The organism is Actinokineospora enzanensis DSM 44649, assembly GCF_000374445.1.
In the GTDB taxonomy this organism is placed as follows: domain Bacteria; phylum Actinomycetota; class Actinomycetes; order Mycobacteriales; family Pseudonocardiaceae; genus Actinokineospora; species Actinokineospora enzanensis.
This window is the reverse complement of record NZ_KB894408.1, coordinates 226,812-277,759: the sequence shown is the minus strand read 5'-3', so window position 1 is coordinate 277,759 and position 50,948 is coordinate 226,812. Positions and strand designations below refer to the sequence as shown.

Sequence of the window (50,948 nt, the reverse complement as noted above, 5' to 3'; positions counted from 1 at the left end):
GAGATGGCCGATCACGCGTACTTCACCATGGCCACCGGAATGCCGGTCTATTTCTGTGACCCGCACAGCCCATGGCAGCGGGGCACGAACGAGAACACGAATCGACTGCTGCGCCAGTATTTTCCGAAGGGGACCGACCTGTCGGTCCATTCCCAGGCTCACCTCGACGCGGTCGCCCGGGAACTCAACGGCCGTCCCCGTGAGACCCTCGGCGGCTACAAACCCGTCGAGAAGATGAACGAACTCCTGCTCAGACACGGTGGCGCAATGACCACATGAGGTCAAGCCGTGCTTGGCTCCGCGCTCTCCGCTGACTCGCGTGCTCTCCGTCGCGCCCTCCGAATCCGACTTCTCCCGCTCTCCTCCCGATCCTCCGAACCTGACTCCCGCCGGCGTCCCGTGGCCTTTGCTTCCCGCTCGCCCCCACCTCTTTACTCGCAACGAACGACACGCCCGGGAAAGTTCCTTGTCCACAGCGCACAACGGGGTGAATCCACGGTCACCGGGTGTCATGAGAATCGGCAGCACAACAGGAATCGCCCACCCTTGAGGCGTTGTCGCGCCTGATCGTGGACATGATCGACCGGCTCGGTTATCGGGGTGCCCGCGTCCTTGATCGACAACGCGGCTCGGGCCAGCCGACCGATGATCTTCACAAGATCGGGAGCGGTGCTCCGGGCGGATCATGGGAACCGCGCTGGTGGGCCGCCCCGGAGCGGGGCAGGCGTTCGGTCGACGGGTGGGTGTCGTGCGGTCGATCACGGCGTGGACGTGGAGTCGGCTGGTCGCGGGGGCGTTACCTGGGGGAATGGCGGAGTCGGGGGCGGAAGGCCGATGCGCCGGACGGGCCGGGGCGGGCCGTGCCAGGATGAGGGAGTGACCAGGCCTGACCCACGCCAGACCGCCGCACTGTCGGCCGCCCTATCCCGGGCCGTAGACCTGTCCGCGCTGAAGGCGCGCGCGGACGCCACGAAGACGGCGCCGCCCGCGGTCGGGGCGAACACCGCCGCCGCTGCCGGCCCGGTGAGCGGGTTCGTCATCGACGTGACCGAGGCGAACTTCGAGGCCGAGGTCGTCGAGCGCTCGCTGCAGATCCCCGTCGTCGTCGCGCTGGTCGCGGGCTGGTCGGCGCAGTCCAAGCAGCTGCTGGCCACGCTGGAGAAACTGGCCGCCGAGGGCCGCGGCGCCTGGCGGCTGGCCGTGGTCGACGTCGAGGCCAGCCCGCGGGTGGCGCAGCTGTTCGGTGTCCAGGCGGTGCCGATGGTCATCGCCATCGCCGCCCGGCAGCCGGTCGACGCGTTCAACGACGTGCCGCCGGAGGACCGCGCCCGCCAGTGGATCAACAGCATTCTCGACGCCCTGCGCGACCGCCTCCCCGGCATCCGCGCCGCCGAGGCCGACGCGGGTCCGGTCGAGGAGCAGCCGGAGCCGGAGGACGAGCGCTTCACCGTCGCCCAGGACGCCCTGGAGAAGGGCGACTTCACCGCCGCCGAGGCGGGCTACCAGGCCATCCTGGACGCCGAACCCGGCAACACCGACGCCCGCGACGCGCTCGCCCAGGTCCGGTTCCTGGCCCGCACCCAGCAGACCGACCCGTCCGTCATCGTCCGCGCCGACACGTCCCCGGACGACATCGACGCCCAGATGGCGGCGGCCGACCTGGAACTCGCGGGCCAGGCCGTGGAGAAGGCCTTCGCCCGCCTGATCGCGGCGGTCCGCCGCTCGTCGGGCGCCGACCGCGACAAGGCCCGTACCCACCTGGTATCCCTGTTCGACCTGTTCGCCGCCGACGACCCGCGCGTGGCCAAGGCCCGCCGCGACCTGGCGAGCGCCCTGTTCTGATCGCGAGTGGACTGAGGGCCCCGGCAATCCCGGGGCCCTTTTTCTGTTTGTCGGCGCGGCCTTCGGGCTCTCGGTCGCCGTTCGACGGGAAGGGGATGGCAAAACCTGGACTTCGACGGATCTCGGCTGTGGCCAAATCTTTGCGCACAGGTTCGATCGGCAGGCGAGCCGGTTTTGTCGGTGTCTCCCGACAGAATGGTGCCCGGGGGTCGAAGGTCGCGCCGGGTACCAGGTGCTCGGTTTGATTGTGGGTTTCTCGTGACGGGATTCGAGTGATCGAGTCGTCCGTGGGTGTGATCGGTGAATGGTCGGAATTGTCAGGGGGAATGGAATTCGGGCGGACGGAGGGCGCCCCGCGCCGGTCGGGGTTGGGCCGGTTGGGGCACACTGGGGCGGTGAACCGACCCCGAGTGCTTCGGCTGGTCCCCGTCCTGTCGGTGGTCCTCGCGTTGTGCGCGTGTACGACGACCGTGTCCGGTACGCCGGTGGGGCAGGGGTCGGTGGTGACGACGCGGCCGGATGAGCCGGGGCCGCAGGGTGGGGTGGACGCGTCGTTCGTGCGGAATGGTGATGGGGGCGAGATCGATCGGTTGGCGGCGACGGTCGTCACCGATGTTCGGACGTTCTGGGAGCAGACGTTCCCGGTGGCGTTCGGCAAGCCGTTCAAGGATTTGAGCGGGGGGTACTACTCGGTCGACACGTCCGACTCGGCGGCGCCGACGCCGCCGTGTGCGGAGAGCGCGGCCGAGGTGGAGGGGAACGCGTACTACTGCCCGGACGCGGACATGATGGCGTGGGACCGGGCCGCGTTGCTGCCGGTGCTCAAGGAACGGTTCGGCGAGGCGTCGGTGGTGCTCGTGCTCGCGCACGAGATGGGGCACGCGGTGCAGAGTCGGAGCGGGATCGGGATGTCGGAGCGCAAGTCCGACCCGGGCCGGTACCCGACGATCCTCGTCGAGGCCATGGCCGACTGCTACGCCGGGGCGTTCGTGCGGTGGGTGACCGACGGCAAGTCGCCGCACCTGCGGTTGCCCGCCGAGCGGATGGACTCCGCGTTGGCGTCGCTGATCACCTTCCGGGACCCGGTCGGCACGGACCAGACCGACCGGGGCGCGCACGGGGACGCGTTCGACCGGGTCTCCGCGTTCCAGGACGGGTTCGACCAGGGCGTGAAGCTGTGCGCGGGGATGACGGTGGACAACCGGGTCTTCACGCTCAGCGGGTTCCGCACCGCCACCGAGCAGGCCAACGGCGGCAACCTCACGTTCCGGCAGATCTTCGAGTCGACCGTGCCGCTGCTCGAACAGTATTACGGCGGCGTGGTAAGCCAGGCGGGCAAACAGTGGGTGAACCCGGCCACCCACCCGGGCATGGACCTGGCCGGCTGCGACGGTGCCAAGCAGGGGCCGATCGCCTACTGCGCCCAGGGGCGCACCATCGAGTACGACACCGCCAAGGAGCTTCCCGGGATCCACGCCGACATCGGCGACTACGCGACCGCCACCCTCCTGTCGAGTCGCTTCGGGATGGCCGCGCTCGCCTCGCTGGGCAAGCCGATCGACGGCCAGGACGCCGGGCGCTCGGCGGTGTGCCTGTCCGGCGCGTTCGCCGGGTGGACATACACGCTGCCCGACCAGTTCCTCTCGCCCGGCGACCTGGACGAGGCCGTTCAGGTGCTGCTCGACTACGACTACGCGGCCCGGGGCGTCGCGGGCGCGGCGGGCGACGGCGGGTTCGAGCGAGTACGCGAGTTCCGGGCCGGGTTCACGCAGGGTGCGCGGAAGTGCGGTCTTTCGTGACGTAGCGAGATCCGCCCACATCAGGGCACCGCCCCCAGTACTGTGCTGCACAGTCGGACACAAGGTGGAGTGAGGGTCACGGTGCGGGTTCTGGGTGCGCGAGGGCGGGTCGCGGCGACCCTGCTGGTGGCGGCCACGCTGGTCGGACAGCTCGGTGGCTGCTCGACCAAGCAGATCGCGGGCCAACCGCGCGGCGTCGGCGACATCGACGCGGGCTCCGCGGCGGGCATCCCGGTCAACAACGACGGCCCCACCGGCCCGCGGAAGGGCGCCGCCGACGCGAGCATGCAGGTGGAGAACGCCGACAACGGGGAGATGGACCGGCTCGCGGTCAACGCGCTCTCGGACATCTACGACTACTGGTCCGAGGCGATGCCGCGCGACTTCGACGGCAAGCAGTTCACCCCGATCACCCGGCTCGCCTCCTACGACTCGCAGGGCAAGGCCATCAAGCTGTGCGGGCAGAGCACCGCCGACCTGGTCAACGCGTTCTACTGCGGCGCGGACGACAGCGTCGCCTGGGACCGCGGCGTGCTGCTGCCCATGTTGGACAAACAGTTCGGCCCGATGTCCGTGGTGGCCGTGCTGGCGCACGAGATGGGCCACGCCGTGCAGTTCCGGCTCGGCGAGCAGAGCAACATCAACCAGGCCACGCCGACGATCGTCAAGGAACAGCAGGCCGACTGCTACGCGGGCGGCTTCTTCCGCTGGGTGGCCGAGGGGCATGCCAAGCACTTCGACGTCAACACCGGCCAGGGCCTCAACCACGTGCTGGCCACCATGTTCTTCATCCGCGACCCGGCAGGCCTGTCGGCCAGCAAACAGGGCGCGCACGGCCTCGCCTTCGACCGCGTGTTCGCCTTCCAGGCCGGTTTCGCCGAGGGCGCCAAGCGGTGCGCGCGGATGGACGTGGCGGAGATCAACAGCCGGGTCGTGGAGAGGGAACGCGCCGAGGCGGAGATGAAGACCGCGAAGAACGGCGACGTGAAGTTCGACTCCCGCGACGTGCAGGACCTGCTGCAGAAGAGCCTGGACGAGGCGTTCAACCGGGCCAACGCGACGCGGCCGACGATCACCTACAAGGGCGCGTCCTGCAAGCAGGGCAAGTCGACCCCGCCGGTGTCCTTCTGCGAGCAGGAGAACTCGATCGCGGTGGACCCGGACGCGATGGAGAAGATCGCCACCCCGCCCAAGCGCGGCCAGGAACCCGGAGTGGACGGTGCGGGCATCGGCGACTTCGCGGCGTTCGCGGAGATCGCGTCGCGGTACTCGCTGTCCATCCAGAAGTCGCTCGGGGCGCCGTTGGACGGGGACAAGACGGGCCTGCGCACGGCGTGCCTGACCGGCGCCTGGGCGAAGTTCACCGACCTGGACGCCGCCGGGGACCGCAAGCTGCGGCTGGCCATCGGGGACCTGGACGAGGCCGTGGCGGAGCTGCTGCAGGACAAGAGCCTGGTGGCGGCGGACGTCAACGGCAAGCAGGTGCCGTCCGGGTTCGCCCGGGTGGAGGCGTTCCGGATCGGATACTTCGAGGGCGACAAGGGGTGCGCCGGGCAGTTCAGCTGAGGTCTCGGTCATGGGGACGAGTCTGGGCGTGGGTGGGGGTTTCGTGCTTGAAGTTGTCCACAGGGGTGGGTTGTCCACAGGGTGCCGGGGTTGTCCACAGCTCTCGGTCGGGGGATATTGACAGCGTTCATGATCGCGTAGGGTCCCTTTAGTGGGCCCGCCCCCCGGGTGGGTGGGGGTCTGTTTTGCGGTGGGGGCGCGGGGCGGGAAAAGGGCTGCGTTCACGCGATCGGATGTGTGTTTTCGGGCGAGGTGCGGTTGTCCACAGGTGTGGGGATTCGTCCACAGGGCGCGGTCGAGGGAGGTTCGCCGTGGGCGCGGCGGCGTAGGTTCCACGGTCGTGGGTCGTGTTCGAAGGTCTGTGGGGAAAGAGAAGCGGCGTTCACCCGGTTGGGGTGAACGCCGCGATGTGTTAGGAGTGGGCTAGTCGGGCTCGGGGGTGAGCCAGATGACGCCCTGTGGGGGGAGTTGGAGGAGGAGGGAGGTGGGGCGGCCATGCCACGGCCGGGGTTCGGACTCGACGCTGCCGAGGTTGCCGACGCCGGAGCCGCCGTACGTGTGGGCGTCGGTGTTGAGGATCTCGCGCCACCGGCCGGGGCGGGGGATGCCGACCCGGTAGTCGTGGTGCGGGGAGCCGGAGAAGTTGGCCACGCACAGGAGTTCCGTGTCGGCCGCGGTGCGCAGGAAGCTCAGGACGTTGCCCGCCGAGTCGTTCGCGTCGATCCAGGCGAAGCCCTCGGGGCGGGTGTCGTCCAGGTACAGCGCGGGCTGGTCGCGGTAGGTGGCGTTGAGGTCGCGGACCAGGGCACGGATGCCTTGGTGCAGCGGGTCTTCCAGCAGGTCCCAGTCCAGCGAGCGGGACTCCGACCACTCGCGGCGTTGGCCGAACTCGCCGCCCATGAACAGGAGCTGTTTGCCCGGGTGCGCCCACATGAAGGCCAGCAGCGCCCGCAGACCCGCCGCCTTGTTCCAGTCGTCGCCGGGCATGCGGGTCCAGAGGGAGCCCTTGCCGTGCACGACCTCGTCGTGCGACAGGGGCAGCACGAAGTTCTCGCTCCAGGCGTACACCAGCGAGAAGGTGATCTCGTTGTGGTGGTACGAGCGGTGCACGGGGTCATGGCCCAGGTAGCCGAGCGTGTCGTGCATCCAGCCCATGTTCCACTTGAAACCGAAGCCGAGGCCGCCAAGGTGCGTCGGGCGGGTCACGCCCGGCCAGGCCGTGGACTCCTCGGCGATCATGACCGTGCCCGGGTGGTGCTTGTAGACGGTCGCGTTCAGCTCCTGCAGGAACCGGACCGCGTCCAGGTTCTCCCGGCCGCCGTGCTCGTTCGGCAGCCACTCGCCGTCGCGGCGGGAGTAGTCCAGGTAGAGCATCGAGGCGACGGCGTCCACGCGCAGGCCGTCGATGTGGAACTCCTCGATCCAGTACAGGGCGTTGGCCACCAGGAAGTTGCGGACCTCCGCGCGGCCGAAGTCGAACACGTACGTGCCCCAGTCCGGCTGTTCGCCGCGGCGTGGGTCGCCGTGCTCGTAGAGCGGGCTGCCGTCGAAGCGGGCCAGTGCCCAGGAGTCGCGGGGGAAGTGCGCCGGGACCCAGTCCATGATCACGCCGATGCCGCGCTCGTGCAGGGCGTCGACGAAGTGGCGGAACTCGTCGGGGGTGCCGAAGCGGGAGGTGGGGGCGTAGTACGAGGTGACCTGGTAGCCCCACGAGCCGCCGAACGGGTGCTCGGCCACCGGGAGCAGCTCCACGTGCGTGAAGTTGTGCTCGACCAGGTAGTCGCCCAGCTGGTCGGCCAGCTCCCGGTAGCCCAGGCCCTCCCGCCACGAGCCAAGGTGGACCTCGTAGGCGCTCATCGGGGCCGCGCTCCACGCCGTGGCGTCGCGGCGGGCCAGCCACTCCGCGTCCTGCCAGCGATACTCCGAAGTGGAGACCACCGACGCGGTGGCGGGCGGGACCTCGGTGGCGAACGCCATCGGGTCGGCCTTCTCGTGCCACGAGCCGTCCGCGCCGTGGACGCGGAACTTGTAGCGGGTGCCGGGGGTGACGCCGGGCAGGAACAGCTCCCACACCCCGGACGAGCCCAGCGAGCGCATCGGGTTCGCGCGGCCGTCCCAGCCGTCGAAGTCGCCGCACACCCGCACGCCGCGCGCGGTCGGTGCCCACACCGCGAACGAGGTGCCCTCGACCACGCCCTTGGGCGTGTCGTAGGCGCGCACGTGCGCGCCCAGCACGTCCCACAGCCGCTCGTGCCTGCCCTCGCCGAACAGGTGCAGGTCCAGCTCGCCCAGCGTGGGCAGCCAGCGGTACGGGTCGTCCACCAGCTCCGGGCCCGCGCCGTAGTCGACCTCCAGCAGGTACTCGCCCGGGGTGGTGTCCAGCTCCACCGCGAAGACGCTGTCCGCGACCTCCTCCAGCTCGTGCCTGCGCTCGCCGACGAGCACCGCGACCGACTTGGCGTTGGGCCGCAGCGCGCGGATCACCGCGCGGCCCGGTCTCCCCGGCATGGCGTGCACGCCCAACAGCGAGTGCGGGTCGTGGTGCGCGCCCGCGAGGAGCCGTTCGATCTCGTCAACCAAGAGGAATCAACCCTGGGCTATGTAGGAATGGAGCTGGTCGCGGTCGGCTTCCAGCTGGCTTATGTGGCTCTTGACGACGTCGCCGATGCTCACGATCCCCACCAGGGCGCCGTCGTCGAGCACCGGCACGTGCCGGATCCGCTGCTCGGTCATGGTGCTGGCCAGGCCGTCGACGTTGTCCTCCGGCCTGCAGGTGAGCACCTGCCTGCTCATCAGCTGTTCCACGGTCCATTCCAGCGCGGCCGCGCCGAGCTCACCGAGCGCGTGCACGACGTCGCGTTCGGACACGATCCCCATGACCGGGTCCGCCGCGCCGCCGCCGGTCGTCACGACCAGCGCGCCGACGTTGTGCCGGACCAGCGCGGCGACCAGGTCGACCACGCTCGCGCCCGGTGCCACGGTGGCCACCTCGGCCCCCTTGGCGCGCAACACATCCGAGATACGCATGCCCGACACCCCGATCCTGGTCCTGGCGCCTCCTGGCGAACCGGTGTTCTCGATCAGGCTAACCACGTTTCCGAATACCCGAAACTCGTACTGCCTAAAAGTCGCAATCACCGATTCGCCGGGGTCCGGCGGATCGCGGCCAGCGGGATGGGCACCCAGTCCGGCCGGTTGCGGTGCTCGTAGCCGACCTCGTACACCGCCTTGTCCAGCTCGAAAGCCCGCAGCAGCACCGGGTTCGCCAGCGGGTCGTCGCCCACCGACGCGTAGCCCGCACAGAACGCGGCGCGGTTGCGGTCGGCCCACTCGGCGGCCCGGGTGAGCCGCTGGTGGTCGGGTTCCTCGCCCGCCAGCAGGTGCAGCGCGGCGTAGTCGAACGAGCGCAGCATCCCGGCCACGTCCCGCAGCGGCGAGCGCGGCAGCAGCCGTTCCGCGGGCGCGGCGGCGGGCTCGCCCTCGAAGTCGATCAGCACCCAGCCCGCGGCCGTACGGAGTACCTGGCCAAGGTGCAGGTCGCCGTGCACGTGCTGCACGGCCATGCCGGGCAGGTCGGCCATCGCGTCGAAGGCCGACCGCAGCGCGGGTTCGTCCGCGCGCAGCCCGGGCACGTCGTCGAGGACCGCGTCCAGCCTGCGGTGCATGCCCACCAGCTCGGCGGCGATGCCCGCCGGGCCTACCGTGCGCGTGCCCAGCGCGGTGGCCAGGTCGACGTGCACGCGGGCCACCGCGGCGCCGAGCCGTTCCGCCTCGCCCGCGAAGTCGCCGCCGACCTCGCCCGCGTGCAGGTCGGCCTCCGCCAGCAGGTCCCGCACGCTGGCCGTGGCGGTCGCCCAGCCCTCCACGGCGTCGCCGAGGAAGCGCTGCGCGAAGCCGAGCGTCGTGCCTCCCGCGTCCTCGGCCATGGTCACCGTCGCGACCGGCTCGGCCACCTGCGCGCTGCCCGCCCGGACCAGGGCCCGGTGCAGGTCGACGTCCCGGTTGGGGCCGGGCGCCGGTCGGCGGTAGAGCTTGAGGATGTAGTGCTCGCCGAACACGATCGACGAGTTGCTCTGCTCCACGCCGATCGGCCGCGCCCGCAGCCCGGTGGTCAGCGCGACCCCGGGCTCCGGCCGCCAGTCCAGGCCGCCCGCGTCCGACCCGGCGGCGAGCAGGTCGAGCAGCCCCGCCACCAGGTCCGGGTCCTGCGCCGCCTCGTAGACGTACGCGTCGTCGAGCCTGCCCACGACCGCGGGCCGCAGGTGCTCGGGCACCTCCGCGCGGATGCCGAACAGCAGCTGGTAGCGCTCCCCGTCGGCGAGCACGAGCGCGTGCACCAGCGCCGGGTCGCCGTCGGTGACCGGGGCCGCGCGCTCGACCCGCACCGAGGTGATCTCCCGCCCCTTCGCCGCGAACCAGCGCTGCGCGGGCAGCCAGGTCCGGAGGTCGTCCGCCAGGGACTCCACGGCGTCCAGGGGTCGGGTGCTCACTGCGGCTCGCCCTCCTCGTGCGGTCGGGTGATCTGGAACCAGTAGAAGCCGTGCCCGGGAAGGGTCAGCAGATAGGGCAGTTCCCCGATCGCCGGGAAACGAACCCCACCGGTCAGCTCCACCGGCACGCAGCCGTCGTGCTCGGACAGGTGCAGCTCCACCGGCTGCGGGAACCGGGACAGGTTGTTCACGCAGATGACCACGTCGTTGTCGTGCTTGCGCAGGTAGGCCAGCACGCTCGGGTTCGACGAGCCCAGCTCGGTGAAGTCGCCGAGGCCGAAGGCCGGGTGCTCGGTGCGGACCTGGAGCATGCGGCGGGTCCAGTGCAGCAGCGAGGACGTGTTGTTCATCTGCGACTCGACGTTCACCGCCTGGAACCCGTACACCGGGTCGGCGATGGTCGGCAGGTACAGCCTGCCCGGGTCGCAGCGGGAGAAACCGGCGTTGCGGTCGGGGGACCACTGCATCGGCGTGCGCACCGCGTCGCGGTCGCCCAGCCAGATGTTGTCGCCCATGCCGATCTCGTCGCCGTAGTACAGGACAGGCGAACCCGGCAGGGACAACAACAACGCGGTGAACAGCTCCTGTTGGTTGCGGTCGTTGTCGAGCAGCGGCGCCAACCGGCGGCGGATGCCGATGTTCGCCTTCATCCGCGGGTCCTTGGCGTACTCCGCGTACATGTAGTCGCGTTCCTCGTCGGTGACCATCTCCAGGGTCAGCTCGTCGTGGTTGCGCAGGAAGATGCCCCACTGCGCGCCGGACGGGATCGACGGGGTCTGCGCCAGGATCTCCGAGATCGGGAACCGCGACTCCCGGCGCACGGCCATGAAGATGCGCGGCATCAGCGGGAAGTGGAACGCCATGTGGCACTCGTCGCCGCCCGCGCCTGCGTCGCCGAAGTACTCCACCACGTCCGCGGGCCACTGGTTGGCCTCGGCGAGCAGGACCCGGCCGGGGAACTCGTCGTCCACGACCTTGCGGCAGCGCTTGAGGAACCCGTGCGTGCGGGGGAGGTTCTCGCAGTTGGTGCCCTCCTCCTCGAACAGGTAGGGCACCGCGTCCAGCCGGAAGCCGTCGATGCCGATGTCCAGCCAGAACCGCAGCACGTCCAGCATGGCGTCCTGGACCTCGGGGTTCTCGTAGTTGAGGTCCGGCTGGTGGGAGAAGAACCGGTGCCAGTAGAACTGCCCGCGCACCGGGTCGTACGTCCAGTTCGACGTCTCGGTGTCCACGAAGATGATCCGGGCGTCGGCGTACCGGTCGTCGGTGTCCGACCACACGTAGTAGTCGCCGTACGGGCCGTCCGGGTGCTGGCGGGACTCCTGGAACCACGGGTGCGCGTCCGAGGTGTGGTTGAGCACCAGGTCCGTGATCACCCGGATGCCGCGCTTGTGCGCCTGGTCGAGCAGGTAGACGAAGTCGTCCACCGTGCCGAACTCCGGCAGCACCGCGCGGAAGTCGCTGATGTCGTAGCCGCCGTCGCGCAGCGGGGAGGCGTAGAACGGCGGCAGCCACAGGCAGTCGATGCCGAGCCACTGCAGATAGTCGAGCTTGTCCGCCAGCCCGCGCAGGTCGCCGGTGCCGTTGCCGTCCGAGTCGTTGAACGCGCGGACGAGCACCTCGTAGAAGACGGCACTCTTGTACCAGCGCGGGTCCGGTGGCGCGGACTGCGCGTGGTGGAAGTCCTCGGCCTGCGGCTCGGTGAGGTGACCGTCGGCGGTCACCGCCTCGCCGGTGTGCGGGATGCCCGCCAGCCCCAAAGCCGCGTCGGGCGCGGTCGTGTCCTGAACCGTCATGCTCCTCGCCCCGTCACCGTCGTCGCTGTCGGTCCGCCTGAGCTGCCCCGGCCTACCGCTCCGTGCAGGCGCGACCCCTGTCCGACCTGCCGGTCTCCCCGTCGCCGCGCGGGCGTCCGGTGTGCCCGGCGACCCCCGCGGGCCCCGGTGATGTCCGTAGGCACCCTTCAGAGGAATACCACCCCGGCCCGGGTTTCACGCGTCGAAGACGATCACGATCGCGCGTCACCGTCGAATGTGGACGATGTGGGCCACCGCGGACCACGGGTCGAGGCGCACGTAGTTCGCCCCGCTCCACTGCCAAGTCTGCCCGGTCACCTCGTCGTAGGCCACGTGTGCGCGGTCCGCGGACAGCCCGAGCGCGTCCAGGTCCAGCCACAACATGCCGTCCTGCACCGAGTTCGGGTCCAGCGTCACCACACACACGACCGTGTCACCGGTACCCGGGTCGGTCTTGGAGAACGCGAGCAGCGCGTCGTTGTCCACATGGTGGAAGCGCAACGTGCGCAGCTGCTGCAATGCCGGGTGAGCCCTGCGGATCGCGTTCAGCCGGGTCAGCCACGGTTGCAGCGACCGGCCCTCGGCGAGCGCGCGCGCGTAGTCCCGCGGGCGTAGCTCGTACTTCTCCGAGTTCAGGTACTCCTCACTGCCCGGCCGCACCGCCTCGTGCTCGTACAGCTCGAAACCCGAGTACACACCCCAGGTCGGCGACAGCGTGGCGGCGAGCGCGGCGCGGATCGCGAACATCGCCGGGCCGCCGTGCTGCAGCGACTCGTGCAGGATGTCCGGGGTGTTCACGAACAGGTTCGGCCGCGCCTCGTCGGCGTGCTCGACCAGCTCCACACCGAAGTCGACCAGCTCCTGCTTGGCCGTGCGCCAGGTGAAGTACGTGTAGGACTGGGTGAACCCGAGCTTCGCCAGCCCGTACAGCCGGGCCGGGCGGGTGAACGCCTCGGACAGGAACAGCACGTCCGGCGCCACCGCCTTGACCTGGCGGATCGTCCACTCCCAGAAGTCCGGCGGCTTGGTGTGCGGGTTGTCCACTCGGAACACCCGGACGCCGCGGTCCACCCAGAACAGCAGGATCCGCAGCACCTCCGCGTAGAGGCCCTCCGGGTCGTTGTCGAAGTTGATCGGGTAGATGTCCTGGTACTTCTTCGGCGGGTTCTCCGCGTAGGCGATCGTGCCGTCCGGGCGGGTGGTGAACCAGTCCGGGTGCTTGATCACCCACGGGTGGTCCGGCGCGCACTGCAGCGCGAAGTCCAGCGCCACCTCCATGTCCAGCTCGCGCGCGCGGGCCACGAAGGCGTCGAAGTCGGCGAACGTGCCGAGCCGCGTGTGGATGGCGTCGTGGCCGCCGTCGGAGGAGCCGATCGCCCAGGTGGAGCCGACGTCGCCGGGCTTGGAGTCGACGGAGTTGTTCGGGCCCTTGCGGTTGTCCTCGCCGATCGGGTGAATCGGCGGCAGGTAGACCACGTCGAAGCCCATGGCCGCGACCCGGTCGAGCTCCCTGGTGGCGGTCTTGAACGTGCCGTGCACCGGCTTGCCCTCGGTGTCGACACCGCCGGTCGAGCGGGGGAACAGCTCGTACCAGGAGCCGTACAGCGCGGTCCTGCGGTCCACCCACAGCTGCAGGGACTTGCCCTTGGTGACCAGCTCGCGCACCGGATGCTCGGACATCACCCGACGGGCGGAGTCCGACAGCGCCTCGGCGATCCGCGCGGACAGCGGCATCGTCTCGTCGCGCAGCGCGCGCGCCGCGGACACCAGCAGCTTGCGCTCGGCGCTGCGGTCCGGCCTGCGGCCCACCCGCTCCAGCAGCCGCGCCCCGGCCTCCAGGTCGTTGGCCAGCTCGTCGGCCTGCTGCCCGGCGGCCACCTTCACCTCGACCGTGTGCGTCCAGGTGGCCCACGGGTCGCTCCACGCGTCCACCCGGAAGGTCCACAGGCCCTCGGCGTCCGGCACGATCGTGGCCGCGAACCGGTCCAGGCCCACACCTTCGGGGCGCATCCGGGTGCGGCGGGCCTTGCCGTCGTGCGGGCCGCGCCAGCTGACCGTGGCGGCCACCGCGTCGTGACCCTCCCGCCAGACGGTCGCCCCGATGGGGATGTGTTCACCCACAACGGCTTTGCCCGGATACCGACCGCAGGACACGATCGGGGAGACGTCGTCGATACCCAGCCGACCGCTCACCGGTCCGGCTCCTTCCCGTCGCGGGTGTCTGCCGTCAGTCTGCCTGGTGCGTCCCGGCACGCCACCGGTGGCCTCCGGCGGGTGTCGGCGCGCGGGCCCCCGTTCGGGTGACCACTAGCAGACGTACCCACCGCGGGACGAAGGGAACCGCCCCGGTCGGGAGAACTGTCACCCGGCCTTCGCGAAACCGCCATCCCGACTCCGCCCGGGCACCGGGCATTCACCCGATCGCTGCGCCGCGACACTCCCGTGTGGTCGGACGCCCGGCGACAATCCGACCAGTTTCCGGCCCGCGGCACCCGCGTCGACCAGCGACGATCTTCGCTCGTGCGGCGCGGCGGCGACGCACACGGCTTGCTCGATCCAGGCAGGCCAGTAGGGTCGGATCCCGTGAAAGCCGTACGTCGATTCACCGTCCGCGCCGGGCTCCCCGAGCCGCTCGCCGATCTGGGCGTCCTCGCCACGAACCTGCGCTGGACGTGGCACCCGCCAACGCAGGACCTGTTCGCCGCGGTCGACCGCGGCATCTGGGAGCGGGTCGGCGGCGACCCGCTGCACCTGCTCGCCCAGGTGCCCGCCGGACGGCTGGAGCACCTCGCGGGCGACCCGGAGTTCCTCGGGCGTGTCGCGGAGGTGGCCGACGACCTGCGCCGCTACCTGGAGGAGCCGCGCTGGTACCAGCGGCACGGCGGCGACAACGGCACCCGGCTGCCCGGGTCCATCGCCTACTTCTCCATGGAGTTCGGCGTCACCGAGGCGCTGCCGAACTACTCCGGCGGCCTCGGCGTGCTCGCGGGCGACCACCTCAAGGCGGCCTCCGACCTGGGTGTGCCGCTGATCGGCGTCGGCCTGCTCTACCGCTCCGGCTACTTCCGCCAGTCGCTGTCGCTGGACGGCTGGCAGGTGGAGCACTACCCGGTGATCGACCCGAACGGCCTGCCGCTGGTGCCACTGACGGAACCGTCCGGCGCGCCGATCCTGGTGCACGTCTCCATGCCGGGTGGCCGGGTGCTGCGCGCGCGGATCTGGCGCGCGCAGGTGGGGCGCGTGCCGCTGCTGCTGCTCGACTCGGACATCGAGGAGAACGCCGACGACCTGCGCGGCGTCACCGACCGGCTGTACGGCGGCGACCAGGACCACCGCATCCGCCAGGAGATCCTCGCGGGCGTGGGCGGTGTCCGCGCGGTACGCACGTACTGCGAGCTGACCGGCGTGCCGCAGCCGGAGGTGTTCCACACCAACGAGGGCCACGCCGGGTTCCTGGGCCTGGAGCGGCTGCGCGAGCTGGTGTCCGGGCAGGGCCTCGACTTCGACCAGGCCCTGTCGGCGGTGCGCGCGGGCACGGTGTTCACCACCCACACCCCGGTCCCGGCGGGCATCGACCGCTTCCCGGTCGACCTGGTGCAGCACTACTTCGGCGACGGCACGCTGCTGCCCGGCATCGACCTGCGCCGCGTCCTGGCGATGGGCGCGGAGGAGAACGCGGGCATGTTCAACATGGCCCACATGGGCCTGCGCCTGGCCCAGCGCGCCAACGGCGTCTCGCGGCTGCACGGCGCGGTCAGCCGGGAGATGTTCGGCGGCCTGTGGCCGGGCTTCGACACCGACGAGGTCCCGATCTCCTCGGTGACCAACGGCGTGCACGGCCCCACCTGGGCGGCCCGCGAGATCACGGCCGTCATCGGCGACCCGCAGGACGAGGGCTACGAGCAGTTCGACGACTCGGTCACCGACGCGCGCCTGTGGGAGCTTCGCTGCGGCCTGCGCATGCGCCTGGTGGAGGAGGTCCGCCGCCGCGTCCGCGCCGCCTGGCTGCAGCGCGGCGCGTCGGCCCTTGAGCTGAACTGGACCGACTCGATCTTCGACCCGAACGTCCTGACCGTCGGCTTCGCCCGCCGCGTCCCGACCTACAAGCGCCTCACCCTGATGCTCCGCGACGCGGATCGTCTGCGCGCGTTGCTGCTGCACTCGGAACGGCCGGTGCAGCTGGTGGTGGCAGGCAAGTCGCACCCGGCGGACGACGGCGGAAAGGCCCTGATCCAGCAGATCGTCCGGTTCGCCGACGATCCCGCCGTCCGCCACCGGATCGTGTTCCTGCCGGACTACGACATGTCGATGGCCCGCTACCTGTACTGGGGCTGCGATGTCTGGCTGAACAACCCCATGCGCCCGTTGGAGGCGTGCGGCACCTCCGGCATGAAGGCGGCGCTGAACGGCGGCCTGAACCTGTCCATCCGCGACGGCTGGTGGGACGAGTTCTACGACGGCAGCAACGGATGGGCCATCCCGACCGCCGACGGCGTCCCGGATCCCGTCCGGCGGGACGACCTGGAGGCGGCCGCGTTGTACGAGCTGCTGGGGTCGCAGGTGGCGCCTTTGTACTACGACCGGGACGGGAGCGGCGTTCCGGCCCGGTGGATGTCGATGGTGCGACACACGTTGGCCTCGTTGGGTCCGCGCATCCAGGCTTCGCGGATGGTGCGTGAGTACGTGGAATCGGCTTATGCGCCCGCGGCCACCGCCAATGCGCTTGCCCAGTCCGACGATTTCCGGGTCGCCAAGGACCTGGCCGAGTATCGGAACCGGCTGGGCGGGTCCTGGGCTCAGGTTCGGGTGGTGGACTGCGAACTCGAACTGGAGGAGGGGCACACGCCGGTGATCGGGGACCGGGTTCTGGTCCGGGCCAGTGTGGATCTCGCCGGGCTGGGGCCGGATGACGTCGAGGTGCAGGCTGTCGTGGGTCGGGTCGGCGACACGGACGAGCTGTCGGACGTGGTGACCGCGGTCATGCGGCACGGGGAACGCGGGCAATACCTCGCCGAGCTGTCCCTGCCGCACGCGGGAGCATTGGGGGTCACCGCCCGGGTGCTGCCCAAGCACGGCTTGTTGGCCACTCCGGCGGAGCTGGGGAAGGTCGTCCTCGCCTAGTTGAAATGCGGAAAGCCCCTGCCCGGATCCTCGGGCAGGGGCTTTCCGCATTCGCCGACACATCGCTTTCGGCCGCACCGCTAGCCGAGGTCGAGCCGTTCCCTCGTGACAGCCACCCTCGGCCACCAGGCCACCACATGCTCCGCCTCCTCGATGGCCGCCCGAGCCGCCCGGTTGTCCCCCGCCGCCATGTAGGCCCGAGCCAACGTGGCCAGATCATCTGCCCGCCCCAACCGGTCATCCCCGCTGTCCGCCGCCAACCGGGCCAACACCACCGCCCGATCGGCATTCCCCGACAACAGCTCCCGCAAAGCCCGGCACCCGTTCAGCTTGTACCCCGGATACCCCAACGTCTCCGCGTTCTCCAACGCCTGGGCGGCGGTCCCCAGCCCGATCTCCGCCTCCAACTGCCCGGCCTCGACGGTCGCATAAGCCAACCCCGCCAACGCCGCGAACGACACAGCCGCCTCGGCGGGCGTCTGCTCGTGATCCCCGGCCAACGCCATCGCCAACAACAACGCCTCCGCGTACCGCCCCTGTGCCTGCAACACGAGAATCCGCGCGGCGGTGGCGGTCCGCAGAGTCGGATGAGCGTCGGCGATCTGCCCGGCAAGCTCGGCGGCCCGTTCGAGATTCCCGTCCTGGACGGCATCCACCGCGCTCGTCACCAACGGCGCCGCGTCCAACTGCTCCGCCCGTCTCCCCGTCAACCGGAGCAGGTGCAGGATCAGCCACCCCGTCGAGGTCGAGTCCGCGGTCCGTCGCGGGAACAGTGCGTATCCGACACTGCCCGCGCAGCCCAACGCCGCTCCCGTGCAGAAGGCGGTCTGGGCCGAGAACGCCAACCAGATCGCCCCGATGGCCGTTGCCGTTCCCAGTAGGCCGGAGCACAGGGCCGCGCCCCACATGCGGACCCGGGCCGGGGCGCGGCCTGGGCCGACCGAGACCGACAGCAGGATCGGGACCGCCCGCAGGACCAGGACGCGGCGGGGCGTGGTCCGGTCGGCGAGGCGGGTGCCGATGCCGATGACGACCTTGTGCACGCGCGCACGGCACACCAGCGCGCCGCCGAGCATGCCCAGCTGGAGGGCGAGCAGGCCGGTGAGCAGGCCCACGAGCTCGCCGAGCAGGCCTAGGGCCGACTCGCTCGCGGGGTGCGCGGTCAGGACCACGGCGCAGACGGCCACGGTCAGCAGGAGCAGGGGGTGGCGCACAATCCGGAGGAGCCGCACGAGCAACAGACGTTACGTCCCGGACGGGGGTTCCCGCAGGTCGGGGCGGGGCCAAAAGCAATCCGGATTCACCTTCGGCGCCGGGTCGGTAGGCTCGGGCGCATGTTCGTGAAGGTCTGTGGGCTGCGCACGCCGTCGGACGTGGCGGTGGCCGTGGCCGCGGGGGCCGACGCGGTGGGGTTCGTGTTCGCCAGGAGTCCGCGGCAGGTGGGCGTCGCCGAGGCGCGGGAGCTGGCCGGGCAGGTGTCGGACGGCGTGGTGACCGTGGGCGTGTTCAAGGACATCGACGCCGCCGAGGCCGCCGAGATGACCGCGGCGGCCGGGCTGGACATGATCCAGCTGCACGGGGACTACCCGCACGCGGCCTTCGATCAGTTGAGTGGGAAGCGTCTGATCCGGGCGACCGCGCATACCCCCGACACCGATGTCCACACCGGTGCGTGGGGTGAGGAGATGCTGCTGCTCGACTCGCCCGCGGCCGGGTCGGGGGAGCGGTGGGATCTCTCCACACTGGACACCGAGCCCACCGGCAGGTGGCTGCTCGCCGGTGGGCTCGATCCCGACAACGTGGCCGACGCGGTGCGGGCCGCGCGGCCGTGGGGTGTCGACGTGTCCAGCGGGGTCGAGTCGGCCAGGGGCGTCAAGGACCCCGAGCTGATCCGACGTTTTCTCGCCGCGGTCCGCGCGCTCTAGGGGACCGCGGGGGTACCGCCCTCGACCGTGGGCAGGCCTGCCGCGTGCCAGGCGCGGTAGCCGCCGATCAGGTCTGTCGCGTGCGGTAAGCCGATCCGTTTCAGGTCGCGCGCGGCGAAGCTGGACGCGTAACCCTCGTTGCACAGCACCACCACCGGCGTGTTCTCGTCGAACCCGTCGATGCGGTGGGAGCCGTGCGGGTCGAGACGCCACTCCAGGTGGATGCGCTCGACCGGCACGGCTCCGGGGATCTCGCCCTCCGCCGACCGGTTGGCCAGCGGCCGGATGTCCACCAGCAGCGCGCCCTGCTCGCGCAGCCGGTTCGCGGTCTCGGGGTCCACGCGATCCAGCTCCGCGCGGGCCAAGGCGAGCTGGTCGTCGACCGCGCTCACAACGCCACCCGCTGCGCGGGCAGGCTCGGGATCTCGTCCGGTACGTCACGCAGGCTGACGTACTCGCGCGTGGGCACCAACGGCGGTGAGTACGCGTGCACGCTCGCGGCCTGTACCGCGCCCAGGTTGCGCACCTGGTGCGCGCGTCCCTGCCCGAAACCGATGGACGCGCCGACGTCGTGTGTGTGGTGACGGATCGGGCCCGCCGGGTAGCGGTAACTCTCGGACAATTCACCGAGCAGAACCGTGAACGAACCCGCGGCACCACCGTGGTCGTGCGGGGCGGTGCCCTGGCCGGGCAGCCAGGACAGCAGCCACAGCTCCACCTCGTCGGTGAGCGCGAGCCGCGTCCACCAGCGTTGCGGACTGGCGAACCGCACCACGTCACGCAGTCTGGTGGCGTAGTCCGCCGCCACGGTGGCGGTCAGGTCGCGCAGCTCGCGCGGGGTCCACAGTGGATCACGGGGCGCGAGCAGCTCGCGCACCCCGGGCAGGTCGATGCGGTGGTGGATTTCCGGGCTGACGGCCGGAGCGGTCATCGGGTGACTCCTCGTTCGTGTCCTCATGCGACAGCCGAACGCGGCGCGCGCGAAACTCAGCGGGCGAGCGGAGAGCCTGCGGGCCGCGTGCGCCTACAGCCGCACGACGCCACCAGCAGGAGGTCGACCGTGCGGTCGCGCCACGGGAACAGCGACCTGGTCACGACGCGATCGTGGCACGCGGCGCGCGCCGCGGCCACGTGTCTCACGGATTGATACGCGGCGCCCTGAGCAGCAACAACGTGCGTCCGGGCAGCACAATCCGCTTGCCGGGCGGGAGCGGGTCGGCGTCTTTGGGAATTCCCCGCGGCGTACCGCTGTCCAGGACGGGAATATAACGGCGGCCGTAGCGCTCGCCGGGCAGCGCCAGCTCCACGGCGTCCGCGCCCGCGTGCAGCAGCAGCAACCACGAGTCGTCCGCGACCAGCTCGCCCTCCCGGTTGCGGGACAGGCACTCCGAGCCGTCGATCCACATCCCGATCGTGCGGCTGCCGTCGTCGAACCAGTCCGTCTCCACCATCGGCTCGCCGTCCGGCCGGAACCACACCAGGTCCGGCTCACCGGACCGGGTGGGACGGCCGTCGAAGAACTGGGGTTGACGCAACGCGGGCGACTCCGCGCGCAACGCGATCAGCCGCCGGGTGAACGCCAACAGGTCGTCGCCGCGCTTGTCGGCGCTCCAGTCCACCCACGACGTCTGGTTGTCCAGGCAGTAGGGGTTGTTGTTCCCGTGCTGTGTGCGCCAACGCTCGTCCCCGGCCACCAGCATCGGCGTGCCGGTGGACAACAACAGGGTGCCCAGCAGGTTGCGGGCCTGGCGGTCGCGCAACGCCAGCACGCCGGGGTCGCCTGTCTCGCCCTCGACGCCGCAGTTCCAGGAACGGTTGTCGTTGGTGCCGTCGGCGCCGTGCTCGCCGTTCTCGTGGTTGTGCTTGTGGTCGTAGGACACCAGGTCGCGCAGGGTGAAACCGTCGTGCGCGGTGATGAAGTTCACCGACGCCCACGGCCGCCTGCCCGCGTACAGGTCGGACGAGCCCGACAGCCGGTAGGCCAGGTCACGCGGACCTGTCGCGCCGCGCCAGAAATCCCGCGCGCCGTCGCGGAACCGGCCGTTCCACTCCGCCCACTGCACACCGAAACCACCGACCCGGTAACCCTCGCCGGTGCAGTCCCACGGCTCGGCGATCAGCTTCCGGTTGGACAGCACCGGGTCCGCGGTGATCGCGGTCAGCAGCGCCGAGTCCGGGTCGAACCCGCCGCCGTGCGGCCTGCCCAGCGCGCTGGCCAGGTCCAGCCGGAACCCGTCCACGCCCAGCTCGGCGGCGAAGTACCGCATCGAGTCGGTGACCAGGCGCACGACCGTGGGCGAGCCGGGGTCCAGGGTGTTGCCGCAGCCGGTGAAGTCGATGTCGCGGCCCTGGTCGTCCATCAGGTAGTAGGCGGGCGCGTCGAACCCGCGCATGGACAACGTCGGCCCGGCCACCCCGCCCTCGCAGGTGTGGTTGTAGACCACGTCCAGGATCACCTCGATGCCGACCGCGTGCATCGCGGCCACCATCGTGCGGAACTCCTCCACCTCGTGCCCCGGCCTGCTCGCGTAGCCCGAGTGCGGGGCGAGGTAGCCGAGCGTGGAGTAGCCCCAGTAGTTGTGCCTGCCCGAGCGCAACAGCATCGGCTCGTCGGCGTGCGCGTGCACCGGCAGCAGCTCGACGGCGGTGACGCCCAGCCGCACGAGGTGCTCGACGACGGCCGGGTGCGCGAGGCCGAGGTAGGTGCCGCGCAGGTTCTTGGGCACGTCCGGGTGCAGCTTGGTGAAGCCGCGCACGTGCAGCTCGTAGACGACGGTCTCCTCGAACGGCACGTCCGGGCGTCGGCCGGTGTCGGGACCACCCGGTGAGGTGACCACCGACAGGGGGACCGAACCCAGCGAGTCGGCGCGCGAAGGGGCGCCGGTCATCGGGTCGCCCCGGTAGCCGCGGGTCGCGTTCAGGTCGGTGACCGTGCCCGCGACACGCCGGGCATAGGGGTCGACCAGCAGCTTCGCCGGGTTGCAGCGCAGGCCGCGGGAGGTGTCGTACGGGCCGTGCACGCGGTAGCCGTAGCGCTGGCCGGGGGTGACGCCGGGGACCACGCTGTGCCAGATCCCGAACGTGCGCTCGGCCAGCTCCACCCGTTGCTCGACCGGTTTGCCGTCGTCGTCCTCCGAGATCAGGCACAGCTCCACCGCGTCGGCGACCGACGAGGCGACGGCGAAGCGCACGCCCCCGGATTCGGGGTGGGCGCCGAGCGGGAACGGGTGTCCGGGTCGCGGAGCTGTGTGCGGCACCCGACCATTTTCCCCCAAACCGGGATCTTCGAGTTGTCCACCGGGGTGGCGGACTTGTCCACCGGGCCTCTGGCGCCTCTTTCGCGGCCCTGACCTGCGGCGATAGGCTCACGCGCCGGCCAGCCCCCGGGTGGGAGGGGCGTGTTCCCGGGGCGGATGTCGATCTTGGGGCGGTTGGGGCCGGGGTGTGTGGCCGGAGATGCGGGGCTGGGGGAGCTGAGCGGTCACGTCGGTGATGGTCGGCTGAGGGTGGTCGGCCGGTGAGGCGCTGTGGGGCGTGTGGACTGGCCGGAGTCGGTAGGTGGGGTGGGTCGGGGTCGATCGGTGGGGTGCTCGGACGAGTCTTCCGGGGTGGCCGGAGGGCGGCTCGGAGCAGGTCAGAGCTGGTAGGTGTGGTGTTCGTAGGAGTCGTCGTCGGCCGGGTGGGGGCGTGGGCGGCGAGTGGTCGGGGGTGGTGGAGCGGGTTGGTCGACGGGGCTGGTGGTGGGGCTGGCGGAGCCGACGAGGGCGGCGAAGAGTGCCTGGTGGGATGGCCATCCGCGCTGGGAGGGGGCGGTGAGGGTGAGTAGCAGCATGCGGCCCGAGCCTGGTTCGGGGATGAATGCCTGGAGCTGGAGGGTGAGCGGCAGTCCTGCCCGTGCTTGCTCGATCCCCGGGACGCGCTGGGCCACCACCGCGGGGCCGATGGGGCTGTCGATCACCACGGTGCGGCGGACGTCCGGGCCGCCGACGTCCTCCACGGCGTCGCGCACGCCGTCCACCGTCGTCGTGTCCCAGGTCGGGGGAACCGCCAGGGGCACGCCAATCAGCAGCGCGGGATCGGCGTCGGCCGGAGCCACCACGGCCATCAGGAACGCGCCATCGCGCCGGGCGGCGTCGATGGCCTCGGCGGCGAGCGCCTCCAGGTCGGCGGCGGCTCCGGCGGGGGCGTCCCGCAGCTCCCCGATGATCGCGGCGAACTCGCGGACGGCCCGGTCCGGCTCGGCCAGCGGCAACCGCCGGACCGCCGACGGCATCGCCAGCCTCACGTGGTGTGCTCCCTCGGTTCGGTCGTGGGGTTCGGTGTCACTTGGTGTGGTCCCTCAGCTCCGACGCGGAGAGGTTGACCGCCGCGGTCTCCGCGCTCGATCGGCCCGGGTTGCCCGCCAAGCGCAGGTACTCGATCTCGCGGCGTTGTTCCGGAGTCAGCTCCACGCCCGCCGCGCCCAGGGACTTCACCGTCGTGTCCAGCGCCGCGGAGTACGCGTCGCCCGCGGAGCGGAGGCGGCCGAGGGCGTCGCGTTGGGCGGGGGTGAACTTCTCCGGGTCCTGGAACATGCGCGCGAGCTTGTCGCCCTTGTCGCGGAGGTCCTTGGTGCCCTTCGCGCGCAGGGCGTCGGTGAGGGAGTCCTGGTCGGCGCGGGCGGCGCGGATCTCGCCGAGGTCCTTGCGGAGCTTGCCGAGGCCGCCGGACTCGAAGCCGCTCCGCGCGCCGTCGCGGGTGCCCTTGACGACCTTGCCCAGGCGGCCGCCGTCCTCGATCGCGTCGCCGAGCAGGCCCTTGCCCGCGCCGATCGCGCCCGAGGTGACCGTGCGGCCGGGGGCCAGGCCCAGGCCGATGTCCAGCCGGCTCGGCGCGTTGGCCGAGCCGACCGCGTGCTGGGCCAGGCCGGTGAGCGCGTTGACGCCGCCCGCGGCCGCGGCGACCGTGCCCGCCACCGGGGCGACGACCTCGCCGACACCGGGGATCAACAGCGAGCTTGCGGCGATGGCGGCGGACGCGCTGGCCACGATGCCCGAGGTCTTGCCGATGCCGTCGAACACCTGCACGTACCAGCCGTCGTTCTCCGGCTTGAACACCTCGTTCGGGCCGCTGCGGATCGCCTCCGCCGCCTGGTTCGCCTCGCGCAGGTGCCTGCGCTCCAGGCGATGTGCGTCGTCGATCACGCGGTCGAGGTCGGCCTGGGCGGACGCGGCCCGGTCGACCGCGCCCAGGAACGCGTCGTACTTCGCCTGGTAGTCCGGCCGGGTCGTGTCGGTCGGGATCGCGCTCGCCGCATGGGTCTGCGCGTCGGCGGCGTCCTCGGCCGCCCGCTTCAGCCGCTTCGCCGCGGCCTCCAGCTCGTCGGCCCGGTCCTGGTTGGCCTTGAGCCGCCCGGCCCAGGCGACCAGCGCGTCGGTGACCTTGCCCATCGACTCGGCGCCCTTGCTGATGCCCTTGGGCAGGTCGTCGCCGTGGTCGCTGAACTCCTCGGCCGCCGAGCCGCCCCAGTCCGCGTCGTCGGTGATCTTCACGGCCTCGCTGAGCCGGGGCGCGACCGCGGCCAGCATCGTCTGCACCTCGGCCATCTCGACGAGCAGCGCCTGGACGGCCGACTGCTCACCGGGCGTCGGGTCGAACCCGAGCGTCGGATAGCTCCGCGACATCGTCAGCCCCCCGCCGACAGTCGGTTCGCCGCGGCCTGCTGGTTGGCCGCGCCCGCGCGCAGCACTGCCAGCTGCTGTTCGGCGACGGAGTGCTGGACCGCGAGACGCATCCGGTCCGCGCCGCCCTGCTCGACGGCCGCGTAGTTGTCCACGGCCTTGCGCACGTTGTCCGCGATCTTGTCGATCTTGTCGCGCATCGAGCCAAGGTCGTCCCGCCACTGGTCCGCGATCTCCCGCGCGGCCGCCGCGAGGTCGCCCGGCCCCAGGTCGCCGCTCGCCCCCTGCAGCGCGTCCGCCGCCGCGGCCACCTCGTCGGCCAGCGCCCTCAGCTCGCCGACGCGGATCGCCAGGCTCGTCGTGTCGACGGTGTACCCGCCCGCCATGGACCCCTCCTCGCTGCACATCCCGACCTGCCGGGCCAGTCAACCCGGCCCGGCGGCCCCGGCCGAGCGGGGGTGCTCGGGGAGGCAAACACCGCGCACGGGTGGGCAAAGGCAGAATGGCGGCCGTGACCTCGCGGACCCAGGCCGACAGCGTTCCGGACAACCTCGATGACCTCGTGCTGCACATGGCCGACGTGGGCGTGCGCCGCGGCGGCACCGACCTGCTCCAAGGGGTGAACTGGCGCGTCGAGCTGGACGAGCGCTGGGTGATCCTGGGCAGCAACGGCGCGGGCAAGACCACCCTGCTCCGCCTCGCCGGTGCCGAGCTGCACCCGACCACCGGCACCGTGCACGTGCTCGGCGAGCGCCTCGGCCGGGTCAACGTGTTCGAGCTGCGCACCCGCGTCGGCTTCGCCACCGCCGCCACCGGCAACCGGCTCCCGCAGGACGAGAAGGTGCTCGACGTCGTGGTCAGCGCCGGGTACGCGGTGCTCGGCCGCGGCCGCGAGGAGTACGACCGGCTCGACACCGGCCGGGCCGCCGACCTGCTCAAGGCCATGGGCATCGCCGGGCTGGCCGACCGCACCTTCGGCACCCTGTCCGAGGGCGAGCGCAAGCGCACCCTGATCGCCCGCGCGCTGATGACCGACCCGGAGCTGCTGCTGCTCGACGAGCCCGCCGCGGGCCTCGACCTGGGCGGCCGCGAGGACCTGGTGGCCCGGCTGACCGACCTGGCGCTGGACCCGGACGCGCCCGCCACCGTGCTGGTCACCCACCACGTGGAGGAGATCCCGCCCGGCTTCACCCACCTGCTGCTGCTCTCGCACGGCGGCGTGGTCGCGCAGGGCCTGATCGACGAGGTCCTCACCGGCGAGAACCTGTCCGCCGCGTTCGGCCAGTCGCTGGAGCTGGAACGCTCCGGCGACCGCTTCTTCGCGCGGCGCAGCCACTAGTTTTACCTGTGGGTAACCTTCGTTCGACCATGGACCGGCAGGAGGGCACCACCGTGGGTGAGTTCGTCACGCTCGACGTCGAGGACGGCATCGGCACCATCCGGCTGAACCGGCCGCCGATGAACGCGATCAACCGGCAGCTGCAGGCCGAGCTGCGGGTGGCCGCGCTGGAGGCGGGCGGCCGGGCGGATGTCCGGGCGGTGATCGTCTACGGCGGCCCGAAGGTGTTCGCGGCAGGCGCGGACATCAAGGAGTTCGCCGCGATGTCCTATGCGGACATCTGCGACTACGGCCCCGAGCTGAGCGAGTCGCTCTCGGTCGTGGCGCGGCTGCCCAAGCCGACCGTCGCGGCCATCACCGGCTTCGCCCTGGGCGGCGGCTACGAGCTGGCGCTGTGCTGCGACCGCCGGATCGCGGGCGACAACGCCAAGGTCGGCCAGCCGGAGACGCTGCTCGGCCTGATCCCGGGCGCGGGCGGCACCCAGCGGCTGACCCGGCTGATCGGCCCCGCTCGCACCAAGGACATCGTCTACACCGGACGGTTCGTGCCCGCCGAGGAGGCATTGGCGATCGGCATGGTGGACGAGGTCGTCGCCCCCGACGACGTCTACGAGGCAGCGCGCCGCTGGGCGGGCCGGTTCACCAGAGCGGCATCGCGGGCGCTCGCGGCGGCCAAGGCGGCCATCGACGGTGGCGCCGACATCGACCTGGACAACGCACTGCGGTTGGAGTCGACACTGTTCACCGGCCTGTTCGCGACCGAGGACACGGCCACGGGGCTGCGCTCGTTCATCGAGAACGGCCCGGGAAAGGCGGAGTTCAATGGCCGCTGACCCGACGCCGAACCCGCACGCCACCGCCGAGGAGGTCCAGGCCGCCTACGCCGACCCCAAGCTCGCCAACGTCCTCTACCACGACTGGGAAGCGGGCACGTACGACGAGAAGTGGTCGATCTCCTACGACGAACGCTGCATCGACTACGCCACCGGCCGCTTCCACGCGGCGGCGGGGTCGGCGGACCGGCCGTACGAGAAGGTCATGGAGCTGGGCAGCGGCACCGGTTTCTTCCTGCTCAACCTGATGCAGGGCGGGATCGGGCAGAAGGGCTACGTCACCGACCTGTCGCCGGGCATGGTCGAGGTCGCCCTGCGCAACGCCCGCAACCTGGGGCTCGACGTGGCGGGCCGGGTCGCCGACGCGGAACGCATCCCGTACGACGACGAGAGTTTCGACTTGGTCGTCGGCCACGCCGTGCTGCACCACATCCCCGACCTGCCCACGGCGTTCCGCGAGGTCCGCCGCGTCCTCAAGCCGGGCGGCCGGTTCGTCTTCGCGGGCGAGCCAACCCGCGTCGGCGACCGGTACGCGCGCAAGCTCGGCCACGCCACCTGGTGGCTCACCACCAACCTGACCAAGCTCGCCCCCCTGCGCGACTGGCGCCGCCCCCAGGAGGAACTGGACGAGTCCTCCCGCGCGGCCGCGCTGGAGGCCGTGGTCGACCTGCACACCTTCGACCCGGGCGAGCTGGAGACCCTGGCCCGCGACTCGGGCATGGTCGACGTGCGCGCGGTCACCGAGGAGTTCGCCGCCGCCCTGTTCGGCTGGCCGGTGCGGACTTTCGAGGCCGCCGTGCCCCGGGAGAAGCTGGGCTTCGGCTGGGCCATGTTCGCCTACCGCACGTGGCAGCGGCTGTCCTGGTTGGACGAACGGGTACTGAGCAAGGTCCTGCCGCGCGAGGTGTTCTACAACGTGCTGATCAGCGGCCGCAAACCTGCTTGATGCAGTACCCGGCAGGCGCTTGGTGGTCGACGCGACTCCCGTTGTCGTCGTCGACCACCACGCCGTCGAGGTAGGCGGCGACTGTCCGGCCAGACCGTCACCGCCTGGGTTACCGTCTGCCCCATGACGTCCATGTGGGGTGCCCCGCTCACCACCCGCCTGCGCTTCTGGTCCCGCCGCGACCCCGCCCAGGCCCGGTTCCTCACCATGGCCTCCCTGCGCTGGGTGCTGCGCAACCGGGCGTACACACCGTGGTACCTGGTGCGCTACTGGCGACTGCTGAAGTTCCGGATCGCCAACCCGCACATCGTGCTGCGCGGAATGGTCTTCCTGGGCAAGGACGTCGAGATCCACGCCCGCCCGGGTTACGGTCGGATGGAGATCGGCCGCTGGGTCCACATCGGCGACGGCAACGCCATCCGTTGCCACGAGGGCTCACTGCGCATCGGCGACAAGGCGGTGTTCGGTCGGCAGAACGTGGTCAACTGCTACCTGGACATCGAGATCGGCTCGGCCGCGTTGGTCGCGGACTGGGTGTATGTGTGCGACTTCGACCATGTGACGGCGGATATCCATCAGCCGATCAAGGACCAGGGCATCGTGAAGTCGCCGGTGCGTATCGGGCCGGACACGTGGCTGTGCACGAAGGTGACTGTCACCAAGGGCACCCGCATCGGTCGGGGGTGCGTGGTCGGCGCCCACGCGGTGGTGCGTGGCGACATCCCGGACTATGCGGTGGCGGCGGGGATTCCGGCTCGGGTGGTGCGGGACCGGCGGGATGCCTACGCGGCTGACGCGGAGAGGCGCGCGGCAATCGCCGACATGGCCCGCAAGGCAGAACGCGCCCTACGCAAGACCCTGGAGTCCTAGTCCTGGCTGTCGCATGGACCGAGCAGGCCGAGGCCGCCGGTGGACGGGATGGGCCGCCGCCTCAGGCGAACGCGTTGCCGGAGGCGATCTTGGGGCGGCCCAGCACCCCGTGTTCCCGCACGACGGCCTCCCGGTAGACCGCTGCCGTGGCCTCGGCGATCCGGGCCCAGTCGAAGTCGATCGGGAGGCGGTTCTTGGCCACCCTGGCGCGTTTCCGGGCTGCTGCCGGGTCGTTGAGGACTCGGCGGATGGCGGTGGTCAGGGCGTCGACGTCGCCGGGTGGGAAGGACAGGCCGGTCTCGCCCTCGACGACCACCTCGCCCAGGCCGCCCGCGGTGGAGGCCACGAGAGGGGCGCCCGCGGCAGCGGCTTCCAACGCCACGATGCCGAACGGTTCGTAGCGGCTGGGCAGGACAACCGCGTCCGCGGCGCACAACGCGGCCACCAACTCCGTGTCGGATAGGTGGCCCACGAACGAGATCGCCCGGCGCACGCGCAGTTTTCGGGAGAGTTCCTCCAGGGCGGTGGTCTGCGAGCCGCGGCCCGCGACAACGAGGCGAGTGCCGGGGTGGGACTTGCGGACGCGGGCGAGTGCGGCCACCAGGTCGTGGACGCCCTTCTCCCATTCCAGACGGCCGAAGAACAGCAGCAGGGGCGCGCCGTCCGGGCTGTGTTCGGCTCGGGCGGCGCGAACGGCGCGTGGCGGGATGCGCCAGTCGCGGGGTTCGATGCCGTTGTGGATGACGGTGATGGTGGTCGGGTCCACATCGAACAGGTGGGACGCTTCCGCGCGCATGGCCGACGAGCAGGTGATCAGGGCGTCGGCGCGGTTGGCCAGCCACCATTCCACCGAGTGCACCTGCTGGTTGAGCGGTTGCGACAGCCAGCCGCTGTGCCTGCCCGCCTCGGTCGCGTGCAGGGTGGCCACCAGCGGCACGCGTGCCTGCTCGGACAGGGCCACCGCCGGGTGGGTGACCAGCCAGTCGTGCGCGTGCACGACGTCCGGGCGCCACTCCCGCAGCAGGGACAGGCCCGCGCGGATCATGCCGTGGCCCATGGCCAGCGTCCACGCGACCAGGTCCTGCTCGAACACCAGGTGGGTGGGGTCCTCGGCGACGCGGATGACCCGCACGCCCTCGTGCCCGGCGTCCTCGGTCGGGTGGGTGACCGCATCCGTGCCCGCCTCGTGCCTGCACAGCACGACGACTTCGTGGCCGGCCGCCGCCAAGTGCCGGGCGATGGCGTGCACGTGTCGGCCGAGGCCGCCGACGACCACCGGCGGGTACTCCCAGGACAACATCAGCACGCGCATGGTGGCTGCGACCCTACTCGTTGGTACGCAGGGCGCGTGCGTCGAGGTTGCCGAACAGGCCGTCCTCATCGCGCAATTCGGTCGCGCGCGCCCAGGCTCGGTCGCGCGCGCCTGCGCGGAGAAGTGACGCCAGTTCGGCATACCGCTCGCCGTGCACCTTGGCTCGTCTGCGCGCGTAGTCGGCCGCCGAGTCCTTGGTGACCATGAACGCCCAGTCGCTGGACAGTGCCAACAGTGCTTCCCGCGCGGCCTGGTCCAACACGGCGTCCCGACCGACGGCGGCCGGGATGGTGCCCACTAGGTCGAGCAGGTCCCGTTGCAGTGCCGCGCCCGCGTCGACCAGGTCGGCCACCTGCGCCCCGTCCCACACCCGCCAGTCCTTGCCCGACCCCCACGACGACGCGGGCAGATCGACCCGTCCCGCTACATAACCGGCCTCGATAGCGCCGCGCAGCGTGGTGACCTCAACACCCGCGTCCGGCAGCGCGCGCAGCACGGCCTCCAACCACGCGGGGCCCTCGTGCCACCAGTGCCCGTACAACTCCGTGTCATACGCGGCCACCACCAGACCGGGCCGACCGTGCAGTGCCCTCAGATCAGTGAGACGCCGCACGACCGTGTCCACGAAGTCCCGCGCGTGCCGTTCGACCGCGTCGGCGGCGAGCGCCGCTTCGTAGGGCTTCTTGTCCTGGGGTTCCACCTGACGCCCGGTCACCCGTGACGGTTTGAGACCGGAGGGATGGTCGTATGTGTGGAAGTCACGGTAGGCAGGATCACCGGGATATCCGGCCTTGGGCGACCACACACGGTAGGTGACATCGAGGTCCCGTCCGAAGCACACCACATCGGAATCCCCGACAGTGCGGGCAAACGCGGTATCACCGTGCAGTGCGGGACCATCCACCAGGAACCGCCCCACACCCGCAGCCGCGTAACCGGTCTCCATCCCCGGCGCGTATCCGCACTCCGGTGCCCAGATCCCGACAGGCCTATGTCCGATGCGCAGAGCGGTATCCGCCAGGCCCGCGCGTAAGGCGAACTCGCGCACGCGCGGATCCAGCAACGGCTGGAACGGATGCGTGGCAGGTCCGCCGATCAGCTCGACGACGCCACCGTCCACCAACGGCCGCAACACCGGTGAGAACCCGTGCAGCCACCGCTCCTCGAACTCCGTCAACGCCGCCGCCGACGCCCGATACTCCGCCGCCGCCACGTCCCGCAACCGCGCATCGGAGTTCTGCCACCGCACCGCCGCGTACTGGGCGCGCAGGTTCCAGTTCCCCAACCAGTCGTGCATGCCGCGCAACGCGTACGGATCGTCCAGCTGCGCCGCGAGAACCGGCGTCACCCCGAGCGTCAGGACATCCCGCCGACCCTCGTCGGCCAGCAGGCGCAGCAGGTCCACGACCGGCAGGTAGGAGTGCGCCCACGCCTGGTAGAGCCATTCCTCGCCGACCGGCCACGTGCCGTGGTGCGGCAACCAGGGCAGGTGGCTGTGCAGGACGAGGGCGAACCCGCCGACCGGCCTGCTCATGCCCGCGCGACCAACACGAGATCGAGGCTCGCGTCCAGGTCGTCGGTGCCGATCTCGAAGTCGGCCGCGGTCACCGCCGCGACCGCCGCGCGCAGGTCCGCGGGCCACGGCGCGCCCGCCACGGCCACCGCCACCTGGGCGTCGATGATTGATCCGCCGAACCGGTCGTCCGACGCGCGCAACGCGGGCCCGTGCCGCACCCCGCCGAGGAATTCCACCGCGAACCCGGCCGCGCGCACCAGCTCGTCCAGTTCGGACGGTGCCAGCTCACGGGTGTGGAACGGGTTGAGCGGGGTGTCCCGGCCGGGGGAGAAGGTGATCCGGTTGGGCGTGGTCACCAGCAGCCGCCCGCCCGGCCGCAGCACCCGGCGGCACTCGGCAAGGAACCTCTCCTGGTCCCACAGGTGCTCGATCACCTGCAGGTTCGCCACCACGTCCACCGACCCGTCCCGCAGCGGCAACGCGGCCAGGTTGCCGCGCACCGCCCGCACCGCCGGATACGCGCGCGCGACGTGCGCGATGGTCAGTTCGTCGTAGTCGAGCCCCAGCACCCGCGCCGCGTGCTCGGTGAGAAGGTCCGCGCCGTAGCCCTCGCCACAACCGGCCTCCAGCACCACCGCGTCCGCGCAGTACCCGGCGAGATATAGGTAGGCCACCTCGTGGCGGCGGAACCAGTAGTTCTCCTCGACGATGCCGGGCACGGTCCGCTCACCGGTCAGCGGCAGGTTGGCGGGCTGACCTGCACTAACAGGTGACACAGCACTGATCTCCTCTGGTCTGTCGGTTCCGCACAGCGTTCCGAGAGAGGAAAACTCCAGTGGATGACTTGAGTGAGTTCGACGATTGGCGTGACGAGTGGGAGCTCGTTCTGCGCTCCACCGTCTCGGCTGGGACCCGCACCGTCTACCTCCGTTCGGTCAACCAGTTCGTCGCCTGGCTACGCGAGAGTAGCCCAGAGGCGGAGGTGTCCGGCCTCATCCGTCGCCACATCGACGGCTGGGCGGCATACCTCGCCGACGATCTAAAGCTCGCCGGAGCAACACGACGTGTGCGCCTCCTGGCAGTGAGGTTCTGGCTCGACTACATCGTCGGTCAGCCCGACAGCGGCCTAGACAGCAACCCGGCGAGCAAGGTGCGCCTTCCCGTTGCTGAGGAGAAGCCCGTGCCGATCATCTCGGACGAGGATCTGACCGCGCTCCTGCGTACCTGCGACACGTCGTTCGTCGGACTGCGTGACGAGGCCATCCTGCGGCTGTTTCTCGACACCGGTTCTCGGCGTGCTGAGATCGCCGGTACCGATGTCGACGACCTGGACCTGCGAGCTCAGGAGGTTACGGTCACGGGTAAGGGCAACAAGACCAGGGTTTCGTCCTTCGGCTCCAAGACCGCCATCGCCTTGCGCAAGTACATGCGCGCCCGCGCCAGACGGCCCGGCGTCGACAGCAAGGCCCTGTTCCTCTCGGCTCGTCCGCACGCCTCCGGCGAGGTTCGCCTAACCGGAGGCGGGATCGGTGAGATGTTCACCCGGCGGTGCGTACTGGCTGGGCTCAGCCACATGTGGCCGCACATGATGCGCCATACCTGGGCCCACGACATGCTTGACAACGGCGCCAACGAGGGCGTGGTAGAGAAGCTGGGTGGATGGGCGCCGGGTTCGAAGATGGTCAAGCGCTACGGCTCGTCCATGGCTGAGGCTAGAGCGCGGAAAGCCGCCCGGATGATGGCACGGGGGGACCGGGTCTAGGTGACACCGGAGCGCTGTGCTCGGGGTATGACCGACAATCTCACCCCGGCACAGCGCACCCAGCGCGCTCGCCTCGCCGCGCATCACTCGTGGGCCAATACTCCAGATCGTGCGCGCCGGACCGCGCCAGCTCGGGAAGGGCTAATGCGCAGGTTCGAACGGCAGGTCGATCCGAAGGACTCGCTCGATCCGCGTGAGCGGGCTTTGCGGGCTGAGGCTGCCCGCAAGGCGTACTACATCCAGCTCGCGCTCAAGTCCGCTGCCGCTAGGCGCCGCCGTCGGGGGTGACGAGCCGGAGCGGCGACCGCCAAGGCCGGGCCGGTAGGTCCTCGCCCACCGCGCGCTGGAGTCCGACGGGGACGGGGTCGATGAGAGCCAGCGCGGCGCGGAACTGGTACGGAAAGCGCCCGAAGTCCGCGGTGACGCTTGCGTTGAGGTGGAGCGTCTTGGTGCGGAGGTGGGCGGCTGCCGGGATGTGCTCCATGCCGTCGGTGCAGGTCATCGCGTAGCCAGCGGCGAGGCACCGCCAGGTGGAGTGCAACAGCGCCAGGAGGTCGATGTCGTGGCCGATCGCGGGCGTGGCCGCGGGCGTGGGCTGGGGCATGGCGAGGGCGAAGCCGTCTCGGAGGTGGTAGGGGAGGCGAGCGAAATCCGCGGTGGCGGACTCGCCCAGGTGCAGCGTCCGGGTGCGGTGGTTGACGGCTACGGGGATCGTGTCCATGCCTGCGGTGGGGACGATGTGGTACCCGCTGCACAGGCACCGCCACCCTGAGTGCAGGAGGCCGGGGAGGTCCAGGCCCGTGTCCGTCGTGTCCATCATGGACACCCATTCGTGGTGGCCAGCCGTGTCGTTAACCCGCCAGTAGATCGTTCGTTCGATTTCACTCGATCGGACTAGTATCACTACTTCCCGTAGTAGATATCTGGGAAAACTCTATCGCGAATCACCAGATGCGGCTACGCGCTGTCACCCGTTGATCGCAGCCGCCGCCGACCGGGCGGAGTGGGCGGAGTGGCCGTGACGATGTCCGGATCGGCCTCGATCTCCTCGGGAGTCAGGTGGCGCCGGATCGGCGCATCGTGCAAGCGGCGCCGGATCTCGCCGAGAAGTTGATCATCCGTCAAGTCCGCGGGGTTCGGGGCCTGTGCTGCGGGGGCACCGGCTTCGTCCGCGGTGAGGAGTCCGGCGTTGACTAGCACCGTCAGTAGGGATGTGTTGAAGGTTGATGCGACCGCTCGGGCGTTATCGATGCTGATCTTGCTGCCGTTCGACCAGGCCACGACGCGCGATCTGTTGATGCCGGAGGCGCGCTCGAAGTCGGCGGTGGTCCACTCGCGCCGGTCGAGCTCGCCCTTGAAGTAGGTCCACCAGCGTCGATCGTCGTCAAGATCGTCTACCGCCATGAACTACATGGTTGCGTGCGCGCACGCAACGACGCAAGACGAAGTGCCCGCACGGTGGCGGTGGTCACAGAATCATCACGATCAAATCCGCAGCAATGCGACGTTCGCGCGCGAAACATGTTGCGCACGCGCACGCACGCCTGTATTGTTCCGTCAGCGAACGGAACGTCCGTTCGCGAACGGAACGGAGTGATATGGCCTGCGTGAAGGTTCGCGTCGAGGCGTTCAGGGCGGCGGCCCACGCTGCTGGCCACGGGAACGCCGCCGAGATCGCGGCGGCGATGCGGATCGATCGTTCGACGGTCAGCCGGGTCGTTGGGGGCTTGCTGAGGCCCGGCAACCAGTTCATCGCCGCTGCGCTCACCGCGTTCGCGGTGCCGTTTGACGACCTGTTCGAAGTCGAGAAGTAGCAGGAGCCCCGCCCCCTGACTGGCCAGTCCAGGGCGGGGCTCCACAGGAGACAGACCAACCCCCACCAAGGAAGTGATCTGCGTGACCGGACTCTACACCGAGGACATCGACGTTATCGCCTGGTTGGCGTGGCGCGAGATCGACGTCCGCACCGCGCCCGTCGACCGCGAGCCGTGCACCTGGTGCCAGGTGGACGGCAACGTCACCACGGTCCGCGTCTACGGCCGCCCCGGACCGCTGGCCGAGCTGCCGGTCGAGGTCGAGGACGTGTGCGGGGTGTGCGCGCCGCACGTCATCCGGCAGGCGCTGTCCGAGCGCGCCGACGACCGGGACCTCGTGGTCGAGGTGGCCGCGCGCTGCCCTCAGTGCTCGTGGCCCGGGTCGGGTCACTCGCCGACGTGCCCGCGCCGGTGACGTCCGTGGCCGACGCCCCGCCGCTGGCCGTGTGGCCGGTGGCGGGGCTCTGCGCCCGATGCGGCCACCCCGCGCACCAGGACCGCCGTGTCCTTGCTTGCTTGCTTCCCAACCCGACTGTCCAGAAGGGACAGAAATGACGCAGACGTGGGCCGACGGCCCCATGGTCGCGTTCGACACCGAAACCACCGGGCCGGACCCGGAGACCGCGCGCATCGTCACGGCCGCGCTGGTCAGCGTCGGCCCCGGGGCTGGCACCAGCAGCTACCTGCTGAACCCCGAGGTCGAGATCCCGCAGGGGGCGACCGACGTGCACGGCATCACCACCGAGCACGCCCGCCAGCACGGCGAGTCCCCCGCCGACATCGTGCCGGTGCTGGTCGCCGAGCTGGCCGAGCACGTCGAGGCCGGACGCCCGATCGTGATCTACAACGCGCCGTTCGACCTCACCGTGTTGGCGCGGGAGTGCGTGCGCTACGGGCACAAGACGCTGCATGAGGTGTGCGCGGCCGATGGCCTGTTGCCGTGGATCGTGGACCCGTTCGTGCTGGACCGGGCGCTCGACCGCTACCGGCGTGGCTCCCGCAAGCTGGTCGACGTGGCCCGCCACTACCGGGTGCCGTTGTCCGATGGGGACGCGCACACCAGCGGTGGGGACGCGCTCGCGGCGGCCCGGGTCGCGTGGCGGATCGCGCGCACCCACCCGAAGGTCGGCGCGATGGGCCGCGATGAACTGATGGCCTACCAGGCTCGGGCGTACGCGGACTGGGCGGACGGGTTCGCCGGGTACCTGGCCCGGCAAGGCAAAGCGGAGTCGATCAGCCGCGAGTGGCCGGTCCGGGCGGTATCCCATGGCTGAGCGCGCGCATCCGGCTCGGACCACTCGACCGTCGCATCAGTCACCGCGTTCTCTCCAACTCACATCTAGTCCTGAAAGGACAGATATGACCAGTACCGAAATCACCCCGGCCGGTCCGACAGGGCGGGTCGCGGTGCCGATCGCCGGTCGGCAGACCGACCTCGACGCCGCGTTCCGGCTCGCGAAGAACCTGTCCACGTCGGCCCTGATGCCCAAGGACTTGCGAGGCAAGCCATCCGACGTTCTGGTGATCCTGCTCTACGGGCAGGAACTCGGGTTGGCGCCCATGCAGGCCATCCAGGGTGTGTACGTCGTCAACGGGCGACCGTCGCTCGCGGGGCAGACCTGGCTCGCGCTGGCCCGCCGAGCAGGGCACCGCGTCGAGGTCATGGAGAACACGAGCCAGAAGGCGACGGTCAAGGTCACGCGCGGCGACACCGGCGAGTTCCACACCGAGACCTACACCATCGAGCAGGCCAAGCGGGCGAGCCTCACCGGCAAGGACACCTGGCGCAACCACCCGGAGCGGATGCTGATGTGGCGGGCCGCTGGCCGCGCCTGCACGTTCCTCTGCCCGGAGATCGCACTCGGGTTCACCGACGCCGAACCGGAAGAGCTTGCGCCCACGCGCCCGACGCTGGCCCATGTCGCCGCCGAGCGTGCCGACCAGCCCGCCCCCGCCCCGGCCGCTGAGCCGGAACCGCAGGACGCGGAGATCGTCGACGACCAGGCGACCGAGGACGCGATGCTCGCCGAGCTGCGCGAGATGGAGCGCGACCACATCGCCCCGAACCCGGACGTCACCGACGGTTGGCCGGACGTCGCACAGCCCGGTAGCGGTGCGTGATGTCCAGCGTGGACCGCACGACGGCAGATCTGCTGCTGGAATGGGACCGCACTCGACCCCGGTCTCGGCAACGAGAGCTGGGGTGGTCCGAGGTCGGTGGGTGTCGCAGGCGAGCCGGGTACCGGCTCGCCGGGATGGAACCCGCCGACCCCGGTGGCTCGCTCCAGGCCGTGATGGGCACCGCGATCCACGACGCGGTCCAGCAGCGCCTGAACGAGACCGCGGCCGAAGGGGACCTTGTCGAGTACCCCGTGGTGTTCGCGGGCGTCCCCGGCCACGTCGACCGATACGAAGCCGCAACCGGGGATCTCGTGGACGTGAAGACCACGTCGTCGCGGCGGCTGGACCACATCCGGCTCCACGGGCCCGACCGGCCGCACCTGTTCCAGACCGACGGCTACGCGGCCGCGCTCGCGGTGGCAGGGGTGCGAGTGCGCCGCATCGTGATCGACTACATCGCCCGCGACACCGGCGAGCTTTACCGGCACGCCCGGCGGCCGAACCCGGCCGTGGTGCGCGAGGCGTTGGCATGGCTGCGATCGGTGCGCGAAACCGACTTGGACATGCTCAACCGCGAGTACCAGCCCGACAGCCCGTTCTGCGGACACTGCCCGTTCCGGACCCGCTGCTGGGACGGTGCAGTCCACGATCGGTCCCCCCTGTCCGTGCTCTTCGTCGAGGACCCCGACCAACAGCGGTGGGCCGAGCGGCTGGAGCGGGCGCGCGCGGACAAGGCCGACGCGGCGAAGCGGGAAGCGGAGGCCAAGGGCGCGCTCGACGCGCTGCGCCCGGACGACGAGACGACCATGGTGGATGTCGGGCTGGTCGGCAAGGGCCTGCGCTGGAAGACCACGACGTCGAACAACATAGACATCGACCGGGTGCGGGCCGAGTACGCGAAGGTCGGTGCGCGACCGCCGATCAAGCCGTCCACGTCCACCAAGCTCGTGTTCGCGCCGCTGCCGGACGGCGAGTGATGGAGTCCGCCGCCGCCTGCACCAAGTTCCCGTTCCCCTCACGCGAGGCTGCGGCGGGCGCCCTGCTCGACGCTCAGATCAAACGAGTCCTTCATGGACGGACTCACCGGCGTGAGTGCCGCTACTACCCGTGCTGGTGCGGCGCATGGCACCTCACCAGCAAACCGGAGAGAGAAGGAAATACAGAGTGACTGCTACCACCGTGAACGGGATCGACGTCTTGCGCGACGAGCCGACCCTGGCGCCGATCACGTCCAGGGACGGGAAACCCGTCTACTGGCAGCAGACCCGCACGCTCACGCTCGCCGACGGCAGCGTGGTCTACGGCTGTGCGCACTGCGACTACACCGCGGACAAGGCAGGCGCCATCCGGCCGCACCTCAAGACCCACGCGGCGAAGACCGTCGTGCCCAAGTCGAGCGGCGATCTATCGCTGTCGGACGTGCTGAACCGACTGTCCGCGGCTGACCAGGTGCAGGCCGACCGCGACCAGTGGCGGACCCGCGCGCTGAAGGCCGAGCGGTCTCTGGCCACGATGCGCAAAGCCTTGGGGGTGAACGGATGACGAACGATCAGCTCTGTTTCGCGTTGGCGGATCGGCACCGCGGCCAAGCCGCCAGCCTCGCCGCGGGCACCCGCCCGCACCGCGACGATCGGGCCGTGGTCGAGCTGGCGGTGGCCACCCTCGCCCGCAACGGCCGCCGCCCGTTCTGCGCGGACGACGTGCACGGCCTGGTCGCGCACGAGCTCGGCGGGCGGCCGTACGACCGCAACCTGGTGAGTTCCGTGATGGGAACCGCCGCGCAGCGTGGGCTGATCGTCGAGGACACCGACATCCGCCCGGTCGCCTCGCGTAACCGGGCCCGCCACGCCAGCCGCAACCGCTGGTGGAGAGGACAGACCGCGTGACCACCAGGACCCCGCCCCCGCCCCTCGAACCGCGCGCGCCGGAGTGTTCGATCTGCGGCAAGGAAGTCGAACTGATCGACGACGACTGGCAGTGCTCGCCCTGCGACGCCTACTGGCCACTGTCCGACTGGAACGCCACCGGCCAGTGGATGAGCGACGACGAGCAGTGCGCCGCGACCGTGCGCCCGTACGAGGACGAGATCGGCGAGTATGCCGTCCTCCGCGACTACGAGTACCGGTGCCTGCTCGTCGCCGACCACTCCCGCGACGAGCATCACGGCCTGCGCCTCGACGCGAACTGGCACGACACCTACGAGTGGACCAACCAGTCCGAACAACTCAGGCAGGCCAACCGCCGCCGTCGCCCGGTGATCACAGTCGAGCTGCCGGAGGTGGTGCCCAGTGGCTGACAAGTACCCGCCGTCCGGTTGCCGCTGGTGTGGCATCGCCGAACGTAGCCACTACCGGCAGTTCACACCGCTAGCCGGTTGGCACGTTCACACCGTGCCCACCACCGAACAGATCCTCGCTCGGATGCGCGCCCGCCGCGCCGGAGTCCCGGCCGACCACCGCACCGCGCGCATCCTGGTGCTCGACCACGCGCGACTTTTGAGCTACCTCAAGCCGTCCGACGAATGGGTCGACGTGCACTGCGAGCCGCTGGACGACCCATCGCAGGACCGCGCGCACGCACTCGTGGCGGCCGGAGCGCTACCGGACTTCGAGCAGCACGTCACCTGACACCCGCCCCCCACCATCCACCCAGACCCGGGCCGGACGCGCACCCACCCTTGGAGCGCGCCCGGCCCGACCACTCTCCACAGGAGACACGATCATGGACACCGCCGCCGCCCGCCGCACCGCCGAACACGACCGCCAGCACTGCCCCATCCCGAACCCACAGCAGCGCGGCCGACTACTCCAGCTCATGCAACAAGACGCCGCCGGACTGATCACCGACATCCGAGACCTCGACCCTGTCGAGATCTGGGGGCGCCTGCACCGCTGGGCCATCGAGCACCCGGCCCGCCTGGTCGCCGCCACGGTCGCACTCGCCGCGATGTGCGACCCCGACGTGCCCGCGAGCAAGGCGCTCGCCTGGACCGACACCCTCGCGGCAGGCGCCGCGTGATCGACATTGCCCTACCCCGCGACATCGACTGGCGCCAAGGCGCCTGCACCAGGCACCCCAACCCCGCGTTGTGGATGTCCACCAACCCGCGCGAGCGAGCCGCCGCCGCCCAGATCTGCTGGGAGCGCTGCCCGATCCTGGCCGCCTGCCGCGCTCACGGACTTGCCGCCGAGCCGCACGGTGTCTGGGGTGGACTCGATGCGGAGGAACGCCGCCGCGAACGCCAGGGCCTGCCGCGCCGCACTCAGCCGCCCACCGGACCCCGGTCGGCGAACGGGCTCTCCGCAGCCCAGATCGCGCGCATCGCGGAACTCGTCGCCGCGGGCGTGCGCACCGGCCGGATCGCTGACGAGATCGGGTGCAACGCGCGCACCGTCTACCGCCATGCCAAGCAGCTCAAGGCATCGGCGGCGTGATCGTCGACCTGTTCGCCGGGCCGGGAGGCTGGGACACCGGCGCCCGGTTGGCCGGATACAGCGGCCCGCTCGTCGGCATCGACCACGACCCAGCCGCGTGCGCCACCGCCACCGCCGCAGGGCACCCGCGCCTGCGCGCCGACATCGCCCGCCTGGACCCCGACATGTTCGCCGGACTCGCCACCGGCCTGATCGGCAGCCCGCCCTGCCCAGGATTCAGCTCCGCCGGGACCGGCGCAGGCCTGGACGACATCGCCCTCGTCGCCGAGCGCATCGCCGCGCACGCCCGCGGCGACGAACCACCCGATGTGGACTGGGCCGACCCGCGATCCCCGCTCACCGCCGAACCGATGCGGTGGGCGGTCGCGCTCCGGCCCCGCTGGATCGCGCTGGAGCAGGTGCCCGCCGTACTCCCGCTCTGGCGGTACGCGGCCGAGCTTCTGCGCGCCGACGGCTACGCGACGTGGACCGGAGTGCTGTCCGCCGAGGAGTACGGCGTGCCCCAGACCCGCAAGCGCGCGATCCTCATCGCCCGCCGCGACGGACACCCCGCCGGGCCACCACCACCCACCCACCAGGCATATCGGCCCGACCAGGCGTACGACCATGCCCGCAGCCTCTTCGGAGACTCCCTGCCCCCGCCGGTGAGCATGGCCGAAGCGCTCGGTGGCGCGCTCGGTGGCGTGGCCCTGCGACATAGTCCGCAGGGCCACGCCACCGAGCGCGCCACCGACGAACCCGCCGGAACCATCCTGTGCTCGCGGCCCGGCAACCTCCAATGGATCACCAGCCGGCCAGCCACCACCGTGTGCGGAGACCCGCGCATCGCCGCACCCGGACACCACGGCGCCGCCCGCCAGTTCGGCGCCGCCATCAAGGTCACGGTCGAGCAGGCCGCCATCCTCCAATCCTTTCCGGCCGACTACCCGTGGCAGGGCACCAAGACCGAGCAGTACCGGCAGATCGGCGACGCCGTGCCCCCGCTGCTTGCCGTCGCCATCCTCCGGCCCCTGCTGCCCGGAGATCCGCCCTTGCGGGCACGCCAACACCCTCCCCACGGGCCCGTCCACGCGGGACAGTGACCCATCCCCACCCGGCCAAGCACAACCCCCGGAGAACCACCGTGCCACCCCTCTCCTACCGCGCCCAGGGCGTTCTCGCAGCCATCCAGGACGGCGCCCGAATCGACGCCGACACCCTCGCCGCAGCGTCCCCCACCGAGGGCCGGAAAGCCATCCTGACCGCCCTCGCCGAGCTGGACGCGGCGGGGCTGATCGTCCGCCTGCGCGTCCAGGACAAGGCCACCGGCCGGTGGTCGTGGGACTGCACACTCGCCTCGGCCCCGAAGTCCCCTGAAGGGCTTTCGGGGGAAGGGAACCCGCAGGTCGAGCCGAAAACCCCTTACGGCACTTCGGAACCAGGCCGGAACGCATCACCGCAGGTCAGCCCGAAAGTCCCTTCCCGACGTTCGGGCACCCGACCTTCGGGCAACACCCCCCAGGGGTATACCCCCGAAAACGGCCCAAACCCGCAGGTCAGCCCGAAAGCCCCTCATCCGACGTCGGATAAGGGCACTTCAAGTACTTCTAGTGGTAGTAGCTTCGCTACTACCACTAGAAGCAGCAGCAGCGGCTACGCGCGCACACGCGCGACCCTCCACAACCTCAACCAGAACGCCGTCACCGCCCCCGCCTACCAACTCGTCGCCACATGGCGACAAACCCACAACACCCCCAACAACCCCGACCACTACACCGCCATCGCCCACCACGTCGACACCCTCCTCACCCGCAACGCCAACCCCGACCTCATCCGCGCCGCCCTCCACGAATTCGACCGACGCCCCGACGCCAAACCCGGCCTCCTACCCCACCTCTACGACGACGCCGTCAAAGCCGCCAGAGCAGCACAAATGCCACCAGGCGAGCAGCACGTGCCATCGGGCGCGGGCGTGCCACGCGGGTCCACCGGATCGTCCCGTGTGGACAGTGCGCTGGGGTTCCTGTCGCCGGACGACCCGTGGTTGGTCGGGCTTGCGGGCGGGTCCGCGCCGGAGCTGCGGGTGGTCGAGGGGGGTCGGGGCGCGTGAACGACGTCGAGGTGGGCCGGTTGCTCACGGTGGTGAAGATGCTGGATCAGCGGGCGCCGCGGCCGGACGAGGCTGGGATGTTGCGGAAGCTGTGGGCCGAGTTGCTTGCCCGGGTCCCGTTCGAGGCGGCGCAGCAGGCTGTGCGGGCGTGGTACGGGTCCGATCGGTACAGGGAGACGCGGGAGACGATCACGCCTGCGGATATCGCGGGGTGGTGGCGGGATCGGCGCCGGGATCCGGTGGTGGAGCGGCGGGCGATCACCGCGTCCGCCCGGAGTGCGGCGGACGCTGCTACGCGGGGGATGGCGTTGTGGGCGCATCTGCGGACCGGGCTGGACTCGGAGGCGGCGGAGTGCGAAGTGGAGGCCCGCCGGAGCTTGCTGTCGGTGCGGTGTCCGTGGGGGCCGTGTCGGGCCGGGGTGGGGGAGCGGTGCCGGGATGGGCGTGGGCGGGCTCTGACCAGGACGCGGGGCGAGGTGCACCCGTCCCGGCGGGCGTTGGCGCTCGACCCCGGCGAGTTTCGTCGTGCGAACGATGTTGCGTGCGCGGACGCAACAATGTATCGTTGACGGCACGCCAGCCGGTGACACCGAAAGGGAATCCGATGACCTCCGCCACGCTCCCCGCCTACCTCGTGCAGGAAGGACGTCGAGTCGCCGTCCTGGACCCCGACACCGGCGAATACCGCCCGCTCTGCCGCGCCTGCCAGGACCAGATCCACGGCGCGAGCTTCCTCGGCCGCTGCCACCGCTGCCACAACCACAGCCTTGTTGACATCGGGGAAGAGGGCGAGACCTGGGGCGACGTGTTCATCGGCACCAACCTCGACTAGCCCCCGGGGCGGCCCGGCGACGGGCCGCCCCACCCCCACCCACCACAGGAGACAGACGAAATGACCACCACCACCACCACCAGCCGCCCGGCCAGCGGCACCCCCGCAATCCCCATCAACGCCACCACCACGACCATCCTGCGCGAGCTCGCCGACTGGACCGACACCCACAGCCTCACCGTCCGCGCTATCGACATCGGCGGCTACATCCTCCTCACCTTCCCCACCCTCGCCGACTTCACCGCCGCCTGCCGCGCCGCCAACCCCGACACCCCCATCCACCTCCGCCGCCGCGACGCCCGCTTCTGGACCGCCACCGCGAACCTCCGCACCACCCCCGTCATTCCCTCCGCCGTCACCGCCTTCGCGATCACCGCCTACGTCAGCGGGGACGGCCCCACCCACGCCACGCCCGGTGTCATCACCGCCGACGACCTCACTGACGACGTCGAGCGCGAGACCGAGCTGGAGGCCCAGCTGTGACCCCGAACCAGCGCGCCGCTGCCGCCGCCCGCGCCGCGATCAAGAACGCGTTCGCCCCCCGCGACCCCAACGGGAACCGCCAGTCCACCTACGACGGCCGCCACCGCGCCACCCCGGCCACCATCTGCCCCCGCTGCCGGACCACCGCCGCCGCCTGCACCTGCGGCACCAACCGATAGCCCAGGAGGAGACCACCGTGGCCTGGTTCCAGCCCAACCCGCACCTCGGCAAGTCCACATCGGACCTCGAACGGGACATCGACGCCACCGCCGACGAGATCGACGAACGCAGGCGCCAAGGCGAGCCCACCCGCGATCTCGACGCCCAGCTCGGCCAGATCGGCGACGCCTACGGCAGCAACAACTAACGCCCGTGGACTACGACCTGGACCTGCCCCTCGCCCTCACCCGGCGGGGGCAGGTTCACCCCGGACCACCCTTGCACGCCAACCAGCGGCTGCACCGCTTCGTGGAGGCCAAGCTCAAGCGGATGGTTCGCCACGCCGCGCACTGGCAGGCAAAGCAAGCCGCGGTGCCGTGCGCCGACCACATCGAGGTCGGCCTGCACTACGCCCCCGGCAGCATCGGGCGCGGCCAGTTCGATCCGTCCAACCTGATGCCCTGCCAAAAGCCAGCTCTGGACGGCGTGGTCGACGCCGGGGTTGTCCCCAACGACACCCCGCAATACGTCACCGAGCTGATGCCCACCATCCACACAGGACCCGGGCCCCGGCGGCTCTGGCTCCGCATCACCATCACCCGGGAGGCCACCCCGTGACCCTCGACCCGATCACCCAGGCCCACGCCACCGCAGCGAGCCTCGACCGCCAGACCATCACCCTGATCGACGCGTGGACCACCTGGACCACCAACCTCGACAAGCTCGTGCGCGCCATGCCCCTCGCCGCGGCGGCCTGGTACCTCGGCGACGGCGGCGAGAAGCGCGTGCACTCCCTGCTGCTCCCGGACGGCCACGACCCGCGCGACCTCCGCGCCGCCCTGAACGGTGTTCTCGCCCGCGCCGACGCCATCACCGCCGCACTCACCCGCACCGCCACGCACGCCCACCGCATGACCGCCGAGTGGATCGCCGTGCTGACAGAGGAACTGGACGACCACACGCCCGAGGTGACCGCGTGACCGAGCAGGCCGGACACGACCACCTCCGCGAGCAGATCGCTCGCGTCGTCTGGCGCACGACCATCCGCGGCAGCATCATGCCGCACGAGATCGCCGACGCGACCCTCGCCGTGGTCCGCCCGCTGCTGGTCGAGCGGGACCAGCGCATCGCCGACCTGACCGCCGAACTCGGCCGCCTGAACCAGATCGCGGACAACCGGGCACGGTTCGTCGAGGAAGCGCGCGACGAACGGGACGACACCCGCGAAGCAGCCCGCCGAGAACGCGACCGGTTCCGCGCTGCCGTCCGCAAGCGGTGGGGCCTGACCTGGTGGGACATCGCCCAGGACGCGCAGCACGTCGACACGCTCCGTCAAGAGGCCGAGAGGGGCCGGGCGCGATGGCGAAAGCTGGCCGTCGGTCGGGGTGCGCGGCTGGGCGAAGCCCGCGCCGAGCGAGACCACCTGTCGGCCCTCCTGCGCGGAATGGCACGCCGGGCCAACGAGTACCGGCGGGCCGCCGACGCCCTGGCGGGCGACGTGGACGCGCTCAACCGCGCCTCGTCCCCTCAGGACACCACGCCCGCGGTCGAACCGTGCGAATGGTGCGGGGCCAGCAACCCCCAGCCGGGCCGCCCCTGGGTGATCGGCGACAACCTGCACAAGATGCTCAACGGCAAGGTCGTCGAGTGCCTGCTAGTCGTGGAGCACGCGGAATCAGGCGGCGTGGCGTGGCTGCCGAACAGCGACCCCGCACCACCCACGCGATGACCCGCGAGCACCAGCGGCGGCCCGGCTGCTGCCCCGCCCACGACTGGCCACCGGTCGACGGCTGCCGCTGGTGCGGTGCACTCGACGACGACCACCGCGTCCGCACCGCCGCCCAGGTCGGCCCGCACCACTGGGCCCCACCCACCGACCACCAACGCGAGCTACGTGCCCGGCACTATGGAGGCTGACGTGTCCCTCTGGCTCTGCTTACTGTTCGCCATCACGGTATCGACTCCGGTCGTCCTCGGACTCGCCTTCGACCCCTCACGCCCTCTTCGGGACCAGGTTTCCTTTCGCCATCGCCGCAGATGCCGCGACCGTAACGCGGCCGCCAGCCGGGAGCGCACCACCCAGCGCATCCACGAGCACCTCGTCGCTGGGCGGCCCATCCTGGCTCTCACTTACGACCATCGGCAGCTCGTCGAACTCGCCCGCCGCTACGGAATCCCCCGCGGGCGGCTCTACCGGCTTACCCGCGAGACGCAGGTACGCGGCTTGGCCCGGGGCCTGCTCCTGCTGTCCACGTGGGACTACCGCACCCACGACAACATCCCCTGGCAGGTGCTCGCGGTACGCGAGTTCGAGGAGATCACGATCCCGCGCGAGGAGATCGGATGAGCACCTGCGCCCCCGACTACGCCCGCGCACCCAAGGTGGTCCCGCTGTGGCACGAGCTGGCCGCGTGCAGGCTGTTCCCTGAGGCGATGGACTGCTGGGCCGACCCCAAAACCACCGCGCAGAAGACCGTGGCCCGCATCGTGTGCGCGGCCTGCCCGGTCCGACTCCAGTGCGCGACCGGCGCCCTGGAACGCCGCGAGCGCTGGGGAATCTGGGGCGGGCTCGACTACGCCGACCGCAAGCTCGTCGCGGCCCGCCACGGCTACCTGCCTCCGGGAGACCCGCCCGAGCACGGAACCAACTCGCGCAGGGTGAAGTGGGGCTGCGCGTGCCCCGATTGCAAGCGGGCGCACGCGGTCTACGAGGTCGACCGGCGGGCCCGCGCGCGCCGAGCCGCCCAGCGCCGCGACGTCTGGCGGTCGCCGCTTCTCGTACTCGCCGCACCCCGTGGTCGCGGACGACGGCGCGCCCAGGCGGGGCAGTTGCTGCTGCCGCTGCCGGGCCTGCCGGAGGTCCGCTACGCCACCACACTCACCGCCGCCTGACCCGCAGGTCGGAGGGCGTTCCCCAGCGAAACCTGTTGCGCCCCTTGACCATCCGCCTTTCGGCAACCGGGTGATCCTAGGTGACAAAACCTGGAAACCACTGTCCCGCAACCTATCCAGAGAGGATGATCAACACATGGACACCATCACCGTCGCCTTCCGCATCGACGCCCCCACCCCCGACCAGGCCAAGCGCGTCCTCGACGCCATCGAGGCCGCGGGCGGGGTTCTCGTCACCCGCCATCACACCCACCGCCCCAAACGCGGGTCCGGCGCGTTCCGGGACGGCCACTTCACCATCGCCCAGCCGAAGGGCTGACCGTGCACGACTTCGTCGAAACTCTGGCGGTGCCCGGCGCCTGGACCGCCACCCTCACCATCCCCGCGATCCCGGCCCCGGTCGTCCGCGCCGCCCTCACCGGCATCGCACGAGACCTGGACCTGCCGGTCGACGCCGCGCTCATCGGCACCGAGGAAGCGATCACGACGGCCCTGCTCTACCGCGACCCGTCCCGCACCCACGGCGCCCCGGACATCGATGCGTGCGAGGCCGCGGTCGACCTGATCGTGTCCGAGACCGGATGGGCCCGCCAGCCGGCGGCACCGCCCGCACTCACCGTCCCGATGGGACTCAAGCCTGGATACCACACCACCGCCCGGTTCGACCCGGCTGCGGCCCGCGCCGTGCTGGCCCAGACCTGCGGGGCGTCCGGCTGGGAGCTGACCCCGGCCATCCTCATGTCCGCCCGCCCCGTCGGAACGGAGATGCGCACCTACCACGAGCACGGCGCCCTCGTCCGCGCCCGCCCGCGCCTGCTGACCGGCGTGGCCACCGCCGCCCGCCTGCTCGGCCAGCTCCGGTGGGTGGGCATCGACGAGTCGACCGGGCGCACGGTGGTCATGGCCCGGCCGTGCGAGTGCGGCCAAGGGCGGGGCTGATCGCCACCTTCAGGCGGCGAGGATGGCGGCAGCGGCGAGGTGGTAGCAGCGCAGGCCGCGGTCACCGGCGGGGCAGTCGCAGCGCCCGGCGTGCTGGTCGATGCTGTAGGTGGCGTCGCCCCGGCTGGAGACCGCCAGGTAGATCTTGGGGGCGGTGCGGGTGATGGCGCGCAGCTCCAGCAACTCGGCCGCCTTCTCGATCTGGACCGGCTTGTATTCGGCGGTCTCGGCGACCTCGTTGGTGGCCTTGGCGATCTTGGCGGCGCAGGTGCGGCCGTAGCCGCGGGCGATGCTGGTGGCGGAGCGGAGGGTCCGGCCGCAGCGGCCGCAGTGGGTGGTCGTGGTGGTGGTGGTGTTCATCTTGACCCCTCTTGTTCTGCTCCCGTGTACCGCTACAGAGTATCGCAACTAAGTATCGCAACGCAACTGTGTATCGCAACTCGGTTCCGCTACCCTGGTCGACATGACCGGACTCGACCGCGCCACCGCGCGATACCTCAAGGCCAAGGCCGAACTCGACGCCGCGACCGCCGTCGTGGCCGAGGAGATCGTTGTCGAACTCCGGCGTGGCACACCTCCCACCGATGTAGCCGAGCGCAGCCCGTACTCACCCGCCTACGTACGCCGAATCGCCCGCGAGCACGGCATCGCCCCCGCCCCACCAGGTCCCAAACCCAAGGGATGACATGACCGGACAGGGGTGACACCCACTGGTCACCATCCCCACGTGCCCGGACCCGCCCTCAGCCAGCAACAGCGCGACGCGATCGCCGCGGACATCCGCGAGACCGCGGGCACCACCGACGGCAGCGTCCGCCGCATCGCCCGCCGCCACGGCGTCGGCATGGGCACCGTCCAACGCATCGCGAGGGACTACGGCCTGCTCAACGCGTGGCGAGACGGCGCATGGCGAACCGAAGCCGCGAACAGCCAGAAGGCCGCGCACATCGCCGAGCGACGCAACCAGCTCGCCGCCGACCTCCTCGACGACATCGACGAGCTACGCGAGCGGCTGCTGGCCGACGTCACCCACCTGCACGTGGTCAAGGACGCGGGCCCGATGGCCGGTGAACGCGTCGAGTACAACACCACCCCGGCTGGTCCCCGCGACTGGCAGTCCACCATGGGCGCCATCGCCGCGGCCGCGCGCACGGTCGCCGAGTACACGCGCCTGGAAGCCGAGAACAGCGGAACCGGTGCCGCGTCCGGATTGCTGGAGCAGTTCGAGAAGTCGCTACGCCTTGCCCGCGAGCAGCGCGACCGCGCCGCCGGGGAGGCCGCGGCGCAGGGCGCCGAGTGACCGCGCCCGCGCCGCCGTCCCCGGCCGAGGAACTGGCCGCCCTGTCGATCAAACAGCAGGACAGCATTCTGGACGCCTGCGCCCGGCTGAACGTGTGGGAAGGCAGCATCCGGTCGGGTAAGACCATCGCGTCCATCGCCCGCTGGCTGCTTTACGTGCGCACGGCACCGCCGGGCCCGCTGGCCATGATCGGCCGCACCCGGGACTCGGCCTACCGCAACGTCATCGACGTCATCGCCGACCTGGCACCGGACGCCATCACCTACACCCCCGGCGCACCGCGATGCCGCATCCTGGGCCGCACCGTCCACGTACTCGGCGCCCACGACGCCAAGGCCGAGAAGACCATCCGCGGCCTGACACTCGCGGGCGCCTACGTGGACGAGATCACTGTCCTGAAGGAGGACTTCTTCGTCCAGCTTCTGGGCCGCAGCTCGGTACGCGGCGCGAAGCTGTTCGGCACGACCAACCCCGACAGCCCCGCCCACTGGCTGCGAAAGAAGTACCTCCTACGCGCCGGTGAACTGAACCTCTACACCGTCCACTTCGCGCTCTTCGACAACCCCGGCCTGTCGCAGGAGTACAAGGACAGCATCGCCAGCGAGTTCACCGGCCTGTACTACAAGCGGTTCGTCCTCGGGCTCTGGGTCGCCGCCGAGGGCGCGATCTACGACATGCTCGACGAGAACCGCCACCACCACGCGGCCCCGCCCAGGAACCGATGGCAACGCGCCTGGATCTCGATCGACTACGGCACCAGCAACCCCACCCACGCCGTCCTCCTGGTGCTCGCGGCCGACGACACCGGCCGCGACCGGTTGTGGTGCGTCGCCGAGTGGCAGCACAACGGCCGCGAGGCCGGACAACTCACCGACGCCCAGATCAGCGCACGCCTCGCGACATGGGCCACTGCCGAACTCGCGGACACCGGTCTGGTGCCCACCACGGTCCTCGATCCGTCCGCGGCGTCGCTGCGGGTGCAACTGCGCGCCGACGGCTGGCCGGGCCTGCGGTCCGCGGACAACCGCGTCGACGACGGGATCAAGGCCACCGCGTCACTGCTCGGTGGCGAGCGTCTGCTGGTGGACACGACTCGATGCCCTATTTTGTGGGATGAACTGTGCGGCTACGTCTGGGCTGAGGAAGCCCTGCTACGCGGCGATGAGGAACCGGCCAAGGTCGACGATCATGGGCCGGACGCGCTGCGGTACGGGGTGATGGCCGCGCGCGGCGTATGGCGGGCGTGGCTGCCGGAACTGGCTGCGATGACCGATCTACCTGCTGCCGCGTAGGTGTTCGGTGGCCCTGTCGACCTGCCGGGCGGCGTCCGTTGATCGCGGAGCACCCGCAGCGCGGGCTCTTGCCGGGGCTTACCCAACGGAACTATGTCCCCGGTGCGGCTTGTCTCGCAGGCCCGGCAGGCGGGGCCACCGAACGACGCCAGTCTAGCGAGTGCTGCTGGAGCTGATCGCCGGCCGAACGGGTGACACTGCGCCGGAACCTTTGCTGACGTGCTGATCGAGCCCGGCTCCCAATGGCCCCCACCCGGACATCAAGCCCTGCGCCTGCGGTGGCGGTCATGGCGTGCGTGGTGGACCGGCTCCACCCGCAACCTCGCCCGCCACGTCCCCACCACCGTGCCGGGCGGCTACTGGCACAAGCGGGAACGGCACCCCGAAGAACGGGCCGTGCACTCCGCCCTCGCCCGCGACATCGCCCGCACGTCCGCCGATTTAGTCGTGGGCGACACCCCGAGCCTTGACTGGGGCGCGGACAAGAAGATGCAGGACGCATGGGACCACTTCGCCCAAGCCGCGGGGTGGGGCAACACGCTGCTGGAGGCCGCCGAGACCACGGCCGCGCTCGGCGGCGTGTTCCTCGTCCCAGCCTGGGACGCAGACATCGCCGACCACGCGATCCCCACCGTGGTCCCGGCCGACCAGGCGCTGCCCGAGTTTCGGTTCGGCCGCCTGCGGCGGGTGGCGTTCGTGCGCGTGCTGCCCCCGCCAGCGGGGTGGACCGCGTTGCAGCGAGGCGAGGTGTGGCGGCATATCGAGCACCACGAACCCGGCCAGGTGCGCAACGAACTCTGGCTGGGCACCGAGATC

General features: G+C 70.9%; 59 protein-coding genes (1 of these 59 only partly in view). 41 read left to right on the top strand and 18 right to left on the bottom strand.

Features of this window, described 5'->3' with window-relative positions:
* From C503_RS38960 to C503_RS0110935, 4 genes are all read left to right on the top strand, one after another.
* The coding region (locus C503_RS38960; protein WP_018682247.1) for an IS30 family transposase at nucleotides 1-279 on the top strand (279 nt) is incomplete at its 5' end.
* Between the two features lie 597 nt (nucleotides 280-876).
* On the top strand, nucleotides 877-1,842 hold the full coding sequence (locus C503_RS0110945; protein ID WP_018682246.1) for a tetratricopeptide repeat protein: 966 nt from the start codon (nucleotides 877-879) through the stop codon (nucleotides 1,840-1,842).
* 395 nt (nucleotides 1,843-2,237) lie between these two features.
* Nucleotides 2,238-3,641, top strand: coding sequence for a neutral zinc metallopeptidase (locus C503_RS0110940; RefSeq protein WP_169514529.1), 1,404 nt, complete (start codon nucleotides 2,238-2,240; stop codon nucleotides 3,639-3,641).
* 90 nt (nucleotides 3,642-3,731) lie between these two features.
* Nucleotides 3,732-5,207 (top strand): neutral zinc metallopeptidase, encoded by a 1,476-nt coding sequence (locus tag C503_RS0110935; protein ID WP_026316159.1) that lies wholly within the window; start codon nucleotides 3,732-3,734, stop codon nucleotides 5,205-5,207.
* Between the two features lie 423 nt (nucleotides 5,208-5,630).
* Here C503_RS0110935 and glgB read toward each other — a convergent pair whose 3' ends face one another.
* The 5 genes from glgB to C503_RS0110910 form a co-directional block, all read right to left on the bottom strand.
* Nucleotides 5,631-7,787: a 1,4-alpha-glucan branching protein GlgB gene (gene glgB / locus C503_RS0110930; protein ID WP_018682243.1), complete on the bottom strand. Its 2,157-nt coding sequence runs from the start codon at nucleotides 7,785-7,787 to the stop codon at nucleotides 5,631-5,633.
* Nucleotides 7,788-7,793: 6 nt separating this feature from the next.
* Nucleotides 7,794-8,234 (bottom strand): CBS domain-containing protein, encoded by a 441-nt coding sequence (locus tag C503_RS0110925; RefSeq protein ID WP_018682242.1) that lies wholly within the window; start codon nucleotides 8,232-8,234, stop codon nucleotides 7,794-7,796.
* A 107-nt stretch (nucleotides 8,235-8,341) separates the two neighbouring features.
* Nucleotides 8,342-9,697 (bottom strand): maltokinase N-terminal cap-like domain-containing protein, encoded by a 1,356-nt coding sequence (locus tag C503_RS0110920; protein WP_018682241.1) that lies wholly within the window; start codon nucleotides 9,695-9,697, stop codon nucleotides 8,342-8,344.
* Entirely contained in the window at nucleotides 9,694-11,493 is a 1,800-nt protein-coding gene (gene treS, locus C503_RS0110915; RefSeq protein WP_018682240.1) for a maltose alpha-D-glucosyltransferase, read from the bottom strand. Before treS ends, C503_RS0110920 begins: the two co-directional genes overlap by 4 nt.
* A 225-nt stretch (nucleotides 11,494-11,718) precedes the next feature.
* Nucleotides 11,719-13,686 carry an alpha-1,4-glucan--maltose-1-phosphate maltosyltransferase gene (locus C503_RS0110910; protein ID WP_018682239.1) on the bottom strand — a complete coding sequence of 656 codons (1,968 nt, stop codon included), beginning with the start codon at nucleotides 13,684-13,686 and terminating at the stop codon, nucleotides 11,719-11,721.
* A gap of 390 nt (nucleotides 13,687-14,076) precedes the next feature.
* Between C503_RS0110910 and glgP the strand changes: the two genes are divergently transcribed.
* Complete coding sequence (glgP, locus tag C503_RS0110905; RefSeq protein WP_018682238.1) at nucleotides 14,077-16,614, top strand: alpha-glucan family phosphorylase; 2,538 nt, start codon at nucleotides 14,077-14,079, stop codon at nucleotides 16,612-16,614.
* Between the two features lie 80 nt (nucleotides 16,615-16,694).
* On the opposite strand, the gene C503_RS38955 is transcribed toward glgP, so the two are convergent.
* Nucleotides 16,695-17,846 carry a hypothetical protein gene (locus tag C503_RS38955; RefSeq protein ID WP_018682237.1) on the bottom strand — a complete coding sequence of 384 codons (1,152 nt, stop codon included), beginning with the start codon at nucleotides 17,844-17,846 and terminating at the stop codon, nucleotides 16,695-16,697.
* Nucleotides 17,847-17,948: 102 nt separating this feature from the next.
* Here C503_RS38955 and C503_RS0110895 point away from each other — a divergent pair, with 102 nt between their 5' ends.
* On the top strand, nucleotides 17,949-18,539 hold the full coding sequence (locus tag C503_RS0110895; RefSeq protein WP_018682236.1) for a phosphoribosylanthranilate isomerase: 591 nt from the start codon (nucleotides 17,949-17,951) through the stop codon (nucleotides 18,537-18,539).
* Here the strand turns inward: C503_RS0110895 and C503_RS0110890 are convergent.
* The 6 genes from C503_RS0110890 to C503_RS0110865 form a co-directional block, all read right to left on the bottom strand.
* A complete protein-coding gene (locus tag C503_RS0110890; protein ID WP_018682235.1) occupies nucleotides 18,536-18,931 on the bottom strand; it encodes a rhodanese-like domain-containing protein in 396 nt (131 codons plus the stop codon). The two genes, C503_RS0110895 and C503_RS0110890, sit on opposite strands and share 4 nt — an antisense overlap.
* Nucleotides 18,928-19,470, bottom strand: coding sequence for a cysteine dioxygenase (locus C503_RS0110885; RefSeq protein ID WP_018682234.1), 543 nt, complete (start codon nucleotides 19,468-19,470; stop codon nucleotides 18,928-18,930). Before C503_RS0110885 ends, C503_RS0110890 begins: the two co-directional genes overlap by 4 nt.
* A 205-nt stretch (nucleotides 19,471-19,675) precedes the next feature.
* Complete coding sequence (gene glgX / locus C503_RS0110880) at nucleotides 19,676-21,796, bottom strand: glycogen debranching protein GlgX (RefSeq protein WP_026316158.1); 2,121 nt, start codon at nucleotides 21,794-21,796, stop codon at nucleotides 19,676-19,678.
* A gap of 377 nt (nucleotides 21,797-22,173) precedes the next feature.
* Nucleotides 22,174-22,824, bottom strand: a complete 651-nt coding sequence (locus tag C503_RS0110875; protein WP_018682232.1) for a hypothetical protein — start codon at nucleotides 22,822-22,824, stop codon at nucleotides 22,174-22,176.
* A gap of 37 nt (nucleotides 22,825-22,861) precedes the next feature.
* Complete coding sequence (locus C503_RS0110870) at nucleotides 22,862-24,202, bottom strand: hypothetical protein (protein WP_018682231.1); 1,341 nt, start codon at nucleotides 24,200-24,202, stop codon at nucleotides 22,862-22,864.
* A 2-nt stretch (nucleotides 24,203-24,204) separates the two neighbouring features.
* On the bottom strand, nucleotides 24,205-24,585 hold the full coding sequence (locus C503_RS0110865) for a hypothetical protein (protein ID WP_018682230.1): 381 nt from the start codon (nucleotides 24,583-24,585) through the stop codon (nucleotides 24,205-24,207).
* A gap of 116 nt (nucleotides 24,586-24,701) precedes the next feature.
* Here C503_RS0110865 and C503_RS0110860 point away from each other — a divergent pair, with 116 nt between their 5' ends.
* From C503_RS0110860 to C503_RS0110845, 4 genes are all read left to right on the top strand, one after another.
* A complete protein-coding gene (locus tag C503_RS0110860) occupies nucleotides 24,702-25,538 on the top strand; it encodes an ABC transporter ATP-binding protein (protein WP_018682229.1) in 837 nt (278 codons plus the stop codon).
* A gap of 53 nt (nucleotides 25,539-25,591) precedes the next feature.
* Nucleotides 25,592-26,371 (top strand): enoyl-CoA hydratase/isomerase family protein, encoded by a 780-nt coding sequence (locus tag C503_RS0110855; RefSeq protein WP_026316157.1) that lies wholly within the window; start codon nucleotides 25,592-25,594, stop codon nucleotides 26,369-26,371.
* On the top strand, nucleotides 26,361-27,317 hold the full coding sequence (locus C503_RS0110850) for a class I SAM-dependent methyltransferase (RefSeq protein WP_018682227.1): 957 nt from the start codon (nucleotides 26,361-26,363) through the stop codon (nucleotides 27,315-27,317). Before C503_RS0110855 ends, C503_RS0110850 begins: the two co-directional genes overlap by 11 nt.
* Nucleotides 27,318-27,440: 123 nt before the next feature.
* Nucleotides 27,441-28,187 (top strand): acyltransferase, encoded by a 747-nt coding sequence (locus C503_RS0110845; protein WP_026316156.1) that lies wholly within the window; start codon nucleotides 27,441-27,443, stop codon nucleotides 28,185-28,187.
* A 61-nt stretch (nucleotides 28,188-28,248) separates the two neighbouring features.
* On the opposite strand, the gene C503_RS0110840 is transcribed toward C503_RS0110845, so the two are convergent.
* The 3 genes from C503_RS0110840 to C503_RS0110830 are packed head-to-tail and all read right to left on the bottom strand — an operon-like array spanning nucleotide 28,249 to nucleotide 31,791.
* The gene (locus C503_RS0110840) at nucleotides 28,249-29,499 is read right to left on the bottom strand and encodes a glycosyltransferase family 4 protein (protein WP_018682225.1); all 1,251 of its coding nucleotides are present in this window, start codon (nucleotides 29,497-29,499) and stop codon (nucleotides 28,249-28,251) included.
* Between the two features lie 13 nt (nucleotides 29,500-29,512).
* Complete coding sequence (locus tag C503_RS0110835) at nucleotides 29,513-31,033, bottom strand: 1,4-alpha-glucan branching protein domain-containing protein (protein WP_018682224.1); 1,521 nt, start codon at nucleotides 31,031-31,033, stop codon at nucleotides 29,513-29,515.
* A complete protein-coding gene (locus tag C503_RS0110830) occupies nucleotides 31,030-31,791 on the bottom strand; it encodes a class I SAM-dependent methyltransferase (RefSeq protein ID WP_026316155.1) in 762 nt (253 codons plus the stop codon). Before C503_RS0110830 ends, C503_RS0110835 begins: the two co-directional genes overlap by 4 nt.
* A gap of 68 nt (nucleotides 31,792-31,859) precedes the next feature.
* On the opposite strand from C503_RS0110830, the gene C503_RS43200 reads away from it, so the two are divergent.
* Nucleotides 31,860-32,777, top strand: a complete 918-nt coding sequence (locus C503_RS43200; protein WP_169514528.1) for a tyrosine-type recombinase/integrase — start codon at nucleotides 31,860-31,862, stop codon at nucleotides 32,775-32,777.
* A gap of 265 nt (nucleotides 32,778-33,042) precedes the next feature.
* On the opposite strand, the gene C503_RS0110820 is transcribed toward C503_RS43200, so the two are convergent.
* Both C503_RS0110820 and C503_RS38945 read right to left on the bottom strand, forming a co-directional pair.
* Entirely contained in the window at nucleotides 33,043-33,594 is a 552-nt protein-coding gene (locus C503_RS0110820; protein ID WP_156893129.1) for a hypothetical protein, read from the bottom strand.
* A gap of 140 nt (nucleotides 33,595-33,734) precedes the next feature.
* Nucleotides 33,735-34,181 (bottom strand): helix-turn-helix transcriptional regulator, encoded by a 447-nt coding sequence (locus C503_RS38945; protein ID WP_018682220.1) that lies wholly within the window; start codon nucleotides 34,179-34,181, stop codon nucleotides 33,735-33,737.
* A gap of 194 nt (nucleotides 34,182-34,375) precedes the next feature.
* On the opposite strand from C503_RS38945, the gene C503_RS0110810 reads away from it, so the two are divergent.
* The 26 genes from C503_RS0110810 to C503_RS0110690 all read left to right on the top strand — a co-directional run bounded on the left by C503_RS0110810 (nucleotide 34,376) and on the right by C503_RS0110690 (nucleotide 47,540).
* Nucleotides 34,376-34,591 carry a transcriptional regulator gene (locus tag C503_RS0110810; RefSeq protein WP_018682219.1) on the top strand — a complete coding sequence of 72 codons (216 nt, stop codon included), beginning with the start codon at nucleotides 34,376-34,378 and terminating at the stop codon, nucleotides 34,589-34,591.
* 82 nt (nucleotides 34,592-34,673) lie between these two features.
* A complete protein-coding gene (locus C503_RS0110805; RefSeq protein WP_156893128.1) occupies nucleotides 34,674-35,006 on the top strand; it encodes a hypothetical protein in 333 nt (110 codons plus the stop codon).
* 136 nt (nucleotides 35,007-35,142) lie between these two features.
* The gene (locus C503_RS0110800) at nucleotides 35,143-35,865 is read left to right on the top strand and encodes an exonuclease domain-containing protein (RefSeq protein ID WP_018682217.1); all 723 of its coding nucleotides are present in this window, start codon (nucleotides 35,143-35,145) and stop codon (nucleotides 35,863-35,865) included.
* 85 nt (nucleotides 35,866-35,950) lie between these two features.
* Nucleotides 35,951-36,712 carry a hypothetical protein gene (locus C503_RS43195; protein WP_018682216.1) on the top strand — a complete coding sequence of 254 codons (762 nt, stop codon included), beginning with the start codon at nucleotides 35,951-35,953 and terminating at the stop codon, nucleotides 36,710-36,712.
* A complete protein-coding gene (locus C503_RS0110790; protein ID WP_156893127.1) occupies nucleotides 36,712-37,689 on the top strand; it encodes a CRISPR-associated protein Cas4 in 978 nt (325 codons plus the stop codon). The genes C503_RS43195 and C503_RS0110790 overlap by 1 nt, the downstream gene beginning before the upstream one ends.
* 187 nt (nucleotides 37,690-37,876) lie before the next feature.
* Nucleotides 37,877-38,254: a hypothetical protein gene (locus tag C503_RS0110785; protein WP_245572446.1), complete on the top strand. Its 378-nt coding sequence runs from the start codon at nucleotides 37,877-37,879 to the stop codon at nucleotides 38,252-38,254.
* On the top strand, nucleotides 38,251-38,598 hold the full coding sequence (locus tag C503_RS0110780) for a hypothetical protein (protein ID WP_018682213.1): 348 nt from the start codon (nucleotides 38,251-38,253) through the stop codon (nucleotides 38,596-38,598). Before C503_RS0110785 ends, C503_RS0110780 begins: the two co-directional genes overlap by 4 nt.
* Entirely contained in the window at nucleotides 38,595-39,008 is a 414-nt protein-coding gene (locus tag C503_RS0110775; RefSeq protein WP_018682212.1) for a hypothetical protein, read from the top strand. The genes C503_RS0110780 and C503_RS0110775 overlap by 4 nt, the downstream gene beginning before the upstream one ends.
* Nucleotides 39,009-39,102: 94 nt before the next feature.
* The gene (locus C503_RS38935; protein ID WP_156893125.1) at nucleotides 39,103-39,339 is read left to right on the top strand and encodes a hypothetical protein; all 237 of its coding nucleotides are present in this window, start codon (nucleotides 39,103-39,105) and stop codon (nucleotides 39,337-39,339) included.
* A 94-nt stretch (nucleotides 39,340-39,433) separates the two neighbouring features.
* Complete coding sequence (locus tag C503_RS0110765; RefSeq protein ID WP_018682210.1) at nucleotides 39,434-39,730, top strand: DUF7368 family protein; 297 nt, start codon at nucleotides 39,434-39,436, stop codon at nucleotides 39,728-39,730.
* Nucleotides 39,727-40,146 (top strand): WhiB family transcriptional regulator, encoded by a 420-nt coding sequence (locus C503_RS43190; protein WP_018682209.1) that lies wholly within the window; start codon nucleotides 39,727-39,729, stop codon nucleotides 40,144-40,146. Before C503_RS0110765 ends, C503_RS43190 begins: the two co-directional genes overlap by 4 nt.
* Complete coding sequence (locus tag C503_RS38925; protein ID WP_018682208.1) at nucleotides 40,143-41,228, top strand: DNA cytosine methyltransferase; 1,086 nt, start codon at nucleotides 40,143-40,145, stop codon at nucleotides 41,226-41,228. The genes C503_RS43190 and C503_RS38925 overlap by 4 nt, the downstream gene beginning before the upstream one ends.
* 41 nt (nucleotides 41,229-41,269) lie before the next feature.
* Nucleotides 41,270-42,235, top strand: coding sequence for a hypothetical protein (locus tag C503_RS45835; RefSeq protein ID WP_156893124.1), 966 nt, complete (start codon nucleotides 41,270-41,272; stop codon nucleotides 42,233-42,235).
* Nucleotides 42,232-42,804 (top strand): zinc finger domain-containing protein, encoded by a 573-nt coding sequence (locus C503_RS45830; protein WP_018682206.1) that lies wholly within the window; start codon nucleotides 42,232-42,234, stop codon nucleotides 42,802-42,804. Before C503_RS45835 ends, C503_RS45830 begins: the two co-directional genes overlap by 4 nt.
* Before the next feature lie 35 nt (nucleotides 42,805-42,839).
* Nucleotides 42,840-43,067, top strand: a complete 228-nt coding sequence (locus C503_RS45825) for a hypothetical protein (protein ID WP_018682205.1) — start codon at nucleotides 42,840-42,842, stop codon at nucleotides 43,065-43,067.
* 60 nt (nucleotides 43,068-43,127) lie between these two features.
* On the top strand, nucleotides 43,128-43,550 hold the full coding sequence (locus C503_RS0110735; protein ID WP_018682204.1) for a hypothetical protein: 423 nt from the start codon (nucleotides 43,128-43,130) through the stop codon (nucleotides 43,548-43,550).
* Nucleotides 43,547-43,729, top strand: a complete 183-nt coding sequence (locus C503_RS0110730; protein WP_018682203.1) for a hypothetical protein — start codon at nucleotides 43,547-43,549, stop codon at nucleotides 43,727-43,729. Before C503_RS0110735 ends, C503_RS0110730 begins: the two co-directional genes overlap by 4 nt.
* Nucleotides 43,730-43,746: 17 nt before the next feature.
* Nucleotides 43,747-43,917: a hypothetical protein gene (locus C503_RS45820; protein WP_018682202.1), complete on the top strand. Its 171-nt coding sequence runs from the start codon at nucleotides 43,747-43,749 to the stop codon at nucleotides 43,915-43,917.
* Nucleotides 43,918-43,922: 5 nt separating this feature from the next.
* On the top strand, nucleotides 43,923-44,327 hold the full coding sequence (locus C503_RS38920) for a hypothetical protein (RefSeq protein ID WP_018682201.1): 405 nt from the start codon (nucleotides 43,923-43,925) through the stop codon (nucleotides 44,325-44,327).
* A complete protein-coding gene (locus C503_RS0110715) occupies nucleotides 44,324-44,689 on the top strand; it encodes a hypothetical protein (RefSeq protein WP_018682200.1) in 366 nt (121 codons plus the stop codon). Before C503_RS38920 ends, C503_RS0110715 begins: the two co-directional genes overlap by 4 nt.
* Nucleotides 44,686-45,438 carry a hypothetical protein gene (locus C503_RS0110710; protein ID WP_018682199.1) on the top strand — a complete coding sequence of 251 codons (753 nt, stop codon included), beginning with the start codon at nucleotides 44,686-44,688 and terminating at the stop codon, nucleotides 45,436-45,438. The genes C503_RS0110715 and C503_RS0110710 overlap by 4 nt, the downstream gene beginning before the upstream one ends.
* The gene (locus tag C503_RS38915; protein WP_033400458.1) at nucleotides 45,435-45,626 is read left to right on the top strand and encodes a hypothetical protein; all 192 of its coding nucleotides are present in this window, start codon (nucleotides 45,435-45,437) and stop codon (nucleotides 45,624-45,626) included. The genes C503_RS0110710 and C503_RS38915 overlap by 4 nt, the downstream gene beginning before the upstream one ends.
* A 1-nt stretch (nucleotide 45,627) precedes the next feature.
* Nucleotides 45,628-46,056, top strand: coding sequence for a hypothetical protein (locus C503_RS0110705; RefSeq protein ID WP_033400457.1), 429 nt, complete (start codon nucleotides 45,628-45,630; stop codon nucleotides 46,054-46,056).
* Nucleotides 46,053-46,601 carry a WhiB family transcriptional regulator gene (locus C503_RS38910; protein WP_018682197.1) on the top strand — a complete coding sequence of 183 codons (549 nt, stop codon included), beginning with the start codon at nucleotides 46,053-46,055 and terminating at the stop codon, nucleotides 46,599-46,601. Before C503_RS0110705 ends, C503_RS38910 begins: the two co-directional genes overlap by 4 nt.
* 136 nt (nucleotides 46,602-46,737) lie before the next feature.
* Nucleotides 46,738-46,920, top strand: a complete 183-nt coding sequence (locus C503_RS0110695) for a hypothetical protein (RefSeq protein ID WP_018682196.1) — start codon at nucleotides 46,738-46,740, stop codon at nucleotides 46,918-46,920.
* 2 nt (nucleotides 46,921-46,922) lie between these two features.
* Entirely contained in the window at nucleotides 46,923-47,540 is a 618-nt protein-coding gene (locus C503_RS0110690; RefSeq protein ID WP_018682195.1) for a hypothetical protein, read from the top strand.
* A 9-nt stretch (nucleotides 47,541-47,549) separates the two neighbouring features.
* Here the strand turns inward: C503_RS0110690 and C503_RS43185 are convergent, their stop codons facing one another.
* The gene (locus C503_RS43185; RefSeq protein WP_018682194.1) at nucleotides 47,550-47,900 is read right to left on the bottom strand and encodes a DUF6011 domain-containing protein; all 351 of its coding nucleotides are present in this window, start codon (nucleotides 47,898-47,900) and stop codon (nucleotides 47,550-47,552) included.
* 103 nt (nucleotides 47,901-48,003) lie between these two features.
* Between C503_RS43185 and C503_RS0110680 the strand changes: the two genes are divergently transcribed.
* From C503_RS0110680 to C503_RS0110665, 4 genes are all read left to right on the top strand, one after another.
* Entirely contained in the window at nucleotides 48,004-48,225 is a 222-nt protein-coding gene (locus C503_RS0110680; protein ID WP_018682193.1) for a hypothetical protein, read from the top strand.
* Between the two features lie 42 nt (nucleotides 48,226-48,267).
* The gene (locus C503_RS0110675) at nucleotides 48,268-48,840 is read left to right on the top strand and encodes a hypothetical protein (RefSeq protein ID WP_018682192.1); all 573 of its coding nucleotides are present in this window, start codon (nucleotides 48,268-48,270) and stop codon (nucleotides 48,838-48,840) included.
* Nucleotides 48,837-50,132 (top strand): PBSX family phage terminase large subunit, encoded by a 1,296-nt coding sequence (locus C503_RS0110670; protein ID WP_018682191.1) that lies wholly within the window; start codon nucleotides 48,837-48,839, stop codon nucleotides 50,130-50,132. Before C503_RS0110675 ends, C503_RS0110670 begins: the two co-directional genes overlap by 4 nt.
* 219 nt (nucleotides 50,133-50,351) lie before the next feature.
* Nucleotides 50,352-50,948, top strand: partial view of a hypothetical protein gene (locus C503_RS0110665; protein ID WP_018682190.1) — the beginning only. The gene runs 936 nt beyond the window's last position; the window shows 597 of its 1,533 coding nt (coding positions 1-597); its start codon is at nucleotides 50,352-50,354; its stop codon lies off the right edge, out of view.

Bases quoted from the DNA above. Each gene is read 5' to 3' on its own strand.
- C503_RS0110925 (WP_018682242.1), bottom strand. From the start codon at position 8,234: ATGCGTATCTCGGATGTGTTGCGCGCCAAGGGGGCCGAGGTGGCCACC.
- treS (WP_018682240.1), bottom strand. From the start codon at position 11,493: ATGACGGTTCAGGACACGACCGCGCCCGACGCGGCTTTGGGGCTGGCG.
- C503_RS0110895 (WP_018682236.1), top strand. From the start codon at position 17,949: ATGTTCGTGAAGGTCTGTGGGCTGCGCACGCCGTCGGACGTGGCGGTG.
- C503_RS0110885 (WP_018682234.1), bottom strand. From the start codon at position 19,470: ATGACCGCTCCGGCCGTCAGCCCGGAAATCCACCACCGCATCGACCTG.
- C503_RS0110870 (WP_018682231.1), bottom strand. From the start codon at position 24,202: ATGTCGCGGAGCTATCCGACGCTCGGGTTCGACCCGACGCCCGGTGAG.
- C503_RS0110865 (WP_018682230.1), bottom strand. From the start codon at position 24,585: ATGGCGGGCGGGTACACCGTCGACACGACGAGCCTGGCGATCCGCGTC.
- C503_RS0110860 (WP_018682229.1), top strand. From the start codon at position 24,702: ATGGCGGCCGTGACCTCGCGGACCCAGGCCGACAGCGTTCCGGACAAC.
- C503_RS0110850 (WP_018682227.1), top strand. From the start codon at position 26,361: ATGGCCGCTGACCCGACGCCGAACCCGCACGCCACCGCCGAGGAGGTC.
- C503_RS0110845 (WP_026316156.1), top strand. From the start codon at position 27,441: ATGACGTCCATGTGGGGTGCCCCGCTCACCACCCGCCTGCGCTTCTGG.
- C503_RS0110840 (WP_018682225.1), bottom strand. From the start codon at position 29,499: ATGCGCGTGCTGATGTTGTCCTGGGAGTACCCGCCGGTGGTCGTCGGC.
- C503_RS0110835 (WP_018682224.1), bottom strand. From the start codon at position 31,033: ATGAGCAGGCCGGTCGGCGGGTTCGCCCTCGTCCTGCACAGCCACCTG.
- C503_RS0110820 (WP_156893129.1), bottom strand. From the start codon at position 33,594: ATGGACACGACGGACACGGGCCTGGACCTCCCCGGCCTCCTGCACTCA.
- C503_RS38945 (WP_018682220.1), bottom strand. From the start codon at position 34,181: ATGGCGGTAGACGATCTTGACGACGATCGACGCTGGTGGACCTACTTC.
- C503_RS0110810 (WP_018682219.1), top strand. From the start codon at position 34,376: ATGGCCTGCGTGAAGGTTCGCGTCGAGGCGTTCAGGGCGGCGGCCCAC.
- C503_RS0110800 (WP_018682217.1), top strand. From the start codon at position 35,143: ATGACGCAGACGTGGGCCGACGGCCCCATGGTCGCGTTCGACACCGAA.
- C503_RS43195 (WP_018682216.1), top strand. From the start codon at position 35,951: ATGACCAGTACCGAAATCACCCCGGCCGGTCCGACAGGGCGGGTCGCG.
- C503_RS0110790 (WP_156893127.1), top strand. From the start codon at position 36,712: ATGTCCAGCGTGGACCGCACGACGGCAGATCTGCTGCTGGAATGGGAC.
- C503_RS0110780 (WP_018682213.1), top strand. From the start codon at position 38,251: ATGACGAACGATCAGCTCTGTTTCGCGTTGGCGGATCGGCACCGCGGC.
- C503_RS0110765 (WP_018682210.1), top strand. From the start codon at position 39,434: ATGGACACCGCCGCCGCCCGCCGCACCGCCGAACACGACCGCCAGCAC.
- C503_RS45825 (WP_018682205.1), top strand. From the start codon at position 42,840: ATGACCTCCGCCACGCTCCCCGCCTACCTCGTGCAGGAAGGACGTCGA.
- C503_RS0110735 (WP_018682204.1), top strand. From the start codon at position 43,128: ATGACCACCACCACCACCACCAGCCGCCCGGCCAGCGGCACCCCCGCA.
- C503_RS38915 (WP_033400458.1), top strand. From the start codon at position 45,435: ATGACCCGCGAGCACCAGCGGCGGCCCGGCTGCTGCCCCGCCCACGAC.
- C503_RS38910 (WP_018682197.1), top strand. From the start codon at position 46,053: ATGAGCACCTGCGCCCCCGACTACGCCCGCGCACCCAAGGTGGTCCCG.
- C503_RS0110695 (WP_018682196.1), top strand. From the start codon at position 46,738: ATGGACACCATCACCGTCGCCTTCCGCATCGACGCCCCCACCCCCGAC.
- C503_RS43185 (WP_018682194.1), bottom strand. From the start codon at position 47,900: ATGAACACCACCACCACCACGACCACCCACTGCGGCCGCTGCGGCCGG.
- C503_RS0110680 (WP_018682193.1), top strand. From the start codon at position 48,004: ATGACCGGACTCGACCGCGCCACCGCGCGATACCTCAAGGCCAAGGCC.